The sequence below is a fragment of the Bacteroidia bacterium genome (assembly GCA_039924845.1).
Classification (GTDB): domain Bacteria; phylum Bacteroidota; class Bacteroidia; order DATLTG01; family DATLTG01; genus DATLTG01.
Genome location: JBDTAC010000079.1, coordinates 1 through 57671 on the forward strand (window position 1 = coordinate 1; position 57671 = coordinate 57671).

Annotated in this window: 56 protein-coding genes (1 of these 56 running past the window's edge); 30 read left to right on the plus strand and 26 right to left on the minus strand. The window is 35.1% G+C overall.

The genetic code is table 11. The features are described from left to right. Positions 1 to 168: 168 nt before the first annotated feature. The 7 genes from ABIZ51_08915 to tnpA all read left to right on the plus strand — a co-directional run bounded on the left by ABIZ51_08915 (position 169) and on the right by tnpA (position 5223). Complete coding sequence (locus ABIZ51_08915) at positions 169 to 1182, plus strand: DUF4062 domain-containing protein (GenBank protein ID MEO7088898.1); 1014 nt, start codon at positions 169 to 171, stop codon at positions 1180 to 1182. Positions 1183 to 1364: 182 nt separating this feature from the next. Further along, entirely contained in the window at positions 1365 to 1817 is a 453-nt protein-coding gene (locus ABIZ51_08920; GenBank protein MEO7088899.1) for a DUF1569 domain-containing protein, read from the plus strand. Positions 1818 to 2112: 295 nt separating this feature from the next. After that, positions 2113 to 3366 carry a DNA methyltransferase gene (locus ABIZ51_08925; GenBank protein MEO7088900.1) on the plus strand — a complete coding sequence of 418 codons (1254 nt, stop codon included), beginning with the start codon at positions 2113 to 2115 and terminating at the stop codon, positions 3364 to 3366. Next, entirely contained in the window at positions 3357 to 3722 is a 366-nt protein-coding gene (locus tag ABIZ51_08930) for a hypothetical protein (protein MEO7088901.1), read from the plus strand. Before ABIZ51_08925 ends, ABIZ51_08930 begins: the two co-directional genes overlap by 10 nt. Then, positions 3722 to 4426 carry an MjaI family restriction endonuclease gene (locus tag ABIZ51_08935; GenBank protein MEO7088902.1) on the plus strand — a complete coding sequence of 235 codons (705 nt, stop codon included), beginning with the start codon at positions 3722 to 3724 and terminating at the stop codon, positions 4424 to 4426. The genes ABIZ51_08930 and ABIZ51_08935 overlap by 1 nt, the downstream gene beginning before the upstream one ends. Before the next feature lie 42 nt (positions 4427 to 4468). Beyond that, positions 4469 to 4759 carry a hypothetical protein gene (locus tag ABIZ51_08940; GenBank protein ID MEO7088903.1) on the plus strand — a complete coding sequence of 97 codons (291 nt, stop codon included), beginning with the start codon at positions 4469 to 4471 and terminating at the stop codon, positions 4757 to 4759. A gap of 2 nt (positions 4760 to 4761) precedes the next feature. Beyond that, entirely contained in the window at positions 4762 to 5223 is a 462-nt protein-coding gene (tnpA, locus tag ABIZ51_08945; protein ID MEO7088904.1) for an IS200/IS605 family transposase, read from the plus strand. A 325-nt stretch (positions 5224 to 5548) separates the two neighbouring features. On the opposite strand, the gene ABIZ51_08950 is transcribed toward tnpA, so the two are convergent. The 12 genes from ABIZ51_08950 to ABIZ51_09005 form a co-directional block, all read right to left on the minus strand. Beyond that, entirely contained in the window at positions 5549 to 7489 is a 1941-nt protein-coding gene (locus ABIZ51_08950; protein MEO7088905.1) for an OmpA family protein, read from the minus strand. A gap of 39 nt (positions 7490 to 7528) precedes the next feature. Next, entirely contained in the window at positions 7529 to 8158 is a 630-nt protein-coding gene (locus ABIZ51_08955) for a 7-carboxy-7-deazaguanine synthase QueE (protein MEO7088906.1), read from the minus strand. A 96-nt stretch (positions 8159 to 8254) separates the two neighbouring features. After that, positions 8255 to 8710 (minus strand): TrmO family methyltransferase, encoded by a 456-nt coding sequence (locus tag ABIZ51_08960; protein MEO7088907.1) that lies wholly within the window; start codon positions 8708 to 8710, stop codon positions 8255 to 8257. 15 nt (positions 8711 to 8725) lie between these two features. Further along, complete coding sequence (locus ABIZ51_08965) at positions 8726 to 9397, minus strand: MgtC/SapB family protein (protein ID MEO7088908.1); 672 nt, start codon at positions 9395 to 9397, stop codon at positions 8726 to 8728. A 94-nt stretch (positions 9398 to 9491) separates the two neighbouring features. Further along, the gene (locus ABIZ51_08970) at positions 9492 to 10493 is read right to left on the minus strand and encodes a bifunctional 3-deoxy-7-phosphoheptulonate synthase/chorismate mutase (GenBank protein ID MEO7088909.1); all 1002 of its coding nucleotides are present in this window, start codon (positions 10491 to 10493) and stop codon (positions 9492 to 9494) included. Continuing rightward, the gene (trpA, locus tag ABIZ51_08975) at positions 10490 to 11278 is read right to left on the minus strand and encodes a tryptophan synthase subunit alpha (protein MEO7088910.1); all 789 of its coding nucleotides are present in this window, start codon (positions 11276 to 11278) and stop codon (positions 10490 to 10492) included. The genes ABIZ51_08970 and trpA overlap by 4 nt, the downstream gene beginning before the upstream one ends. 5 nt (positions 11279 to 11283) lie before the next feature. After that, positions 11284 to 12459, minus strand: a complete 1176-nt coding sequence (gene trpB, locus ABIZ51_08980) for a tryptophan synthase subunit beta (GenBank protein MEO7088911.1) — start codon at positions 12457 to 12459, stop codon at positions 11284 to 11286. Beyond that, positions 12447 to 13061 carry a phosphoribosylanthranilate isomerase gene (locus ABIZ51_08985; GenBank protein ID MEO7088912.1) on the minus strand — a complete coding sequence of 205 codons (615 nt, stop codon included), beginning with the start codon at positions 13059 to 13061 and terminating at the stop codon, positions 12447 to 12449. Before ABIZ51_08985 ends, trpB begins: the two co-directional genes overlap by 13 nt. Then, positions 13058 to 13864 carry an indole-3-glycerol phosphate synthase TrpC gene (gene trpC / locus ABIZ51_08990; GenBank protein MEO7088913.1) on the minus strand — a complete coding sequence of 269 codons (807 nt, stop codon included), beginning with the start codon at positions 13862 to 13864 and terminating at the stop codon, positions 13058 to 13060. Before trpC ends, ABIZ51_08985 begins: the two co-directional genes overlap by 4 nt. Positions 13865 to 13873: 9 nt before the next feature. Beyond that, complete coding sequence (gene trpD, locus ABIZ51_08995) at positions 13874 to 14863, minus strand: anthranilate phosphoribosyltransferase (GenBank protein MEO7088914.1); 990 nt, start codon at positions 14861 to 14863, stop codon at positions 13874 to 13876. Continuing rightward, complete coding sequence (locus ABIZ51_09000) at positions 14864 to 15433, minus strand: aminodeoxychorismate/anthranilate synthase component II (protein ID MEO7088915.1); 570 nt, start codon at positions 15431 to 15433, stop codon at positions 14864 to 14866. An 11-nt stretch (positions 15434 to 15444) separates the two neighbouring features. Next, on the minus strand, positions 15445 to 16863 hold the full coding sequence (locus tag ABIZ51_09005) for an anthranilate synthase component I family protein (protein MEO7088916.1): 1419 nt from the start codon (positions 16861 to 16863) through the stop codon (positions 15445 to 15447). A gap of 264 nt (positions 16864 to 17127) precedes the next feature. On the opposite strand from ABIZ51_09005, the gene ABIZ51_09010 reads away from it, so the two are divergent. Continuing rightward, positions 17128 to 17835, plus strand: coding sequence for an outer membrane beta-barrel protein (locus ABIZ51_09010; protein MEO7088917.1), 708 nt, complete (start codon positions 17128 to 17130; stop codon positions 17833 to 17835). Between the two features lie 49 nt (positions 17836 to 17884). Here ABIZ51_09010 and ABIZ51_09015 read toward each other — a convergent pair whose 3' ends face one another. Next, positions 17885 to 18976 carry a glycosyltransferase family 4 protein gene (locus ABIZ51_09015; GenBank protein MEO7088918.1) on the minus strand — a complete coding sequence of 364 codons (1092 nt, stop codon included), beginning with the start codon at positions 18974 to 18976 and terminating at the stop codon, positions 17885 to 17887. A gap of 107 nt (positions 18977 to 19083) precedes the next feature. Here ABIZ51_09015 and ABIZ51_09020 point away from each other — a divergent pair, with 107 nt between their 5' ends. From ABIZ51_09020 to ABIZ51_09030, 3 genes are all read left to right on the plus strand, one after another. Then, positions 19084 to 20973 (plus strand): nucleoside-diphosphate sugar epimerase/dehydratase, encoded by a 1890-nt coding sequence (locus ABIZ51_09020; GenBank protein MEO7088919.1) that lies wholly within the window; start codon positions 19084 to 19086, stop codon positions 20971 to 20973. A gap of 41 nt (positions 20974 to 21014) precedes the next feature. Beyond that, positions 21015 to 21431 carry an acyl-CoA thioesterase gene (locus ABIZ51_09025; GenBank protein MEO7088920.1) on the plus strand — a complete coding sequence of 139 codons (417 nt, stop codon included), beginning with the start codon at positions 21015 to 21017 and terminating at the stop codon, positions 21429 to 21431. A 68-nt stretch (positions 21432 to 21499) separates the two neighbouring features. Continuing rightward, positions 21500 to 22540 carry a tetratricopeptide repeat protein gene (locus ABIZ51_09030; GenBank protein ID MEO7088921.1) on the plus strand — a complete coding sequence of 347 codons (1041 nt, stop codon included), beginning with the start codon at positions 21500 to 21502 and terminating at the stop codon, positions 22538 to 22540. Between the two features lie 23 nt (positions 22541 to 22563). Here the strand turns inward: ABIZ51_09030 and ABIZ51_09035 are convergent, their stop codons facing one another. The 9 genes from ABIZ51_09035 to ABIZ51_09075 form a co-directional block, all read right to left on the minus strand. Next, positions 22564 to 23535, minus strand: coding sequence for a glycosyltransferase family 9 protein (locus ABIZ51_09035; protein ID MEO7088922.1), 972 nt, complete (start codon positions 23533 to 23535; stop codon positions 22564 to 22566). A 21-nt stretch (positions 23536 to 23556) separates the two neighbouring features. Then, positions 23557 to 23973: a hypothetical protein gene (locus ABIZ51_09040; protein MEO7088923.1), complete on the minus strand. Its 417-nt coding sequence runs from the start codon at positions 23971 to 23973 to the stop codon at positions 23557 to 23559. 17 nt (positions 23974 to 23990) lie between these two features. Next, positions 23991 to 26474 carry an endopeptidase La gene (gene lon / locus ABIZ51_09045; protein MEO7088924.1) on the minus strand — a complete coding sequence of 828 codons (2484 nt, stop codon included), beginning with the start codon at positions 26472 to 26474 and terminating at the stop codon, positions 23991 to 23993. Between the two features lie 238 nt (positions 26475 to 26712). Continuing rightward, positions 26713 to 27777, minus strand: a complete 1065-nt coding sequence (locus ABIZ51_09050) for a tetratricopeptide repeat protein (GenBank protein MEO7088925.1) — start codon at positions 27775 to 27777, stop codon at positions 26713 to 26715. 69 nt (positions 27778 to 27846) lie between these two features. Continuing rightward, entirely contained in the window at positions 27847 to 28893 is a 1047-nt protein-coding gene (recA, locus tag ABIZ51_09055; GenBank protein ID MEO7088926.1) for a recombinase RecA, read from the minus strand. Between the two features lie 29 nt (positions 28894 to 28922). Continuing rightward, the gene (bcp, locus tag ABIZ51_09060) at positions 28923 to 29414 is read right to left on the minus strand and encodes a thioredoxin-dependent thiol peroxidase (protein ID MEO7088927.1); all 492 of its coding nucleotides are present in this window, start codon (positions 29412 to 29414) and stop codon (positions 28923 to 28925) included. A 90-nt stretch (positions 29415 to 29504) separates the two neighbouring features. Then, positions 29505 to 30140: an endonuclease III gene (gene nth, locus ABIZ51_09065; GenBank protein MEO7088928.1), complete on the minus strand. Its 636-nt coding sequence runs from the start codon at positions 30138 to 30140 to the stop codon at positions 29505 to 29507. Positions 30141 to 30250: 110 nt separating this feature from the next. Further along, complete coding sequence (locus ABIZ51_09070; GenBank protein ID MEO7088929.1) at positions 30251 to 30427, minus strand: hypothetical protein; 177 nt, start codon at positions 30425 to 30427, stop codon at positions 30251 to 30253. A gap of 149 nt (positions 30428 to 30576) precedes the next feature. Continuing rightward, complete coding sequence (locus tag ABIZ51_09075; GenBank protein MEO7088930.1) at positions 30577 to 31104, minus strand: hypothetical protein; 528 nt, start codon at positions 31102 to 31104, stop codon at positions 30577 to 30579. 293 nt (positions 31105 to 31397) lie between these two features. Between ABIZ51_09075 and aroC the strand changes: the two genes are divergently transcribed. The 12 genes from aroC (at position 31398) to ytxJ (ending at position 46381) form a co-directional block, all read left to right on the plus strand. After that, a complete protein-coding gene (aroC, locus tag ABIZ51_09080) occupies positions 31398 to 32477 on the plus strand; it encodes a chorismate synthase (protein ID MEO7088931.1) in 1080 nt (359 codons plus the stop codon). A gap of 37 nt (positions 32478 to 32514) precedes the next feature. Further along, positions 32515 to 35199, plus strand: a complete 2685-nt coding sequence (locus ABIZ51_09085; protein ID MEO7088932.1) for an AsmA-like C-terminal region-containing protein — start codon at positions 32515 to 32517, stop codon at positions 35197 to 35199. 42 nt (positions 35200 to 35241) lie between these two features. Further along, positions 35242 to 37260 (plus strand): OmpA family protein, encoded by a 2019-nt coding sequence (locus ABIZ51_09090; GenBank protein MEO7088933.1) that lies wholly within the window; start codon positions 35242 to 35244, stop codon positions 37258 to 37260. Positions 37261 to 37342: 82 nt separating this feature from the next. After that, the gene (gene tatA / locus ABIZ51_09095; protein ID MEO7088934.1) at positions 37343 to 37651 is read left to right on the plus strand and encodes a twin-arginine translocase TatA/TatE family subunit; all 309 of its coding nucleotides are present in this window, start codon (positions 37343 to 37345) and stop codon (positions 37649 to 37651) included. Positions 37652 to 37766: 115 nt separating this feature from the next. Continuing rightward, positions 37767 to 38900, plus strand: coding sequence for a Re/Si-specific NAD(P)(+) transhydrogenase subunit alpha (locus tag ABIZ51_09100; protein ID MEO7088935.1), 1134 nt, complete (start codon positions 37767 to 37769; stop codon positions 38898 to 38900). Positions 38901 to 38927: 27 nt separating this feature from the next. After that, entirely contained in the window at positions 38928 to 39248 is a 321-nt protein-coding gene (locus ABIZ51_09105; GenBank protein MEO7088936.1) for an NAD(P) transhydrogenase subunit alpha, read from the plus strand. A gap of 35 nt (positions 39249 to 39283) precedes the next feature. After that, positions 39284 to 40672, plus strand: coding sequence for an NAD(P)(+) transhydrogenase (Re/Si-specific) subunit beta (locus ABIZ51_09110; protein MEO7088937.1), 1389 nt, complete (start codon positions 39284 to 39286; stop codon positions 40670 to 40672). A 121-nt stretch (positions 40673 to 40793) separates the two neighbouring features. Next, positions 40794 to 43271, plus strand: a complete 2478-nt coding sequence (priA, locus tag ABIZ51_09115; GenBank protein MEO7088938.1) for a primosomal protein N' — start codon at positions 40794 to 40796, stop codon at positions 43269 to 43271. 136 nt (positions 43272 to 43407) lie between these two features. Further along, positions 43408 to 43938, plus strand: a complete 531-nt coding sequence (locus tag ABIZ51_09120; protein ID MEO7088939.1) for a hypothetical protein — start codon at positions 43408 to 43410, stop codon at positions 43936 to 43938. Between the two features lie 155 nt (positions 43939 to 44093). Continuing rightward, positions 44094 to 45725, plus strand: coding sequence for an L-glutamate gamma-semialdehyde dehydrogenase (pruA, locus tag ABIZ51_09125; GenBank protein ID MEO7088940.1), 1632 nt, complete (start codon positions 44094 to 44096; stop codon positions 45723 to 45725). 152 nt (positions 45726 to 45877) lie between these two features. Beyond that, complete coding sequence (locus tag ABIZ51_09130) at positions 45878 to 46012, plus strand: hypothetical protein (GenBank protein MEO7088941.1); 135 nt, start codon at positions 45878 to 45880, stop codon at positions 46010 to 46012. Positions 46013 to 46024: 12 nt separating this feature from the next. Continuing rightward, complete coding sequence (ytxJ, locus tag ABIZ51_09135; protein MEO7088942.1) at positions 46025 to 46381, plus strand: bacillithiol system redox-active protein YtxJ; 357 nt, start codon at positions 46025 to 46027, stop codon at positions 46379 to 46381. Here the strand turns inward: ytxJ and ABIZ51_09140 are convergent. After that, on the minus strand, positions 46371 to 46775 hold the full coding sequence (locus ABIZ51_09140) for an OsmC family protein (protein ID MEO7088943.1): 405 nt from the start codon (positions 46773 to 46775) through the stop codon (positions 46371 to 46373). The two genes, ytxJ and ABIZ51_09140, sit on opposite strands and share 11 nt — an antisense overlap. A 59-nt stretch (positions 46776 to 46834) precedes the next feature. Here ABIZ51_09140 and ABIZ51_09145 point away from each other — a divergent pair, with 59 nt between their 5' ends. Beyond that, a complete protein-coding gene (locus tag ABIZ51_09145; GenBank protein ID MEO7088944.1) occupies positions 46835 to 47617 on the plus strand; it encodes a hypothetical protein in 783 nt (260 codons plus the stop codon). 31 nt (positions 47618 to 47648) lie between these two features. Then, complete coding sequence (gene lipA, locus ABIZ51_09150) at positions 47649 to 48518, plus strand: lipoyl synthase (protein ID MEO7088945.1); 870 nt, start codon at positions 47649 to 47651, stop codon at positions 48516 to 48518. Between the two features lie 34 nt (positions 48519 to 48552). Here lipA and ABIZ51_09155 read toward each other — a convergent pair whose 3' ends face one another. Together ABIZ51_09155 and ABIZ51_09160 are read right to left on the minus strand one after the other, a co-directional pair. Next, complete coding sequence (locus ABIZ51_09155; protein ID MEO7088946.1) at positions 48553 to 50760, minus strand: patatin-like phospholipase family protein; 2208 nt, start codon at positions 50758 to 50760, stop codon at positions 48553 to 48555. A 168-nt stretch (positions 50761 to 50928) separates the two neighbouring features. After that, positions 50929 to 51408 (minus strand): YkgJ family cysteine cluster protein, encoded by a 480-nt coding sequence (locus ABIZ51_09160; GenBank protein MEO7088947.1) that lies wholly within the window; start codon positions 51406 to 51408, stop codon positions 50929 to 50931. A 117-nt stretch (positions 51409 to 51525) separates the two neighbouring features. Between ABIZ51_09160 and ABIZ51_09165 the strand changes: the two genes are divergently transcribed. Next, positions 51526 to 53184: a hypothetical protein gene (locus ABIZ51_09165; GenBank protein ID MEO7088948.1), complete on the plus strand. Its 1659-nt coding sequence runs from the start codon at positions 51526 to 51528 to the stop codon at positions 53182 to 53184. Positions 53185 to 53318: 134 nt separating this feature from the next. Beyond that, positions 53319 to 54425 carry an anhydro-N-acetylmuramic acid kinase gene (locus ABIZ51_09170; GenBank protein ID MEO7088949.1) on the plus strand — a complete coding sequence of 369 codons (1107 nt, stop codon included), beginning with the start codon at positions 53319 to 53321 and terminating at the stop codon, positions 54423 to 54425. 15 nt (positions 54426 to 54440) lie between these two features. Here ABIZ51_09170 and ABIZ51_09175 read toward each other — a convergent pair whose 3' ends face one another. Next, on the minus strand, positions 54441 to 54698 hold the full coding sequence (locus tag ABIZ51_09175; protein MEO7088950.1) for a hypothetical protein: 258 nt from the start codon (positions 54696 to 54698) through the stop codon (positions 54441 to 54443). A 163-nt stretch (positions 54699 to 54861) separates the two neighbouring features. Between ABIZ51_09175 and ABIZ51_09180 the strand changes: the two genes are divergently transcribed. From ABIZ51_09180 to ABIZ51_09190, 3 genes are all read left to right on the plus strand, one after another. Continuing rightward, the gene (locus tag ABIZ51_09180; protein ID MEO7088951.1) at positions 54862 to 56088 is read left to right on the plus strand and encodes a Glu/Leu/Phe/Val dehydrogenase dimerization domain-containing protein; all 1227 of its coding nucleotides are present in this window, start codon (positions 54862 to 54864) and stop codon (positions 56086 to 56088) included. Continuing rightward, on the plus strand, positions 56088 to 57194 hold the full coding sequence (locus ABIZ51_09185) for a mechanosensitive ion channel family protein (protein MEO7088952.1): 1107 nt from the start codon (positions 56088 to 56090) through the stop codon (positions 57192 to 57194). The genes ABIZ51_09180 and ABIZ51_09185 overlap by 1 nt, the downstream gene beginning before the upstream one ends. Before the next feature lie 122 nt (positions 57195 to 57316). Further along, positions 57317 to 57671 carry part of the coding region annotated (locus ABIZ51_09190; protein ID MEO7088953.1) for an FAD-binding oxidoreductase on the plus strand (this coding region is incomplete at its 3' end). The annotated region continues 473 nt past the right edge of the window, so 355 of the 828 annotated nt are shown.

The window sequence follows — 57671 nt, forward strand, 5'->3', positions numbered from 1 at the left end:
CGAAATCCCTGCGGGCTTTCGTTACATCGGTTCGCGAGCTTTGCGAATGTCCAAAGCCCTACGGGACTTCGTACATCTGCGAGTTTTGCAAAAAGCAAGACTCTTCGCAAAGCTCGCGAACCGTTAGCCCTCATTTTAACACAGAATAAGGAATATAAATTTAAATAAATGGAAAAAAAATATCAATTCTTCATCAGTTCTACATACATTGATTTAGTTGAAGAACGAAAAGAAGTCATTCAAGCACTACTTGAGTTAGATTGCATTCCTGTTGGTATGGAATTATTTCCAGCAGCAAATGAAGACCAATGGACGCTTATTAAAGAATTAATTGACACTTGTGATTATTACTTACTAATTGTTGGTGGAAGATATGGTTCCTTAAACAGTCAGGGAATTAGCTACACCCATATGGAATATGATTATGCTATTAAAAAAGGTATTCCTGTTATTGCATTTACACCTGCAAACCCAGAAGAAATAGCAGTAGGTAAAACTGATAAAGACCCAGAAAAAAATCAAAAACTAAATGACTTTTTAGATTTGGTTCAGCAAAAAATGTGTAAAAGTTATGAAAACCCCAAAGACCTAGGATCTGTGGCAAGTAGAAGTATGATTAAACTAATAAAGAAACATCCTGCTATTGGTTGGGTTAGAGCAAATAAACTTACAAGTGCTGAAAGTAATATAGAAATTATTGAATTAAGAAAGAAAGTTCAGGAACTAGAAGAAAAACTATATAAACAAAAGAATTTCGCTCCACAAGGAGCAGACTCATTAGAACAAGGAGAAGATAAAATAGAATTAAAATATCATTACGTGCAAAATGCTTGGCAATCTATGGTTGACTCTGAAGATGGAAGTATTGAATTTACTTGGGATGAAGTATTCAGTATTCTTTCTCCTCTAATGGTTGACGAAGCACCAGAAGATTCATTACGAAATGAGATTGTGAAAATTATTAGAGAACAAATAAAAGAAAAAGAAAATCGCAGACCTTCCAAAATTGAAGTAAATGGAACAGATTTTCAAACAATTAAAATTCAACTTATAGCATTAGGTTTAATAGACAAAAGCGATAAGAAAAGAAGTATTAAAGACAGTGATGTATATTGGAAACTAACACCTTTTGGAGAAAATAAAATGATGAGCCTAAAAGCGAGAAAGAAAAACGAGGGCTAACAGCCGTTTGGCGTGATTGGGGTTTTAGTGGAATTAGCGTTTTTTTACTACATTTACGTTAAGCCGAAAATACTCGGTTTCAAAGTCCCCAACCACGCAAAGCTCGCGAACCGTTAGCGGCTATTGTAAAACGACATCAAAAATTTAACAGACGACAAACATTTATTTAAAACTTATTGGCAATGAAAACGATTTTTGATAAAGAAACAAGAGATAAATTGATTGAAAGAATTAGCAAGCTTGATGAAAACAGTATAGCTCAATTCGGCAAGATGAATATTTACCAAATGGTGAAGCATTGTACTCTTTATGAAGAATGGATATTAGGTAAAAACAAGCCTGAATATAAACAAGCATTCATTGGACGCTTATTTGGAAAAATGGCTTTGAAAGATATAATAAAAGATGAAAGCCCACTAAAGCGAAATGTACCTACACTTTCTTTTCTGAAAGTAAAAAAAGCAATAGGTGACATAGAAGCGGAAAAAAGTAAATGGATTATCCTGATTGAAGAGTATGAATATTTTTCAAATCCAGACTTCATTCATTCTTTTTTCGGAAAAATGACAAAAGAACAAATTGGTTATATGGCTTATAAACATATTGACCATCATTTGAGACAATTTGGAGCATAGACAAAAAACAACAAACCGCTAACAGCACCTACATAAAAGGCGGGGTTTCGTGCTCCGCAGACACATTTGTGGTGAAACAAAGTTTGGTTCTCCATATCAACATTTGTTGTAAAATCGCCAACGATTTGTAGCTGCAAAACGTTAGCGGTAATGGCGGGGCGACAGTGCAACCATCGAACGACAGGGAAAACTTAATAATTTTCTGCACGAATGACCACACTTTTTGACTATTTTTGAACCAAATAAAAAAAAATTGAAAACTCATCATAAAATAATAAACGGAGACAGCAGACAAATGACCGAACTGCCAGACAATTCGGTGCATTTGGCTATTACTTCGCCACCATATTGGCAACTCAAAGACTATGGGACTGAGAACCAAATTGGGTTTCACGACAATTACGAAAATTACATCAACAACCTGAATTTAGTTTGGAAAGAGTGCTACCGCACTCTTCACAATGGTTGCAGATTGTGTGTTAACATTGGCGACCAATTTGCAAGAGCAGTTTATTACGGTCGCTATAAAGTAATTCCAATCCGAGAGGAAATAATTAAGTTCTGCGAAAATATTGGCTTCGACTATATGGGAGCTATTATTTGGCAAAAGGTTACAACCTCTAATACATCAGGTGGAGGCGTTCAAATGGGCTCTTATCCTTACCCCAGAAATGGAATTTTAAAGCTCGATTATGAATTTATTTTGGTTTTCAAAAAATTGGGGGATGCACCTAAACCGACTAAAGAACAAAAGGAACTTTCTAAAATGACAGCGGAAGAATGGAACACTTTTTTTGCTGGACATTGGAATTTTGCAGGCGCGAGACAGAACAACCATATGGCAATGTATCCAGAAGAATTACCAAGACGATTAATTAAAATGTTTTCGTTTATAGGAGAAAATATTCTTGACCCATTCGCAGGAAGCGGAACAACCTCATTAGCTGCTAAAAATCTTGAACGAAATTCAATGGGATTTGAAATTAATCAGGAATTTATTCCAATCATAAAAGAAAAATTAGAGGTCCATCAAAAAGACTTGAATGGAACTACTTATGAGTTTTTAAAACAAAAAGAGTTTAAAACCGACTTTGAGGAAGAAATCCAAAAGTTTCCTTACATATTCAAGGACCCTCATACGCTTGACAAAAAAATTGATGTAAAAAAATTACAATTCGGTTCTAAAATTGACAAAGACAGTACCAACAAAAGAGAAGATTTTTTTATGGTCAAAGAAATTATCAGTCCCGAAAAAATTCGCTTGAGCAATGATTTAACGATTAAACTTATTGGAATAAAAGAAGACACAATTATAAATGGCAAAGCAACAGCATTTCTAATTGAAAAAACAAAAGGTAAACGAGTTTTTCTTAAATATGACAAGGAAAAATACGACAAGGAAAATAATTTGCTTTGCTACTTATATCTTGAAAACAAAACTTTCATCAATGCTCACTTAATTAAAAAAGGGCTTGCTCAGGTGGACAGCGAAATGGATTTCAAATACAAAAATAAATTTTTAAGCCTCTACAAAGAAGTATGCCTATAAATTATACCCACCAAGAAAGACAAGCGTTATTAGCCACTTTAATATTGGGGCGACAGAATGCAATTGGAGCAAGTAGATTAGCCCAACTATTAGGTTATCCGATTGGAGGAAATCAGGTTCAATTAAGAGGTTTAATAAAAGAGTGCATTGAATTCGATGAGGATTTAATCGGTGCAACAACGAGTAGACCTGCTGGATTTTTTAGAATTAATACTATCAATGAATTAGAAAATTATTTGGATAGTTTAGAAAATCGCACTCGTAGCGACAACGACAGAAGAACTGCCTTAATAAATAGTTGGAATAATCAACCAAATATTCCTAATACAATTAAACCAATACTAACAGTACAATAATGGCTAAAGAATGGATTGTCGCATCAGATGGCGAAGGATTAAAGTTTAAGCACGAAACGCTATTAAATTATGGTTTAAACAGATGGGGATTAAATAAAGCTTACAGCGTGGGTGCTTTATCAGAATTAATTAGAAGTTGCGCCCCAAAAGAATTTAAAGAATGGGAAGAATTTTACTTTACTAAGGGAAGTCAAAAAAAGAAAGACGGAATAAAAATAACAAGAGAGTATATCACTGGACTTGGTCAAACCCTTTATATCAAGTTAACAGAAGTCGTTCAAAAGGAGTTAGCCTCTATAACCGAAGACGAGTGTATTGAATACGCTTATAATCTTGTTCTTCGCAGAACATATGATGGTTACAGAACAGAAATTGAAACTATTTACGGACAATTAGAGGGTGCAGTTGAGCGTAAAATAGAACCAGCGCCAGACAATTGGGATAGAGCTTATAGCGTAGACTTTTTTATAAAAATCGAAAAGAAATTTATCGGTATTCAAATTAAGCCAATTGCATCTGGACAAGCATTAAATCAATTTCAATGGATTGAAATGCACAGGAAAAATCACGAAAAATTTGAAAATGAATTTGGCGGAAAAGTTTTTTTTGTTTATTCAATAAAAGCTGGGACAGGTAAAAAGAAAATTTTCAATGTAGAAGTAATTGAAGAAATAAGAGCAGAAATTAAACGACTTTCCAAATAGCGACCAAAGAAGCCACATACCGCCAACAGCGGGTTTGAGAAATTGGCGGTTCATGTCTCCGCAGACACATTTGTGGTGAAACAAAGTTTGGTTCTCCATATCAACATTTGTTGTAAAATCGCCAACGATTTGCAAGGTTTACGCTATTTCTTTTATGCCTATATCACCGATCCTGACTTAAGAAACATTATAGATCAAAAAGATTATATCGAACTAAACCCCAACCCAAGTTTTAATGTAGAAGACTTTAATCGTGTGGACGATGAAATGAAAAGCAAATTACCTTACTACATTAAAACATACGTTCCATTAAATAAATTTTTATCTGCATAGACATGTCAGGAACATTTTCACAAATTTATATTCAAATAGTTTTTGCCGTTAAAGGCAGAGAAAATATAATTGCTAAAGCATGGAAAGATGATTTGCATAAATACATATCTGGCATCATTAAAGGGAAAGACCAAAAATCAATTATTGTAAATGGTATGCCAGACCATATCCATGCTTTTATTGGGTTAAAGCCATCTATGTCAATTTCAGATTTGGTGAGAGATATCAAAAACAATTCGAGTAAGTTTATCAATGAAAACAAATTGGTAAAAGGAAAATTTTCATGGCAGGAAGGGTATGGTGTATTTTCCTATTCGCATTCGCAAATTGAAAATGTTTACAATTACATATTAAATCAGGAGGAGCATCATAAAGTAAAAAGTTTCAGAGAAGAATATGTTGAATTTTTAGAAAAATTTGAGATTGAACACAATGAAAAATATTTGTTTGATTGGATTGAATAATGTCACCCCTTCGGGGTTTACATTCGTTATAGATTCGTTTTTTACAATCATTCCATCTGCTACAATAATATCATCCCTTCGGGATTAAAAATAAAACGAAAGCCCGAAGGGCTGATATAATTATAGAAAAAAATGAAATGTGTGATATGAAGAACCTCGAAGAGGTTTAATCTTTATAAAAACGAATAATAACAAAAAAAATTCGACTCCGAATGGGGTCGCACAATTCAACAAACGTCCTTTGCTATAATAATTCCATCCCTAATGATTAATTGTTGAAGAAGTTAGCCTTATCGAAGTAATGTCGTTTCGAAAAAATAATTTTTCAAAACCCTGTTACTTTAAATTCTGTTCTTCGATTTCTGGCTCTATTTTCAGGCGTATCATTTGTTGTAATAGGGCGTGTATCACCATATCCTCGATACGTTAAACGACTTTCGGAGATGCCATGTTGAATCAAATAGTCGTACACTGATTTTGCGCGATTGTTAGATAAAATCAAATTGTCTTTCGCTTTTCCAACGTTGTCGGTATGTCCGCTTAATTCGATTTTTAAATTAGGATTGGTGTTTAAAAATGTAATAAGTTTTCCCAGTTCGGCGCGCGATTCTTCTTTCAAATCGTATTTATTCGTCTCGAAAAAAATATTTTTCAACTGAACAACTTCACCTGTATCAATTGGCTGTAAAGGAATATCAAGTGTAAAGGGTTTGGAAATATCTACATTTTTTAATGAAAAATTATCGGAATAAAATAAATATCCTTTTCGAGAAACATGAAGTGCATAATCTTTGTTAAGCGGTAAACAAACTAAAAAACTTCCATCTCCTACATTGGATTGAGATTCTACAACGCTTTTTGCGGAAGCTAAATCAATCAATTCAAAGTCAGCATCCAATGGCTTGTGCGTACGACTGTCGAATACTTTGCCTTTTACATAGGTAATTTTATTCGGCTGATCTTCGTTTGGAAGTTCAAAAGAATACAAATCTAAATTTCCGAAACCACCTTGTCTATTGGATGCGAAATACGCTAAATGCCCATTCGGATCCACCAAAATACTATTCTCATCTTTGTATGTATTAATCGGATAACCTAAATTTACTGGGATTCCCCAACTTCCATTCGGCAATCGTCTCGACATAAAAATATCCAATCCGCCCATACCGGGATGTCCGTCAGACGAAAAATAAAGTGTTTGATTATCCGCAGCAATAAAAACAGATTCCTCCATACCCGGCGTATTAATGGTATCACTGAGGCGTGTCGCCTTTTGCCACCCCTTTTCATCGTCCAAAATAGACTTATAAATATCTTGATTTTTGATTCCTTCTCCTGATTCAAAACCGCGAATAAAATAAAGTGTACGGCCGTCAGAAGAAAGCGAAGGCTGACTTTCCCAATTTTTAGTATTGATATTGGGTCCCATATTTCGAGGTGTTGTCCATTTGTTTCCTACCCGGAACGAATAATATAAATCACAACTTCCGTAACCATTCGGACGATCACATCCCGCAAAAACTAAAATTTGTCCATCTGCAGAAAGCGTTGGCGCACCTTCATTTAAGGGCGTATTAACAGGTGCCCCAAAATTGTATGCAGTGGTCCATTTACCTTCTGATTTATTGCTCACATAAAAATCTTCTTGATGTCCTTCTTCTGCATTCGGATCTTTAATATCTCGTGTAAATAAAAATGTTTGTCCATCCGCCGTAATTGCCGGAAAATATTCTGCATCTTCTGTATTAATGGCATCTCCCATGTTTTGAGGATTAAAAGGAACAGGGTGTTTAAGTGCTTCTACCGCGAAATCACAATCTGCCAAGCCTTCTTCGGTGTATTTAATAAAATCAGGATCTTGCGGATTGGTGCTTTGGAATTTTTGAAAATTTATTTTTGCATTTAGATAATCGCCTGTTTCCAACTGAAGCCGCGCTATGATTAAAAAATTATTAGCGAAAAAGGCAGGGTTAATGGCGAGTGCTTTGTTCAATTCATCAATCGCTTTTTCGTCTTCTTTCATGTCGGCATACACATAGCCGAGCATGCTGTAAGCTTCTACAAAATTTGGATCTTTTTCAATCGCATTGCTAAAATTTTCGACTGCTTTCGGATTATTTTTCGCATCGTAAAATCGCAATCCTTCCTGATAATATTTGACCGCTTTTTTATTGGTACTGGTAAGGCTTAAATTTTGACTAAAACAAGCACATGGAAAAAAGATACAGCTAAATAAAATGAAAAGATATTGTTTTTTTAAGGTCATGAAAAATTAATTTTTTGAAGGTGTTTTTTTAAAATTTATTTACGGAATGTGCATGTATTTGTGGGTTTGCAAGGACACATTCCAACGCGGATGGCTCATCACGTACTCCACAATTAAAGGCATTACCGTTTCTCTTTTACTCCATTCCGGTTGCAAAAACAATTGACATTTTTCACTCACCGAAGCGGCATTTTTTTCTGCCCATTTAAAATCATCTTTATTGAAAATAATCACTTTCAATTCATCCGCTTTTTTAAAAATATCAGGTAAAGGTGCACTTGTTTTTTTAGGTGAAAGGCAAATCCAATGCCAATTTCCTGTTAAAGGATACGCGCCAGAAGTTTCCACAAACGTTTGAATTCCGCGCTTATTTAGTTCTGAAGTTAAATAATCCAATTGATACATGGAAGGCTCTCCACCTGTAACCACAACAGTTTTCGCTGGAAATTGTTCAGTGTTAAAAACAATCTTATCCACCGCTGTAAGCGGATGCAAAGAAGCGTCCCAACTTTCTTTTACATCGCACCAATGACAACCCACATCACAGCCACCAATGCGAATAAAATACGCTGCTTTCCCAGAATGAAATCCTTCTCCTTGAATGGTGTAAAACTCTTCCATCAACGGTAAAGAAAAACCCTTTTCATCAACAATAGAAGCACTTTTCATTAATAATTTATTTTTGAATGTAAAAAATAATTTTTCAATTCGTATTTTAACTTTGTTTTTTTGCCTTCAAAAAAATAATTTTTGGAAGCAGTTTTTTTACCAATAATTTTTCATCAAATCACTCACCCAAATGGGTTGTTTAATTTCACCTTTCGGTTCAAATTCTTTACATACTGGTTTGATATCTATAATCGGTGTCCCATCAATTGCATCCAAATATCTTACTTTTATTTTTCTTCCAGAATGTTCTATTAATTCAACCGTAGAAAGTCCAATTCCGTTAGGTCGATCTTTTTTCCGTTGTACAAAAATACCAACCGAAGGATATACAGGATTTCCGCGCGGGCGACCTGAAAAAACAATGTTTTTTTTATCTACTTTATTGAATAAAAAAATAATTTCGAGGTGAGAAAAATCACTGATATTATCAAATGCTTCCGTCGGAATGTGCGCTGCGAGTTCTATTTCGCTCTCAATTTCTTTCCAAAAATCATCAATAGCAATCAATCGCGTATTTTTCACAGTAGCGATGGGACTTATATTTCTTTCCATAATTTCACTGTAAATTTAACTACTCCAAACAACTTCCTTGATGTCATCATCAGCTTGACATTCGTTGATGAGCTTCATTAATTCTAATTTATCCAAACTTTTAAATTCGACCGAAATAATAAATTCATTATCTAATTTATCAACCAAACAAGAAAAAATTTCTAAGTGATTGCTTTGAAAAAATTTACTCACCAAATCCACTGATTTATTTTTATTAACCGTCGTTATTTTTACGCTTTTTTGTTTAAATTTATTGAATAATTTTTTTTCAATTGGTTGCAACATCCAAAGAATACATATCGCTAAAACAGTGGCAATGAGCGCAGCAAAATACATTCCGCTACCTGTTGCTAAACCAATGGCAGCAACCGTCCACAAACCAGATGCCGTAGTTAAGCCACGTACAATTCCTTGCTTCAAAAATAGAATTGTTCCCGCACCAATAAAACCGATTCCGCTAATTACTTGCGCTGCAATTCGCGATGGATCCAACACAATATTTTTACCTCCCAAGACTTCTGCAAAACCGTACGCAGAAACAATCATAGCGAGCGATGCGCCCAAACAAACCATCATGTGCGTGCGCAATCCAGCTGCCCAATCTTTGCGCTCTCTTTCTAATCCGATAACAGCGCCAAACAAGGCAGCCAAACTTAATCGGATTAATATTTCAGTGTAGGAAATCATGCGTAAAAATATTTTTTCAAACACACAAATTTACGTAATAACGCGGATTACACAAATTAAGGTTTGTAAAACAGAGGCTTGAAAAATTAATTTTTCAAAACACTTTTTTGAGCTTTCTTATTTTCTCAATTAAATCTTCTGATTCTTTAAAATCAAGTGTTTGTTGTCCATCCGACAAAGCTTCTTCGGGCGTTTCGTGCACTTCGTAAATAACACCATCTGCTCCTGCAAGCGTTGCTGCCAAAGCAATTACAGACACATGCTCGCGCAAACCAATACCATGCGAAGGATCTGCAATCACAGGCAAATGCGTTTTTTCTTTCAAAATCGGAATGGCATTCAAATCAAATGTATTTCGATACGCGGTTTCAAACGTTCGAATGCCGCGTTCACAAAGCATTAGGCGCTCATTTCCACTTGCAAAAACATATTCTGCCGACTGCAATAATTCATCAATCGTTCCACTCATTCCGCGTTTTATCAATACGGGTTTATCTACTTTTCCCAGCTCATCCAACAAATTAAAATTTTGCGAATTTCGCGCGCCCACTTGGTACACATCCACATAATCGTACATCTCCGCCATTTGCGAAACTTGCATCACTTCCGTAATTATTTTTATTCCTTTTTCTCTGCAAATTTTATAAAACATTTTTAATCCATCCATTCCTAAACCTCTGAATGCGTAGGGAGAACTACGCGGCTTGAAAACACCTCCACGCATTATTTTAATATTATTTTTAAGCAAATGATTGGCGATTTTTTCCACTTGTTCTTCGCTTTCAATGCTGCAAGGACCTGCCATAATAGAAAAATTATTTTCACCGATTTTTATCCCATCGCCCAAATCAATTTCCGTCGCATTTACTTTCCATTTTCTGGAAACCAATTTGTAACTGTCCGATACTCTGTGAACGTCTTCAACACCTTTCAAACAGCCGATTAACCGAATATCAAATTCTTTTTTTCCGATGCAAACCAAATAGTTTCCTTTTTGCGTTTTCACTTCCGTGGATTTGTATCCGATTTTTGTAACAGCCGAAAAAAGATTCTCTTTTTCTTTCGGTTGAATGTCTTTTTTTAATTGAATAATCATGATTTCGGTTTTATAGATTCAACAAAAATTTGAATATCTTTTTTTAAATTTTTACTCTCCTCAATCGATTTTATAAATGCACTTCCAATAATGGCTCCTTGCGCATATTGACAAGCTGTTTCAAAAGATTTTTTATCTGAAATTCCAAAACCAATCAATGTCTTACTTTTCAATTTCATCTTTTTGATGCGCTCAAAATATTTTTTTTGAGCTTCTGAAATTTTATTTTTAGCACCCGTTACAGAAGCCGAAGAAACCATGTAAATAAAGGAATCCGAATGTTTATCAATTTCTCGAACACGCTCTTCGGATGTTTGTGGCGTAATCAAAAAAATATTTTTCAAATCGTATTTTTCGAAAATGGTTTTATACTCATTTAAGTATTCTTTCAAAGGTAAATCAGGTAAAATAATTCCGCTAATTCCAAATGAACAAGCCTCTTTACAAAATTTTTCGACACCGTATTGTAACACCGGATTCAAATATCCCATCAATATAAAAGGTGTTTTAAAAGAAGAAGTTTTCTTCTTAAAATTTCTTAACTGTTGAAATAAAATCTGTAGCGTCATTCCGTTTTTTAACGCCATTTCGTCGCTGTGCTGAATAGTTGGACCATCCGCCAAAGGGTCTGAAAACGGAATACCGATTTCAATTAAATCAACTTTGTTTTTGATTAATTCTTCTAAAATTATTCCCGTGTCATTCAATCGCGGAAAGCCTGCAGTGAAATACACAGAGAAAATATTTCCATTTTTTTCTTGAAATAAATTATCTAACTGATTCATCTTTTTTATTTTTGATATTTCATATACGTTGCCAAATCTTTATCTCCCCTACCCGATAAATTAATCACCACTAAATCTTTTTTCTTGAACTTCTTTTTTTCGAGAAATGCGAGTGCATGCGCACTTTCCAATGCAGGAATAATACCTTCCAATTTGCACAATAAATAAGCTGCGTCCAAGGCTTCCGAATCTGTTGCATTCGCAAAAATGGCTCTTCCGCTTTCAAATAAATGTGCGTGCACGGGACCTACTCCCGGATAATCCAATCCTGCCGAAATGCTGTAAGGCTCTACTATTTGTCCATCTTCCGTTTGCATCAAAAGTGTTTTGCTTCCGTGAATAATACCTGGTTTTCCAAGTACACTTGTCGCCGCGGAATATCCACTATGTATCCCTTTTCCTGCAGCTTCAACAGCAATTAAATTTACTTTCTTTTGATCTAAGAAATGATAAAAAGCGCCAGCAGCATTGCTTCCTCCTCCCACACAAGCAATCACATAATCTGGATTTCCTTTCCCCGTTTTATCTTTCAACTGGATTTTTATTTCTTCGCTAATAACACTCTGGAAACGTGCTACCATATCCGGATACGGATGCGGACCTACAACAGAACCAATAATATAATGCGTATCTTCCGGATGATTGATCCAATCTCGAATCGCCTCATTGGTAGCATCCTTCAGCGTTTTACTACCACACGTAGCGGGAATCACTTTCGCACCTAATAATTTCATACGAGCGACATTTGGCGCTTGGCGCTCCATGTCAATCGAACCCATGTACACAATGCATTCTAAGCCCATTAGAGCGCAAACAGTGGCAGTTGCAACTCCGTGTTGTCCTGCGCCAGTCTCCGCAATGATGCGTGTTTTACCCAAACGTTTCGCCAATAAAATTTGTCCGAGTGTATTGTTTATTTTATGCGCTCCCGTATGGTTTAAGTCTTCCCGTTTTAAATAAATATTCGTTTCATAATGAGCCGAAAGTCTTTCTGCATGATACAAAGGAGAAGGTCGTCCAACATAATCTTTTAATAATTTTTGAAACTCTTCTTGAAATTTTTTTTCTCCCATAATTTTCAAATACTTCTTGCGAAGCTCTTCCACATTGGGATACAACATTTCTGGAATAAATGCGCCGCCGTAATTTCCATAATAACCGTTTTTATCTACTTGATACATTGTTGTAATTTTTTAAGCGTTTGACAATTTTTTAATCCGGGCATTATTTCAAATTTACTATTTACATCCATCGCGTACAAGGCTTTATTTATAGTACTTTCAGAAAGAAAAGACGCTGCTTCTAAATCAATTCCTCCGCTTAGGAAAAATAATTTTTCGCCTTCGTATTTTTGCAAAATATTCCAATCAAATTTTTTTCCACTTCCACCGTATTTACTTGTTTTTATGTCGAACAAAAAATAATCACAATATTTTTCATACGTCGGAAGTTGCGTAAAGTTAAATTCTTCATCTATTCCGAAAGCCTTAATAATACTGACATTTTTATTTTTTAATTCATTACAATACGCTACCGTTTCATTTCCATGCAACTGAACAAACTGCAAATTCTGCTTTTTTACACATGCTAAAATTTCTTCCACAGATTCATTTACAAACACACCTACTTTTTTAATTCCTTTCGATATTTCAGGCATTTTAAAATCCTTCCCCACAAATCGGGGAGATTTTTCGTAAAAGATAAAACCCATATAATCTGGCTTCAATTCAGCGACTTCAAAAATATTTTTTTCAAATTTCATTCCGCATACTTTCCATTTCATTGCTTAGAAGTTTTATCATAACATTCAATTTCTTTTACAAACTGTGCACACGCTAATTCGGGCCGACAGTGTTGCATAAATTTCTCGCCAATTAAAAAACCTTGAAATCCTACTTCTTTTAATTGATGAATTTCTTTTGCACTGTGAATTCCACTTTCCGAGATTTTAACAAACTGATTCGGAATTAATTTTGCGAGGCGGAGCGATGATTCGATACTCACGTCAAACGTTTTTAAATTACGATTATTAACTCCCACAACATCTGTTAATTCATCAATCGAATTAATTTCTTCTTCATCATGAATTTCCACTAAAACTTCCAATTGAAGCGAATGTGCAAAAGCCGTAAATTGCTTTATTTGAGAGGAATTGAGGACATTTGCGAGTAATAAAATCACGTCTGCACCAATCGATTTTGCTTCTATAATTTGGTATTCATCTACGACAAAATCTTTACGTAAAATCGGACAATAATTAAATTTTCTGGCAATCGTTAGGTCTTCATTTTTTCCACCAAAAAATTCTGAATCTGTTAAAATAGATAGTGCACTTGCTCCCGCTTGCATATATCCGATGGAAGTTCGTTCAATCGAAACATGTTTATTTATTAAGCCTTTCGATGGTGATTGACGTTTTATTTCGGCAATGATTCCGATTTTATCTTTTCGTTGTAAATATTTTTTTAACGAAACACCGGTCGAATTAAAATAAATACTTTTTTCTAAAAGCTGTGTCGGATATAGACTTTTACGGTCTTTTACTTCTTTTTCTTTTTGAAAAATTATTTTTTCTAAAATGTTCATAAGAGATTTTTATTTAGTGATTAGTTTATTAAAAACAGACAATGCTTTTTTTGATTCGATAGATTCTTTAGCCATAGCAAGGCATTCTGATAATTTCAAATTTGATTTTACACAGTGAATCGCCATTCCTGCATTGGCAATAATTGCATTTTTTTGCGCCTCTGTTGCTTTGTCATTTAAAACAGTGATGAAAATTTCGGCAGCTTCTTTCACTGAATTTCCACCGAATAATTCGTCTTGTTTTAGTTTTCGAAATCCTATATCTTCTGGACTTAGCAATTGTTCCGAATTGGTCGAAATCACCTTAAAAGGTGCGGTCAATGAAATTTCATCGTAACCATCTAAGGAATGCACAATAGTGTATTTTTTAGCCGTTTTTTGAAATAAGTAATTATACAAACGCGCCAATTCTAAATTATAAACACCTAATAATTGATGAGCTGGAAACGCAGGATTGACAATCGGACCGAGAATATTAAAAAAAGTTTTTACACCCAATTCTTTTCGTATCGGAGCCACATTTTTCATTGCAGGATGAAATAAAGGTGCGTGCAAAAAACAAATTCCGGAGCGATCTAATTCTCTCTTTAACACATCCGAATTATTCGAAAATGTATACCCTAAAAACTCCATCACATTAGACGATCCACTCACAGATGAAACGCCATAATTACCATGTTTTGTTACTTTAATTCCTGCGCCAGCCACCACAAAACAAGCGAGCGTAGAAATATTAAATGTATTTTTTCCATCACCTCCTGTGCCAACCAAATCAATGGTTTCAGCATCTGAAAAATTAATTTTTAAACACAGTTCCAACATCGCTTCCTGGAAACCTTCCAATTCATCCACCGTAATACTACGCATCAAATAAACAGATAAAAAACTTGCTACTTCGCTGTTGTTATACTTCGAAAGCGCAATATTTGTAAGCATTTCCCTCGCTTCCGTTTTTGAAAGCGCTTGATGTTCGTATAATTTATTTAAGATTTTTTTCATCTATTTTTCGCTTATCCAATTTTTCATTAATTGTTCTCCGTGTTCGCTCAAAATACTTTCTGGATGAAACTGGACGCCACGAACAGCATAGGTTTTATGACGTAACGCCATTATATTTTCATGATCATCAATAGCCGTAACTTCAATTTCATTTGTAATTTTTTCAGGATTTACAACCCAAGAATGATAACGTCCCGCATTGAATTTTTTCGGAATATTTTTGAATAAATAATCTTCTTTCACTACATGAATTGGTGTTGCCACGCCGTGAAAAACATTTTTTAAATTGATGAGTGAATTTCCAAAAACCTCCGCAATGGCTTGATGCCCGAGACATACGCCTAAAATATTTTTTTTCGGAGCGTACATTTTTATTACGTCCAATAAAATACCTGCTTCACTTGGTATTCCAGGACCAGGGGACAAAACAATTCGATCAAATCGTTCAATTTCTGAAAGCGAAATCTGATCGTTTCGATGCACTTCCACTTTGTGATCACAAATTTTTTCAATCAAATGAACGAGATTGTACGTAAAACTGTCGTAATTATCGAGAAGTAAAATAGTCATGTCGTTTTATTTTAAATTTTTTCTGCTAATTCAATTGCTTTTTTTAAAGCCGCTAATTTATTTCCAACTTCGTTCAATTCGCTTTGTTCATTGGATGAATCTACGATTCCAGCTCCTGCCTGAGAAATTAAAAAATTATTTTTACTCAAGAAAGAACGAATCATAATCGCGTGATTAAAATCTCCGTCGAAGCTCATAAAACCAATACAGCCACCATAAAATCCGCGATTTTTATTTTCGTATTTGCGAATTAATTGTATCGCTTTGTGTTTGGGAGCACCGGAAAGCGTGCCTGCCGGAAATGTATTGGCAACTACATTTAGAGTATTGTTTTTTTCTTTTACTTTCCCTAAAACTTTTGATACGAGGTGAATGACGTGAGAATAATAGTGCACTTCGCGAAAAATTTCCACCTTTACATTTTCGCAATTTCGGCTTAAATCATTCCTTGCTAAATCAACCAACATCACATGTTCCGCATTTTCTTTCGCATCTATTTTTAATTTTTCAGCTAATTCTGCATCCACTTTTTCATCGTCTGTTCTGCGAAAAGTGCCTGCAATTGGGTAAATAGCCGCTGTTTTATTTTTAATCGTGATTTGCGCTTCGGGCGACGAACCGAATATTTTAAAATTTCCATAATCAAAATAAAATAAATAAGGCGAAGGATTTATCGAACGTAAAGCTCTGTAAACATTGAAATCATCACCTTGAAATTGTTGTAAAAATTGTCGCGACAAAACGATTTGAAAAACATCTCCACGATGACAATGCGCTTTTCCTTTTCTGATAATTTCTAAAAATCCAGCATCTGAATAATTCGATTTTTCCTCACCAACAATTGTGAAAGGATACTGCGAATAATTTTTATTTTGAATGTATTTCTCAAGCGTTTCTAAGCCATCCGAAAAATTATTTTTTTGAATGGAATGTTCGAACAAATACATTTCGTTGTTAAAATGATTGATTGCAATAACGTATTTATAAACGTGGTATAAAACATCTGGAGTTTTCGTTTTTTCATCTGTATTTTCGGGTATCTCAAGCGTTTCGAAATAACGAACGGCGTCGTAATTTATGTATCCAAATAATCCGTTGTGAATGAATTTAAAATCATTTTTCTCCGATTCGAATTGAGTTGAAAAAGCAGTTAATTCCGTTGGTACAGAAATAGTAGAATCAATCGTTATCGTATTTTCAGAACCGTCTGGAAACTGTGTAAAAATTTTATTTTCAGATACTTTAAATGTCGCTATTGCTTCGCAACAGATATAGGAAAAACTATTTTCGTTGCCGTGATAATCGGAGCTTTCGAGTAAAATAGAATTCGCAAATTTATCACGTAATTTCAAATAAATACTCACCGGCGTGTACGTATCTGCGAGTAATTTTTTATGCTGTGTGTATATTGTATGTTTTTTAGTTTCCATTTTTTTATCTGTAAAGTATTAACGCAAAAAAGGCTTACTGTGAACAGTAAGCCTTTTTTGTATATCGAGTTTTAATAAATACGTTAGCCGTTCACAAGTTCTTTTGTGAATTGCCACCATTTTTTATTTAAAACAATTGTTCTCATTTTTCAGATGATATGGGACAAATGTAAATTATTTTTTTGAAATACCGTTTTTCTGCGATAAAAAATTTAATTTTAAACTCGTTTAAATTATTCTATTTTCAGTATTAAATCTCCGTAAATGCTTGCACACAAAGGAATATCATCCAGTATTATACTTTCTTTTTTATTGATTTTTAATTTTTCTGCGAAAGCGCAACGTTTTCAAACAGGAATTACATTTGGTCCTGCGATGACAACCGTAAATGGGATAGACACGAAAGATTATGATAACGATGCGTATAAATTAGGATTTACACTGGGAGCCTTTGCCAATACTCACATCAGCGATAAAAATATTCTTCAATTTGAAATAAATTTCACACAAGCAGGCGCTACACAAGCACCCGATTCTTTAAATAATAGTTCATTTCGACTTACTTTAAATTATCTGAATGCGGGCGTTTTAATCCGGCATCGAATACGGTTTAAAATGTCTGGAAAGCTGGTGGACAAAGTAGATTTGGAGGCAGGAGTAGCTGTTGGAAGATTACTAAGTTCCTCTTTTGTTGAGAATACATACAGCGTTCCGCTCACCTCAGCAAATTACAACACCACTGATATCAATGCTTTTGCAGGTATTGATTATAGTTTTTCACAACGCTTTTATTTTTGTGCACGATACAGCAATTCCCTGCAACCATTGGTAAAAAGAGATTATACACCTTATTATGCTTCTTATTATACTTGGAATAAAGGAAATAATATGATATTTGATTTTTCTTTCCACATTCTTTTAGGAAAAAGAAATACGGATGCAGCCGCTAATTTGAATCCGACTACAAAATAAATTATTATTCAATAATGAGCCTTCAAAAAAATAATTTTTCAGAAGTACATTACGTACGTTTCAATAATGCATTGAAACAATCCAAATAACGCTGTTTTTGTGATTCAACAGAATATTTCTCGATAACCGATTTGCGTGCTTCTTTTCCTATTTTTTCGCGCAATTCAGGCGATTCAATCAGCAAAGAAAGTTTTTCAATCCATTCATTTTCCGACACTGCCAAAAAACCATTTATGCCGTCCTCAATAATATCCGTATTTACGCCTACTGGCGACATAATTGCAGGAATTTCCATCGCCATGTACGACAAGCCTTTCAGTCCACATTTCCCTTTCGTCCATTCATCATCCGGCAAAGGCATTATGCCAATGTCAATTTTTGAAAGTTCTTCGATTTCGGTTTCACTATTCCACTCAATTCCTTTCACATCAATGCTTTCATTAAAATAATTTGGATCGCCAATCACCTTTATTTCAATTTTATCTTGGTACTTTTCTTTTATCTTTTTCAGAAAAGAAACTGCGTGTTCAAAATGTTTAATCGTAGTGATACTACCTGTCCAACCAATACAAACTTTGTTTTTATTAGTTGCTGAAAAATTAATTTTTCGATGATAATTGGTATCAATTGTGGTAGGAATAATTACGACGTTTTCATTGTGGTGTTTAGCATAATCCGCTAAATAGTTGTTTCCTGCAATCACTAAATCCGCCATCGAAATCAACTTTACCGTTTTACCTGGGCTTTTGAGCCAACCTAATTTTTTATTGGCGTCCGAAACATCCAAATGCCAAATGGCATCGTCAAAATCATACACAAATTTGACTTTTTTCTTACGTATTTGACGCGCAAAAAAAGTAGAACCTGTCATGAATGCCTCGCGCTGAATAAAAACAATGTCATAATCGGAAGCGTGCCACACATCCATTTGACGCTTTAATGCACTTCTTAAAAAAATATACAACTTAGCGTGAAAACTACCCGGTTTATAAAAAAGCTGGTCGTTTTTTTCAGAAATCAAATAAGATAAATGATAGTCAAATCCATTTTCTTTCAGAAAACTAAAATATTGTTCAAATCGAAAACGCTGGCTGGGCGAACGATTTGGACGATGTGCTGCTATAAATAAAATTCGCGGCATAGAAGTTTCTGTTGGGTTTAATTTTACAAATCTGTAAAAATAAAAACGCAAATATACGGTTTGAAAACCAAAACACTTATTTAGCTATATTTGAGCACTCTTTTTATATGAAAAAACTCAATTTCATTTTCGTTAAAAATATGCCCCGTTGGATTATTTTTTTCATAGACATGGGGATATGTCTATTTTCACTGATTTTAGCCTATTTAGTTCGATTTAATTTTGCCATTCCGAGAATCGAAATTATCAATTTCCAAATTGTTTTTCCTTGCGTATTGGGCGTTAGAGCCATTAGTTTTTATTTCTCGAAAACCTATCAAGGCATTGTAAAATTTACGAGCAGTAAAGATGCGCAGCGTATATTTATTGTAGTCACTATCGACACACTTGTGTTTGTTTTAATCAATATCATCACCTATAAATTTATCAACAAAACATTTCCGATTCCCTTTTCCATCATTATTATAGATTACATGGCGAGTGCATTTTTACTGATTAGTTTGCGCGTTTTATTCAAAGCTTTGTATATGGAATTGACTAATCCGACCAAAAATAAAAAAAATGTAATCATTTTTGGAGCGGGTAAATCAGGAATTATCACGCTGCGAACGCTTGACAGAGATGCCGGGACAAAATACAAAGTATTGGCTTTTGTGGATGATGATAAAAAAAAACAAGGCAAAAAAATTGAAGGAGTTAGCATTCATTCTTTTGAAGAGTTGCCGGAAATGCTAAAAAGAACCACCATTGCACATTTAATTATTTCCGTTCAACATCTTAGTCCGCAACGTAAACAAGCCATCGTAGATATTTGTCTCAACAACAATACAAAAGTTCTGAATGTGCCGCCTGTAAACAATTGGATTAACGGAGAACTCAGTTTTAAGCAAATTAAAAAAGTAAAAATTGAGGAGTTATTAGAGCGCGATCCGATTCAACTCGACAAAGAAAATATCGAAAAACAATTGACCGGAAAAATAATTTTGGTAACGGGAGCGGCTGGTTCTATTGGAAGTGAAATGGTACGACAAATTATTCGTTTTCATCCGAAAAAAATAATTTTGTTGGATCAAGCGGAATCTCCTTTGCACGATATGCAATTGGAATTGACAGAAAAATACAGTTCTACCGCTTTTGAAATTGTGATGGGAGATATTCGAAATAAAGAACGAATGTTTAATGTTTTCAATACATTTAAGCCACAAATAGTATTTCACGCGGCGGCTTACAAACACGTACCGATGATGGAAAACAATCCATCGGAATCTATTCTCACCAACGTACTCGGAACAAAAAATTTAGCCGATTTATCCGTTGATTTTAAGGTAGAAAAGATGGTGTTAATTTCGACAGACAAAGCTGTTAATCCAAGTAATGTGATGGGTGCCTCCAAACGCATTGCAGAAATTTACAGTCAATCATTAAATAAAATTTCAACCACTACAAAATTTATTACCACACGCTTCGGAAACGTTCTTGGATCAAACGGTTCGGTGATTCCACACTTTCGCCAACAAATCGAAAATGGCGGACCAATTACGATTACTCATCCCGAAATTACGCGTTATTTTATGACGATTCCGGAAGCCTGTCAATTGGTTTTGGAAGCCGGTGCCATGGGAAAGGGCGGAGAAATTTTTATTTTCGACATGGGAAAATCGGTGAAGATTATTGATCTCGCAAAAAAAATGATTTTACTTTCGGGATTGGAATTAAATAAGGATATTCAAATTATTTACACAGGTTTACGTCCGGGCGAAAAATTATTTGAAGAGTTATTAAACGACAAAGAAAAAACAATTCCCACACACCATTCTCAAATATTAATTGCCAAAGTAAAAGAGTACGATTTCACCATTATCACCTCTGAAATTACTGATTTAATAGGTCTTTTCAACAAACAAAACAACCAAGCCATTGTTCAAAAAATGAAACAATTGGTGCCAGAATTTAAAAGCAATAATTCTGTTTACGAGCAATTGGACGTTGAAAATTAATTTTTCGTAAATTCGTAATTATTCGATATTCGTAACCGCTCATGAATGCTTTCAAACAAAAAACGCCAATACAAATCCGCTTTAAAGATGTGGATCAAATGGGGCACGTGAACAACGCCAATTACATCACGTATTTCGAGTACGCACGCATGGATTATTTCAGAGCGTTGATGGGAAATAATCAAAAAATTGATTGGCAAAACGAAGGCGTGATTATTGCAAAAGTAGAAATGGAATACAAACATCCCATTGTGTTGGACGATGAAATCCATTGCTATACGTGGGTTTCCAAGTTAGGTACAAAAAGTTTCGATATGAATTGTTGCATCGTAAAAATAGAAAACGGAAAGGAAATTGAATGTGCCAGCGGAATGGCAATATTGGTTTGTTTCAATTACACCAAGCAAAGCAGCATTCCGATTCCTGAAAAATGGAAACTGAAAATACAAGCTGTTTAAAAAATAATTTTTCAAGCGATAAAAAAGACGTTTCAAAAAAATAATTTTTCGATTCAATTTAATTGTCCATGAAATTTTTATTTCTTTTTGGAATAATTAGTTTACTCTCCTTTCGGTCGTTCTCACAGACAACTGCGGATGACTTTCTGAAACTCGGACAAAAAAATGATAGTTTAAAAGAGTATAAAGAGGCACTTAAAAGTTACGATAAAGCTATTCGATTAAAGCCTGATTATGCGCTTGTCTTCAATAAAATGGGACTCGATAATTATAAATTGAAAAAATACAAAGAGGCAATTCTTCTTTTTAATAAAGCCATAACAAATTACCCAAAATACGCAGAAGCCTTTTATAATCGGGCTTTGACAGAGATTCAAATTCCGGATGGACCAAGCGCTCTTCGTGATTTAGATAAATCAATTGACCTAAACGACGCCAATGCCGATGCTTTTTTTTATCGTGGATTTGTGAAAAGTAAAATGAATAAACCCATTGATGCTATTAGTGATTTCGATAAAACCATTGAATTAAAGGATAACAATATCAAAGCGTATATTTTTCGTGCTGACGAAAAAATAAAGCTCGGAAAAACAACGGAAGCACTTGCTGATTATAATAAAGCCTATGAGATTCAGCCAGATTCTGCCAATTCTGATTTTTTTACGAAACGAGCAAACGCCAAATTTAAAAATCATGATTTTAAAAATGCCATAAGCGATTATAATTCTGCCATCGGATTGGACGATAAAAATTTAGAAGCATACATCAATAGAGCAGCAGCAAAATTAACGGTTAGCGACTGTCAAGGCGCATTAAGCGACAGCGAAACAGCATTAAAAATGGATAAAAAAAATTACAAAGCACTTAATTTTAAAGGTACTGCTGAGACTGGTTTGAAAGACTACAGAAATGCCATTATGGATTTGGATGAGTCTATAAAAATCAATCCAAATTATTCGCAAGCCTTTGTAAATAGAGCTGCTGCAAAATATTTATCGGGTGATAAAAAAGGAGCTTGTGTTGATTTATATACTGCTGATGGATTGGGCGATAAGATGGCAAACGGCTTAATCGAAAAACATTGTGGAAGCGATCAAATTGAGCGTTGAAAAATTATTTTTTCAAACCGATTTTAGAGTAATTGTTTCACGTCAATTCCTAAAGCACATTTAAAATGTTTTTTTGGACAAGCAGCATGTCCGTGCAAGCCACAGGGGCGACAATCCAGCAATTCATTAATTTCTACAACACGTGCATTATCCGACAATGGACCAAAACCAAAACTGGGAACGGTGGAACAAAAAATAGCTGTAACAGGTGCATTCATTGCAGAAGCAATGTGCAAAGGCGCGGAATCATTTACGTAATTCATTTCGGCATCACGCATCAGCGCAGCCGATTCTAAAAAATTAATTTTACCAGCAAGGTTTTCTACATTTTTATTTCCACTTTCTATTTTGATGTATTCGCACAAATCGTAATCTGTAGGAGATCCCAACAGAAAAAATTTTTTTTCAATCGAACTATTTTTAATTAATTCAATCCATTTTTCTTTCGGAAATTGTTTCGTAAACCAAATAGAAGCCGGAGCAATACAAAAATATTTTTGCGTTTTATATTTTTCAACACTTAAAAAATTATTTTTTGAAGGATACAATTTTGGTTTCACAGAAACGCCATCTGTCAAGGCTTTTATCAATTCTTGATTGCGATCAATTTCGTACTTCTTCCCTCCTATTTCGTGTTTTATTTTGGTCGTGAATAAAAAAGAAAAGGGATTTTTTTCAAATCCAATTTTTTGTTTCGCGCCCGAAAATGCTATTAAAAATCCAGAAGAAGCAAAACGCTGAAGATTAATAACAACGTCGTATTTTTCTTTTTCAATCTTTTTATGAAGTAAAAAAAGATTTTTCAGTTTGTTCTTTTTCTTATCCCAAACTAACGTTTGATGAATGTATGGATGGCCTTCCAATAAAGACTCATTGCCCTTTCGCAACAAAAAATCAATTTCAGCAATTGGATGAAATTGATGTAATTTTTCTACTAAAGAAGTAGCCAAAATAACATCGCCAATAAAAGCCGTTTGCAGAATGAGCAGTTTCATGGTCTCCGAAAAATTATTTTTTCAACTCGTTATTTCCTTTATTTTTTCTTTCAGAAAATTTATTTGCACCACTCTATCTAAGGAAAGCGTTTGTTTTTCCTGTTCATTGACATATTCCAAAACAGCTAAATTTTGCTTTAATAAATTCAAAATAGGTAGATTTAATTTTTCATTCAAAAATATTTTTTCAGAAAGTACAATTGCTAAAGCAGAAAATTCTTCGTTCGTAAAAACTTTTTTTTGAGAGAGTTGAAAAATTATTTTTTCGGAAGGTATTTTTTCGATATCTGCTAAACTGTACTGAAATTGCTCTAAACAGAAATCATTTAGCACCAACTCTGCTCTCTTCCAATCTTCTTTTTCTTTTAACTCATCTAATTTCTGCTTCATTTTCTGAAGCTCTTCGCGCACTCTCGAAAAGAAATTAAATTTTAACATTTCTTATTTTTGAAAAATTATTTTTTCGAAGCCGTTTCTTTCTTCACTGTAAAATCAATAGGATTTTTTACTTTTTCGGTCAGTAAAGCATTTTCCACCACTTCAATCATTTTTTCTACGTACACAAATTTCACTCCTTTTAAATAATCGGCTTTGATGTCTTCAATGTCTTTTCTATTTTCTTCCGACAAAATAATTTCTTTGATGCCTGCCCTTTTTGCTGCCAAGATTTTTTCTTTAATTCCGCCCACTGGAAGCACGTTTCCGCGCAGCGTAATTTCGCCTGTCATCGCCAAATGTTTTTTTACTTTGCGTTGCGTAAACGCAGATGCAAGTGCCGTCAACATGGTAATTCCAGCCGAAGGACCATCTTTCGGCGTAGCACCTTCTGGCACGTGAATGTGTACATTCCATTGGTCAAAAACTTCGTACGAAATGTTTAATAAATCGCAATGTGCTTTCAAATATTCGAGTGCAATCACAGCCGATTCTTTCATCACTTCACCCAAATTGCCCGTCAATGTTAACTTTCCGTTGCCTTTGCTCAAACTTACTTCAATAAATAAAATATCACCACCAACGGAAGTCCACGCCAATCCAGTAACTACGCCAGCAACATCATTTCCTTGATAACGATCTTTCACATGCGCCGGACCTAATATTTTCAGTAAATCTTTTTCAGAAATCTCCGAATTAAACTTTTCTCCAATGGCAATAGATTTGGCTCTGTTACGAACAATTTTCGCAATTGTTTTTTCCAAACTTCGTACGCCTGATTCGCGCGTATAATTTTCAATAATGTGTTCGATAATTAATTTTGCAAACGTAATCTGTTTCGGTTTTACGCCATGTTCCTCCAATTGTTTGGGAACCAAATGACTTTTCGCGATTTCTATTTTTTCTTCTACCGTATATCCTGAAACTTCTATAATCTCCATTCTGTCCAGCAATGCCGGTTGAATGTTATTCAAAGAATTAGCTGTTGCGATAAACATAACGCGAGATAAATCGTAATCCAATTCTACAAAATTATCATAAAACGTACTATTTTGCTCGGGATCCAGCACTTCCAACAAAGCAGAAGAAGGATCTCCATGATAATCGCTGCCCAGTTTATCAATTTCATCCAACACAAAAACAGGATTCGACGTTTTTGTTTTTTTGATGTTTTGTAAAATCCTTCCCGGCATCGCGCCAATATAGGTTTTGCGATGTCCGCGAATTTCTGCTTCATCGCGCAAACCGCCGAGCGACATCCGAACGTATTGTCTGCCTAAGGATTTAGCGATTGATTTTCCCAAAGAAGTTTTTCCAACTCCCGGAGGACCGTACAAACAAATGATCGGCGATTTCATATTGTTTTTCAATTTCAACACCGCCAAATGCTCTAAAATCCGTTCTTTCACTTTATCCAAACCATAATGATCTTTATCTAAAATATTTTTTGCACGTTTTAAATTAAAATTATCCTTGCTGTATTCGTTCCAAGGCAATTCAAGTAATAATTCCAAATAATTGGTTTGCACCGAATGTTCCGCTGCGTTCGGATTCATACGTTGCAACTTATCTAACTCTTTATTGAAAGTGGTTTCTACCTCTTTATTCCATTTTTTTGTTTTTGCTTTGGCGCGCATTTCATCAATTTCTTGTTCAAACGAATTTCCACCCAATTCTTCTTGAATGGTTTTCATTTGTTGCTGCAAAAAATATTCGCGCTGTTGTTTATCAATGTCAATTTTTACTTTCGATTGAATTTGATTTTTCAATTCCAACATTTGCAATTCTTTTGTCAAATTACTTAACAAAAGCGTTGCACGTTCGCGTAAATCCGCCACTTCTAACATTTTTTGTTTTTCCACCACTGGCGCATTCATGTTGGACGAAATAAAATTAATGAGGAAAGAAGGACTCTCAATATTTTTAATGGCGAAACCCACTTCAGCCGGAATGTGCGGCGTGTAGCGAATAATTTGCAAAGAAAGATCTTTCAAAGAACCAATCAAGGCATCAAATTCTTTATCGCGCACTGTTGTTTTCTTTTCTGCAAATGCCGAAATACTTGCTTTTAAATACGGTTCTGTCTGAATAATTTCCTTCAATTCAAAACGTTTTTTACCTTGAATAATAACCGTTGTATTTCCATCTGGCATGCGCAACATTTTTAAAATAAGCGCAATCGTACCTATTTTATTGAGTTCTTCAATACTCGGATCTTCAATGCTATCGTTTTTTTGCGAAACCACACCAATCGTTTTATCGCCTTTATAGGCGTCTTTAATCAGTTTAATGGATTTATCGCGACCAACAGTAATGGGAATTACCACACCCGGAAATAAAACTGTATTTCGTAAAGGCAGTATAGACAAGGTATCCGGCGTTTTTTCCGAATTCATTTGTTCTTCGTCTTCCGAAGTTAGCAGTGGAATAAATTCTGTATCGTCATCCGCTATGTTGCTTCTCAAGCGCGGCATCATTCCTTCAAACTCAAAATTATCTTCCATAATTTCTTTCTATTTCTAATTTACAATATACGACAATCTGTCAGAAAAATATTTTTTAAATTTTCTATTTCAAAAAAAACAAAGCTAAAAATCGTTTAAACAACAAACAACACAAGGTTTTAGCCGCGCACTATTGTCAATTGCTGTGCCAAAATAAAGGATTTATTTTTTGGCAAGAAAAGGTGTTTGAAAAATTATTTTTTTGAAGCTGAAAATTTGTTTCTACTGAAGTGTTCCTTTATTTGTTTCCGCCTGCATTTCTGATTTCAGCCACGATTTTTTTCATGGATTCATATACAGGTTTATAATTGGGGTTGATTTGAGAAACGCGCTGAAAATCAATCATCGCTTGATTGTAATTTTTCATTGCATCATAAGATAAACCTCTGCCGTAATAAGCTTGATAATAGGCGCTATCCAACTTTATGGCGTCAGTAAAATTTTTCACCGCAATGTCATACACTTTTAAATTTAAAAGATGAATCACGCCGAGATTAAATTGAGCATTTTTGTAATTCGGATACAATTGCAAAAGTTTGGTATATGTTTCCACCGCATTGTTCCAATCTTCGGCATCTTGATAATATTTCCCGATATCATACAAAACTATTTCATCATTGGGTTTTACACGTAAAGCATCGTTGTAATAATCCAGTGCAGATTTAGATTTTTTGGCTTCGTACAAAACTCCTAATTCCACATACGCATCGTAATAATCCGGATTTTGCTCCACTGCCGTTTGTAGGCTGGAAAGCGCATTGGTCGTATCGTGTGTTAATTTAAAATTCATTCCTTTCAAAAAATAAGCTTGAGAATTATGGATGTCTAATTGCAATACTTGATCAATGTAAGTCATGGATTGCGAATATTTTTGCACATACGAAAATAGCTCTGCCAATTTGAGCAATGCCGCCTTATTTTTAGGATTTAGCGCAATACATTTATCCAACATTTCTTTGGAATGCCCTGTTTGATTGATGGTAAAATAAACGTCCGAAAGTGCGATAAGGTAATTTGCATTGGTACTATCTAAGCGAATAGCTGATTTTAAATCATTCATCGCATCCAAATAATTTTTTTGAAGACTGTAATAATTGGCGCGCTGACTGTATAATGCAGGATTATTTGCATTGGTTTTCAACTGATTACTTAATTGATTTATCTTTTGCTGAACAGTATCTTTTTGAGCTGTACTATCGGCAGTTGCAACAGATGTGGCTGTATTTTTTGAGGTATTGGAATGATTGCAGGCGAGAAACAAAAAAGAAGTTCCAAAAAGGAGTGCAAAAAAATAATTTTTCATGTACTAATTTTAAAAATAATTGTGATTCTGAACAACATAATGAGGCTGTTCAGAATCACAAAAAAATAATTAATCAACTAAAACAGCAGGTTGCAATATCTCTCTTACTTTTGCTTCAATCGTGTCGCATAAATCAGGATTTTCGCCCAACAATTGTTTCACAGCATCGCGCCCTTGTCCAAGTTTCGTTTCATCGTAACTGAACCAAGATCCACTTTTCTTGATAATTCCTTTATCAACGGCTAAATCAATAATTTCGCCCACTTTTGAAATACCTTCTCCGTACATAATATCAAATTCTGCCAAACGGAAAGGCGGCGCTACTTTGTTTTTCACCACTTTCACACGTGTGCGATTTCCGACAACGGCTTCTGCATCCTTTATCTGACCAATTCTGCGAATATCCAAACGAATAGACGCATAAAATTTAAGTGCATTTCCGCCAGTAGTCGTTTCTGGATTACCAAACATAACGCCTATTTTTTCGCGAAGTTGATTGATGAATACGCAGCAACAGCCTGTACGGCTGATATTTGCAGTGAGTTTACGCAATGCTTGTGACATCAATCGAGCGTGCAATCCCATTTTAGAATCACCCATTTCGCCTTCAATTTCGCTTTTCGGAGTCAATGCAGCAACGGAATCAATCACAATGATATCAATGGCTCCAGAACGAATTAAATTATCTGCAATTTCCAATGCTTGTTCGCCATTATCAGGTTGAGAAATCAATAAACTTTCAATATCAACACCTAATTTTTGGGCGTATAAACGATCGAACGCATGTTCTGCATCAATAAAGGCAGCAATTCCGCCAGCTTTTTGCGCTTCCGCGATGGCATGTATCGCCAAAGTTGTTTTTCCGGAAGATTCAGGTCCGTATATTTCCACAATTCTCCCTTTCGGATAACCGCCAATGCCTAAAGCTACATCTAACGTAACCGATCCGGATGGAATAAATTCTAAATTTTCAATCGCCGCATCGCCTAATTTCATAATGGTTCCTTTACCGTAAGATTTCTCCAACTTTTCGATGGTCAATTGCAAGGCTTTCATTTTTTCTTTATTCACTTCTTTGACCGCATCTTTTTTTGTTGATTCTTTTTCTTTGCTCATGTTTTCTGGGTTTTATGGATTTGTATTTATTACTTTTCGATAATTTGTTCGGTATGATTTTTTGTATCAACGTCGGTAATTATTTTGTCGATAATTCCTTTTTCAGAAATAATAAAAGTGGTTCTGATAATACCATCGTATGTTTTTCCCATAAATTTTTTTTCACCCCAAACATCGTACGCCAAAATTATTTTTTTGTCTGTATCTGCCAGCAATGTAAAGGGCAATTGATATTTATCGGCAAATTTTTTATGCGATTTTTCATCGTCCGCGCTTACACCAATTACTTCATAACCTTGTTTTTGCAAAGCATAATAATTGTTTTTCAAATCGCAGGATTCTGCCGTACAACCAGGCGTATTGTCTTTCGGATAAAAATATAAAACGATTTTTTTGCCTTTTAAATCGGCGGAGGAAATCATTTTTCCATTTTGATCTTTTGCAGCAAAACTGGGAGCTTTATCGCCTTCCCGCAATTTGGTAGCATGTTTATCATTCATTATAATACTTGGAATTTTCATAGACGCGCAAGTTACAAATTAGTTAAAAGAGGAAAAACCATTCGATTCTTTTTTATTAACATTTTTTCGAAAAAAATATTGTACAAAAATTTATTTTTTCTGAAAATAGTTACAAAAGGCACTTATTCCGCAAATCTCACATTTCGGATTTCTAGCCGTACACACATATCTGCCATGTAAAATAAGCCAATGATGTGCCACCGGAATTATTTTTTCAGGAATGTATTTTACCAATTGTTTTTCTGTTTCGAGCGGTGTTTTCGCGTTGCTGGAAAGTCCGATGCGTGCCGCCACGCGAAAAACGTGCGTATCCACAGCCATCGTAGGTTTATCGTAGACTACGGAAGCAATTACATTAGCCGTTTTACGCCCCACGCCAGGCATTTTTTGCAATTCATCCACATCCGAAGGCATTTTTCCTTTAAAATCTGTTTCCAACATTTTTGCCATGCCTACCAAATGTTTGGCTTTATTATTTGGATAACTGATGCTGCGGATGTACGGAAAAACTTCGTCGGAAGTAGCTGCTGACAACACTTTTGCATTCGGGAAGGCTTTAAACAAAGCTGGTGTAACCATATTCACGCGCTTATCGGTGCATTGCGCAGATAAAATAACGGCAACAATTAACTGATACGGATTTCTATAATCCAATTCCGTTGCAGCAGTTGGATTATTTTTACTGAAATACTCGATTATTTTCTCGAAACGTTCTTTTTTCTGCATATCCTTATCCGACAAATATAAATCAAAAAAGCTCCATTCACAATCTGTGAAGGAGCTTTTTTGACGCGATTTAAGCTAACAGATAAAAAAACTATAAACCAATCATGAAATTAGTTAAGCAGCATTTCCACGTATCCATCGTTGCGAAGTTTACGGATGCTAAGTGCTTTTGAATAATTCAAAATGTTACGGATAACGTTTTCCGAAGGTTCAAAAAATAATTTTTCGCCTTCTTCTTTTTGAACATCAATTGTACTTTTTTTGTTTTTAGTAATTGTTTTATTCATTCAATTTATTTTTTAGTTACGATAAGCTAACGCAACTTTATTTTGAATATTGTATCTCTTCTAAAAATAATTTTCTAAATCCTTCATTAAAATAAGAAAGCCGCAAACAACAAGTATTTGCGGCTTTCAAAAAAATAATTTTTCAAACGTTAATTCTTCAAATTAAAAGTTGTGCGCAGCGCATTATAATCTTCTAAATTCACATTGGGATGTGCCTTTAACTGAGAAGGTGCAATACATACCACTCTGAATTGGCATGAAGCTGCATAATACGTGTTCGGATCATTGTGTTGGGCACCATCGCTATAAGAAAATTCAAATGTAACATTACTGCCAACGTAACCGTACGCCCACATAACGTTTAATCCAGCTGTTCCAGAAGGTTGCGCGTTTGGCATTGCTCCCCAAGAAGTTCCTCCATCCACACTCACAAAAACTTCCACAGCACCGCCAGTTCCAATATTACTGGTCAATTGAGGATCTGAAAAACTAACGTACCAATATGGTACGGAATATGTCCATTGAGTTGACGAGGTAACATTAAAATTTCCGCTTTGCACATTTGCATTGCCTGCTGCTCCTTGTGGCCCCTGTGGTCCTGTCGCTCCATCCTTAGAACATCCAGCAAATAAAGCAGTGGTAACAAAAGCCAGAAGTATTATTTTTATTTTTTTCATGATTTTAAATTTTTTTAGTTCACCTACTCGTAAGCTTTTCGGTATCCGCTTGAGCGAAAGTAAAAAATAATTTCAAGCTCTCAAAAAATAATTTTTCAAACACTAAAATTTTGTCTTTGAAAAAATAATTTTTTGACGCCCTTTTTTTATCGCTTATTTACTTTGGAAGAATCTACTACGCTATTCTTTACATTATCAGAATCCATCATTGTTCTCGCAAAAGTGTAGATGCAAAACCAAAATTTCTCTATCAAAATTTCGAGCTTAACGTACATTTCTTACATTTGCGACTTATGGCAGGCAATACTTTTGGTAGCATTTTTAGATTAACTACGTTCGGCGAGTCGCACGGAGAAGCTTTGGGCGGCATCGTAGATGGTTGCCCGGCGGGACTTTCCATTAATTTGGATTTTATTCAACACGAATTAGAGCGCCGAAAACCTGGGCAATCTCGCCTTGTTACACAACGCAAGGAAAGCGATACAGTCGAATTTTTATCTGGAATTTTCGAAGGAAAAACGACTGGAACGCCAATTGGTTTTATTGTTCGAAATGAAAATCAAAAATCAAAAGATTACGATCATTTAAAAGATGCGTATCGCCCATCACACGCGGATTATACATACGATGCAAAATATGGTTTTAGAGATTATCGCGGCGGCGGAAGAGCTTCTGCACGAGAAACCGTTTCACGCGTTGTAGCAGGCGCCATCGCAAAATTATTTTTAAAACAATTCGGAATTATAATTTCTGCATACACATCTCAAGTAGGAAATATCCAAACCGAAAAAAAATATTTTGAACTGGATTTATCAAAAACAGAAAACAATCTTGTTCGTTGCCCGGATGAAATAATTGCCGAAAAAATGATTTCTAAAATCGAAGAAATTCGAAAACAAGGCGACACTATTGGCGGTGTTATAACAGCTGTGGCAAAGGGAATCCCGGTTGGTTTAGGCGAACCTGTTTTCGATAAATTACACGCCGATTTAGGAAAAGCAATGTTGAGTATAAATGCCGTAAAAGGTTTCGAATACGGTTCTGGTTTTGAAGGTGTAAAAATGAAAGGTTCGGAACACAACGATGTATTTGAAATGAGTGAAGATAATATCACTACAAAAACAAATCATTCCGGCGGAATCCAAGGCGGAATAAGCAATGGCGAAGATATTTATTTTCGTGTAGCTTTTAAACCCGTGGCTACAATTATGCAAGAACAACTTACAATAAATAACAAAAAAGAAATCGTAAAAATGATGGGGAAAGGCAGACACGATCCATGTGTTTTGCCACGTGCTGTGCCAATTGTAGAAGCGATGACAGCGATTGTTTTAGCCGATTTCATACTGAGAAGTCGCAGCGCAAAAATTTAATTTTTGTATCTTTACAATTCTAAAAAACAAAAGAACGATGAAAAAAATTTTAAAATGGGCAGGAATTTCTTTCCTCGTGTTGATCCTTATTTTGGCAGCGCTACCTTTCTTATTCAAAGGGAAAATAGTGAAAATGATTAAAGAGCAAGCCAATGAAAACCTGAATGCGAAAATTAATTTTGGAGATTTCGACTTAACACTTTTAAGTAGTTTTCCTGATTTTAAATTAAGCGTGGATAGCGTGAGTGTAGTTAATATCGCTCCTTTTCAAGGCGATACATTATTCAGTGTTAATAATCTTTCTGTTACGGTTAATTTAATGAGTGTTATTAGCGGAAATCAATATAAAATAAATTCCATTTATCTTCAAAAACCAAGAATATTCGCAAAAGTGCTGAAAGACGGAACAGCAAATTGGAGTATTAGCAAACCTACTGTTAGCAATACATCCCAGACAAATTCATCTCCTTCAAAATTTAATATGAAGCTGAATAAACTTCAGATAGAAGATGGGACAATTATTTACGACGATGCTTCTTTGGGATTTAAAATGGTGATAGACGGCTTTAATCACAAGCTAAGCGGAGATTTCACAAAAGATAATTTTTTACTAAAAACAAATTCTACAATTGCTCAGCTTACCACTATTTACGGTGGAATTGCATATTTGAATAAAGTAAAAGCCGCCGCAGATGCCGATATCGACGTGAATATGCCAGATTTTAAATTTACTTTTAAAAACGACGACATTCGGTTAAATGATTTGGAATTGGGCTGTGATGGATATTTCGCAATGCCAAAAACAGATATGGATATGGACTTGGTTTTTTCAGCTAAACAATCCGAATTTAAAAACTTTTTATCACTTATTCCAGCCATTTACAGCAAAGATTTTGCTTCCATCAAAACATCCGGAAAATTAGCTTTAAGTGGCTATGTAAAAGGGATTTATAACGATAAAAAAATGCCAGCCTTTGGTGCTAAAATCAATATTGATAATGCAATGTTTCAATATCCGTCGTTGCCGAAAGCTGTTACTAATATTGGTGTTGATGTAGTTATTGATAACAAGACGGGCATTCCAGATAATACCGTAATTGATGTAAATAAATTTCATATTGAAATGGCAGGAAACCCCGTAGATATGACCATGCACGTGCAAACGCCTGTTTCCGATCCTGATATCAACGGGAAAATTTCTGGAAAATTAGATTTATCAACCGTAAAAGAAGTGATACCATTGGATAAAAAAGATAATCTGAGTGGAATTATTACAGCCAATGTGAGTTTGAAAGGGAAAATGTCCGCTATCCAAAAACAACACTATGATCAATTCAGCGCGTCTGGTTCATTCGGTGTAATCAATATGAATTACCAAACCTCTTCCCTGCCCTATATCATACAGCTAAACAAAATGACGCTTGATTTCTCTCCAAAATACGTCGCTCTTTCTGCCTTCGATTCAAAAATTGGACGAAGCGATATACAAGCAGACGGAAAAATAGAAAATTTCATGGAATACATTTTCAAAAAACAAGTGTTGAAAGGTGAATTTAATGTGCGCTCTTCTCTCTTGGATTTAAACCAATTTATGACACCTGCCGATTCTTCTGTTGCAAACAATTCAAAGAAAGCAGACACCACTTCCTTGTCGGTAATTGCGGTACCAGAAAATGTTGATTTTACAATGACAGCAACAATCGAAAAAATGATTTATCAAAATTTAACGATGAGCAAATTGAGCGGAGCTTTAGTTGTAAACAATCAACAAATAAAAATGAATAATTTAAAAATGAGTACGCTTGGTGGCGATATGAATGTGAATGGAACATACAACACGAAAAATATTAAAAAACCAATTGTTGATTTCGATTTGACTATTACTGATTTCGATATCAGCCAAACATTTCAAGCTTTTAATACGGTTCAAAAATTAGCACCAATTGGTAAATATTGTACTGGAAAATTCTCAACTTCCATGAACTTCACAAGCACTCTACAAGCTAATATGCACCCTGACTTAAATTCGCTGACAGGTGGTGGAAAACTAAGCACCAAACAAGTAGTTGTAGAAGGTTTTGAACCTATTAATAAATTGGCTGATGCACTAAAAGATGCAAAATTAAAGCATCTGCAAATGAATAATCTCAACATCTCTTTTAAATTTACAAATGGTAGAGTGTATATAGATCCATTCGATTATAAAGTGGGCGATATCAGTGGAAAAATAGCTGGCTCTAATGGCTTTGATCAAACCATTGATTATGGCATGGACATACAAATGCCACGCTCCGAATTAGGCGGACAAGCCAATGCTTTGGTAAATAATTTAGTAACACAAGCTGCTAATAAAGGCGCAAAAGTAAACGTAGGCGATAAAATAAATTTAACCGTAAAATTTGGTGGAACAGTAACTAAACCTACTATTAAATTAGACACAAAAAATGCAATGAACGATGCTGTAGATAATTTAAAACAAGAGGCGCAACAAGCATTGGACAAAGCAAAAGCCGAAGCCGAAGCAAAAGCAAAAGCGGCTGCCGATAGCTTAAAAAACCTTGCATTAAAACAAGCACAAGCCAGCGCCGATCAAGCAAAAAAGGCAGCGCAAGATGCCGTAGATAAAGCCAAACAGCAAGCAGAACAACAAGCCAAAGATGCCGCTGACAAAGCTAAAAAAGATGCCGAAAAAAAGATAAAAAATATGCTGGGCGGCCATTAAAAAAACAAGGATTTTTTAGCCTTCAAAAAAATAATTTTTCGAATGAACAAAAAACGAGTACGTAAAATAATTTTTCTACTTCCGTTATTCGCAATTCCTTTTTTGCTTGTTGCACAAGAGAATAATTGTCAAGATAGTGACAATAAACAAGCCGTAAAATTTTATGAAAAGGGCACAAATATCCATAAATACGAAAAGCAAGAACGCTTAGATAATTTACAAAAGGCGCTTCAATTAGAACCCGATTATGCGGCTGCCAATTTTGCTTACGCAGAAGAATTAATAAAAACGCTCATTTATCAAAATGCTCCTTTTAAGCCCACGGAAAAATATTTTTTGAAAGTGGTGCAAACCTGTCCACACTACCATTCCGACCCTTATTATTTTTTAGGATTTAGTTATTATGAACAAGAAAAATACAACGATGCCATCACGTATTTAAACCAATTTATTGCTTTTAAAGACGAAGACGAAAAAAAATTTTCAAAAGACTACGATTCCTATTTATCGAATGCCAAACAGATGTTGAAATTTGCTACATTTTATGCGAATATTTTTAAACATCCTGTTCCCTTCGATCCAAAACCAGTAGCCGGAATTTGTACACCTTTGGATGAGTATTTACCAATTATTTCACCTGATAATCAATATTGTTTTTTTACACGGAGAATGCCACCAGATCAAAAAGCAAGCGTTGCTGTTTCTGATCAACTTATCGAAGTTTTTTCGTCCAGCGAACGCCAATCAAATGGAATTTTTGATAGAGGCGATGCTATGCCCCCACCCTTTAATCAAAATTCAAACGAAGGAGGAGCAACAATTTCTATCGACAATAAACATTTATATTATACCATTTGCAAGGATGAAGGCGGGCAATTTCCCAATTGCGATATCTATACGTCCGATTTTGTAAATGGCGAATGGACCGAAATAAGAAATATGGGACCCAACGTAAACGATCCTGTTTATTGGGATTCTCAACCTTCTATTTCTGCGGATGGAAATACACTTTATTTTGCCAGCGATCGTCCGGGCGGATACGGAAAAATTGATATTTACAAAACCGTTCGTGATCCAAAAACGGGCGAATGGGAAAAAGCCGTAAACCTTGGACCAACCATAAACACTGCTGGAAACGAGAAATCTCCTTTTATCCATTCTGACAGTCAAACACTTTATTTTTCATCGGATGGTCTTCCGGGAATTGGTGGTTATGATATTTTTTATTCGAGAGCTGACAGTAACGGAAAATGGCAAACACCTGTAAACATTGGTTATCCGATTAATACCGCAGGTGATGATTTAGGTTTTTTTGCAAGTACCGACGGACATCTCGGTTATTTTGCATCCAATGATCCGAACCGTGTAAAAGGTACGGGTATTGGAGGTTGGGATATTTTTTCATTCGATTTATACAAAGATGCACGTCCTGAAAAAGTGGCTTTTATAAAAGGAATGATGAAAGATGAAAATGGCAATGTGGTTAAAAATGCAAGTGTTGAAATAAAAGATGTAGTAACTAAAAAAAAGGTGGGAGTGGTTGTAGATACAGCCACGGGAGAATACGCAGCTGTCGTCAACATACAAAAAAAACACGATTATATTTTAACGATTAGAAAGAAAGGCTCCGCATTTAATTCTCAACTAATAACATCAGCAGATAGTTTTTCACAAAAACCAGTTGTTGTCAATTTTCAAATAAAGCCTGTCGTAGTGGGAAAATCGTATGAATTGCACAATATTTATTACGAAACAAATTCTTCTGAACTAAAAAAAATATCCTTGTCGGTAATTAATGAATTTGCTGATTTTTTAAAACTAAACCCAAAAATAAAAATCGAAGTACAAGGTTTTACGGATAATGTGGGCGATGAAAAAGATAATTTAGCACTTTCTAACGATCGCGCTTTCACGGTACGAGAAGTCCTAAAGCAACACGGAATTGCCGAATCCAGAATGAAATTTAAAGGCTACGGATCCTCTAATCCGATTGCGCCAAATGATACAGATCAAGGACGTGCTAAAAACAGACGCACCCAATTTTTAATCCTCGAAAAATAGATAACAAATTCTATAAATGATGCAGCGCTTGCCAAATCATTATTTTATTTTTATAACTTTGCGCAGTTTTTAAACAAAAAATATGTTACTATTTTTAGATATCGGCGGCGGAGAAATTTTTTTAATTCTGTTTGTTTTTTTATTGCTTTTCGGATCCGACAAAATTCCTGAAGTAGCGCGAGGATTAGGAAAAGGAATTCGTGAATTTAAGGATGCCACCAACGGAATTCAGCGTGAAATCAACGACAGTATTATGAGTATCAAAAAGGAAACAGATATTTCGCAAGAAATAAATTCTGTGAAAACGCACATTGATAAAATACCTGAAATTCCTGCAGAACACAAAATGGAAGAACTATCCGAAGGCAAAAATAACGCTTCCGAAAAATAATTTTTCGAAGCAATTTTTTCGCAATTTATTTCCCGAAAAAAGAATTGATTTATTTTTTATTACTTTCGGGCGTTAAAAATTTTATTTCGTGATTGAAAAAATAATTTTTTGAGAGATGAAAATAGCTGTACCAAAAGAAACTAAAATTAAGGAAAATCGCGTAGCGCTTACGCCCGATGTTGTTCAAGCCCTTACAAAAAAAGGATTTGAATGTCTTATCGAAAAAGATGCAGGTCTTAATTCCTATTTTTCAGACGAGCAATACATCGCTGCTGGAGGAAAAATAATCGCTGAAAAAAATAATCTGTACGCTGATGCGGATGTCGTTTTAAAAGTAAACGCACCTTCAGCAGATGAAATTAATTTAATGAAATCCGGTTCGGTTTTATTGAGTTTTATGTTTGCGATGACCAATCCTGAATTGGTGGAAGCTTGCGCGAAAAAAAATATTTCAGCGTTTTCGGTTGATGCGATTCCACGTATTTCCAAAGCACAAAAAATGGACGCGCTTAGTTCTCAAGCAAATTTGGCGGGATATAAATCAGTGATTATGGCAGCCAACACGTTGGGAAAAATTTTCCCTTTATTGATGACAGCAGCTGGAACCATAAAACCTTCTAAAGTTGTAATTATGGGTGCTGGAGTTGCCGGATTGCAAGCTATTGCAACCGCAAAACGTTTAGGTGCCGTAGTGGAAGTTTCGGATATTCGCCCGGAAACGAAAGAACAAGTACAATCTTTAGGCGGAAAATTTATCGAAGTAAAAAGCGATGAATCCATTAAAATAGAAGGCGGTTATGTAAAAGGAGTTTCGGATGATTTTCTAAAAAAACAACAAGAATTAATTGCGAAACACATCAAGGAGGCAGATATCGTTATCACCACCGCATTGATTCCGGGAAGAAAAGCGCCTGTTTTAGTAACCGAAGAAATGGTGAAAAGTATGCGCATGGGTTCTGTAATCGTTGATATGGCAGTGGAACAAGGCGGAAATTGTGTGGGCAGCGAATTAAATAAAACGATTGTAAAAAATGGTGTTACCATTATTGGAGAATCAAATATTCCGAGTTTATTGCCATTAAACGCAAGCGAATTGTACGCAAAAAATATTTCTACTTTCCTGGAACACCTCGCTACCAACGATGGTTTTAAATGGGAAATGGAAGAAGAAATTACGAAAGGATCTCTCATCACACACAAAGGTGAAATCGTGTATGCTCCATTACTAAAAAAAGTTTCTGTCGCTTAAAAAAAATAATTTTCAAACACCAAATTTATGGAACACATTATCAGTTTTTTCGGAATACACATTCAACTACTTTACATTCTCATTCTTTCTATTTTTGTGGGGATAGAAGTCATCGGCAAAGTACCTTCCGTATTGCACACGCCGCTCATGTCGGGCGCCAACGCCATTCATGGAGTAGTTATTGTAGGTGCCATTTTAGTAATGTTAGATGCTGATCCAACGAATATATTGGCGCTCAGTTTAGGATTTTTAGCCGTAGTTCTAGGAACTTTAAATGTAGTTGGCGGATTTGTTGTAACAGATCGGATGCTCGAAATGTTTAAAAAGAAACCCACTGCGAAAAAGTAAAATAAATCGAATGTTCATTTTTTAATCAGACGTTTATGCAAAATCAATACATTTTAGACATTATTTATTTCATTGCTTCCGTAACTTTTATCATCGGTTTAAAAATGCTCAGTCATCCAGAAACTGCACGTAACGGGAATTTAATTGCAGCAGTCGGTATGACACTTGCCATTGCTGGAACTATTTTTTTACATGATAAAACCATTCAACCAATTATTTATACACTCATTTTTGCCGCTATTTTTGTAGGTGGAATTTCTGGTTGGATTGTCGCGAAAAAAGTAAAAATGACCGCCATGCCCGAAATGGTTTCTGTTTTCAATGGAATGGGTGGAGCTTGCGCTGCGCTGATTTCGCTCATCGAATTTCACGTTCACGTAGGAAATATGAAAGCGACCGGAATTGTAATGGCGGGATTAATTATTGGAAGCGTTTCCTTCGCGGGAAGTATTATTGCTTTTTTGAAACTCAACGGTACCATCAAAAAATCTTTGCGTTTACCGAATTATAACAGCATCAATAATATATTTTTACTTCTTGTTTTCGCTTTTGGCGGATATCTTATTTTTTCCGGAGTAGGCAGCAGCACACTTTTATATTCACTTTTCGCGATGGCATTGCTTTACGGAATTATGTTTGTAATGCCCATCGGCGGCGCAGATATGCCCGTTGTAATTTCTTTGTTAAACTCCTTTACCGGATTAGCCGCTGCTTGCGCGGGATTTTTATACCACAATCAAGTGATGTTAACAGGCGGAATTTTAGTTGGATCTGCCGGAACGCTTCTTACAATTGTTATGTGTAAAGCGATGAATCGTCCCTTATTTAATGTTATTTTTGGTGCCTTCGGCGAAGGTGCTGCAACAGCAGCTGCGGTGGGAAAATCAGGTGGTTCTATTAAAGATATTTCCGTAAGTGATACCGCTACTTTAATGAATTATTCGAAACGTGTAGTAATTGTTCCTGGTTACGGATTAGCTGTAGCACAAGCGCAACACGTCATACATGATTTAGAAATTTTGTTGGAAGAAAGAGGCGTGGAAGTAAAATATGCCATTCATCCAGTTGCTGGTCGTATGCCTGGGCACATGAACGTTTTACTTGCAGAATCGAATGTAGATTATGGTAAATTAGTGGAAATGGAAGAAATAAATCCGGAATTTCCGAACACAGATGTTGTATTGGTTGTAGGAGCAAACGATGTTGTAAATCCTGCTGCCAAAAACGATCCCGCCTCTCCTATTTTCGGTATGCCGATTTTAGATGTAGAATCCGCACAACACATCATCATCAACAAACGAAGCATGAATGCGGGTTACGCAGGTATTGACAACGAATTATTTTACGATCCGAAAACAAGTATGCTTTTTGGAGATGCGAAAAAAGTATTGACGCAATTGGTTGCCGAATTAAAAGCGATGTAAAAGCAGTTCAAAAAAATATTTTTTTAAAGCCCTTTTTTTGAAAAATATTTTTGTCCTCCTTTATCCTACAATAATGGAAAAGGAATAAAAAATCATACTTTTTAAGCCAAAAGATAAAAGAATGATTACGCTTTTTGCAGATGTTATTCTTCCGATTCCCGTTCCAAACTTGTACACGTACCGCGTGCCACAAGAATGGAACGAAGCCATTAAAGAAGGACAACGCGTCGTAGTGAATTTCGGAAAAGGAAAATTGTATGCTGCTTTGGTGCGAAACATTCATCAAAAAGCACCCGAAAAGTACGCAGCAAAATACATCGAACATATTTTAGATGCAGGACCTGTTGTAACAAATTCTCAATTTCAATTGTGGGAATGGATGGCTTCGTATTATATGTGCACGATTGGAGAAGTGATGAATGCTGCATTTCCAGCAGCTTTAAAGTTAGGGAGCGAAACAAAAATAATGCTAAATCCAAGCAACGAATTATCAAAAGAAATACTTTCTGAAAAAGAATTTTTATTGATAGATGCGCTGGAAATCCGAACAGAAATAACCTTGATAGAAGCGGCGGAAATCGTAGAACGCAAAACCGTTTATCCAATTATAAAATCCTTAATTGACAAAGGTTTTGTACTAATTCAAGAAGAAATAAAAGAAAAATACAAACCCAAAATTGAAGAATATATTCGGCTTTCTGCTTTCGCGGAAGACGAAGAAAATTTGAAAAATAAATTTTCGGAGCTCGAAAAAAAAGCGTTCAAACAATTGGAAGTATTGATGGCATTTATTCAGCTTTCTAAACGTTATTCTGGAGAAACGGAAGAAGTTAAAAAAAGCAAATTGATGCACGTTTCAGACGCTTCCGCAACAATTATAAATCAGCTCGTTAAAAAAAGTATTTTTGAAATTTACACGAAAGAAATTTCACGCTTCGAAAAAAATAATTTTTCAAACCTCAGCGAAAAAAAATTAAACGATGTGCAAGAAAATGTTTTCAAAAAAATAAAAAATATCTTTTTAGATAAAGACGTAGTACTTTTACACGGCGTAACATCGAGCGGGAAAACAGAAGTGTATATTCAATTGATGCAAGAGTGCATTGCGAGCGGAAAACAGACATTGTATTTATTGCCAGAAATTGCGCTTACGGCACAAATTATTAATCGTTTGCAAAAACATTTTGGCGACAAAGTGAGTATTTATCATTCCAAATTAAATGACAATGAACGCGTAGAAGTTTGGAAAAATGTACTTCAAAAAAGCGAAAAAAATAATTCAGGAAAAATAATTATTGGTGCGCGTTCTGCATTATTCCTGCCTTTTCATGATTTAGGATTAATAATTGTGGACGAAGAACACGATACTTCTTACAAACAATATGATCCTGCACCGCGCTACAACGCACGCGATTCTGCGATGTATTTAGCACGCATTCACGGAGCAAAAACATTGTTGGGATCTGCTACACCTTCCGTGGAAACGTATTACAATGCGGAACAAGGAAAATACGGATTCGTAGAAATGACGGAGCGTTTCGGAGGAATTGAAATGCCCGAAATTATTGTTGCTGACATCCAAGAAGAGAAACGAAAAAAAATAATGAAATCGCATTTTTCTACGATTTTATTGGAACATTTAAAAATGGCGCTTGATAATAAAGAGCAAGCAATTGTGTTTCATAATCGGCGTGGATTTGCACCCGTTTTTGAATGCGATACCTGCGGCTGGATTCCGCATTGCATCCATTGCGATGTGAGTTTGACGTATCACAAAACAGCACATACGATGCGTTGTCATTATTGTGGTTATTCGCTGAAACCGCCTGCTGCGTGCGAAGCTTGCGGCGCTACTAAATTAAAAATGAAAGGTTTTGGCACGGAAAAAATTGAAGAAGAATTGTCTTTGTTTTTTCCTACAGCCCGCATTTTACGTATGGATTTAGACACCACGCGTTCTAAATATGCGCATCAAAATATTATTCGAGATTTTGAAGATCAACGCATTGATATTTTAGTGGGAACACAAATGATTACGAAAGGTTTTGATTTTGATAACGTAAGCGTGGTGGGCATTTTAGACGCAGACAGCATGATGAACTTTCCAGATTTCCGTTCGTACGAACGCTCTTTTCAGCTAATGGCGCAAGTTAGCGGACGAGCCGGAAGAAAAAACAAACGCGGAAAAGTAATTGTTCAAACGTATAATCCTGCGCATTCGGTAATACAAAATGTAGTTCGGAACGATTATGCCGCGATGTATAAAGAACAAATTCTTGATCGAAAAAACTTTTTTTACCCGCCTTTTTTTCGCCTCCTAAAAATTACTGTAAAACACAAAGATGCCGATTTACTGAATTACGCTGCCGATGTACTTGCGAGCGATTTGAAAAAAACAATCAACGGAAAAGTACTCGGACCTGAATATCCTTTGGTAGCACGTATTAAAAATGATTATTGCAAAACGATTTTAATAAAAGCAGAACGCGAAAAATCCATTGCGCAAACAAAAGAAATTTTGAAAAAAAGTTTTTTGCATTTCTATGAAAATACTGATTTCAAACAAGTGAAATTAGTGGTGGATGTGGATCCGAATTAAATTTTTAGTTCTAAGTTTTTTAGTTTTAAGTTAAAAAGCATTTGAAAAATTATTTTTTTGAAGCACAAAAACATTGGATTATTCTTGGTAAATTTGTTTTCTGTAAAAAAATTCAAAACAATAAAATCCAATTTACATGAGATATTTAATCAGCATAATGATTTTTTCAATTGTTTTTTTCTGTAAAAAAGGCACCGATAAATCAATACAGAAAAACACATCACCACTTCAAATCATTGACTTTTTTGGTGATTTTCAAATGAAAACACCACGCAATTGGCACAAATTTAAACTACAAGGAATTGACTCATATATTGGCGGAATTACGAATGGACGCGATACATTAACATTTGATTTTGGTCCTTACTCTGACGATTTTTCAGATATATACGAAACACAAATGTATGCAAACGATACAATAAACGGTAAATTTGGTATTATAACAAAACCTAAAATTAAAGAAAAAGGTTATGTTGGTGTATATTTAGAAAATGTTAATGTTGGCAGAGATCGTTTTAATTTAATTACTCAAAGTAAAAAAAATGAAGATGTGAAAAATGAAGATACAATTATTTCGATTTTCCAAACGATAAAATTTAAAAATAGCGACACAACTAAAAATTCTCAATCATTAAAATTTTTAGTTAGAGACTCTTATGTTAGGTAATTAAAATTATCTGCAAAAAAGGGAAACACGTTCAAAAAATTATTTTTCCGAAGCCTTAAAAACAATAAAAATAATTCCTAAATCACTCCATTTTCTTTTCGTAAATTTGTGCTCTCAAAAAATTATTTTTTCAAACCATCTAAATTGAATTCGTTATGGCAAAAGGATTTTACAACGTACCTGCTCCGATAAATGAACCTGTAAAAAATTATTTTCCAGGAAGCGCAGAAAGAGAAGAACTGAAAAAAATGTTGGCGCATTTGCGTTCGCAAGAAATAGATATTCCGATGTATATTGGCGGAAAAGAAATTAAAAGTGGCGAAACCGTTCGTCTTGCGCCTCCGCACGATCACAAACATACCTTAGGACATTTTCATAAAAGTACTAAAGAACACGTAAAACAAGCCATTGATGCGGCTTTGAAAGCGAAAACAAATTGGGCAAATCTTTCGTGGGAACACCGCGCGAGTATTTTTTTAAAGGCAGCCGATTTAATCGCAGGACCTTTTCGCGCCAAGCTGAATGCGGCAACCATGCTCGGTCAATCGAAAAATGCGTACCAAGCCGAAATTGATGCCGCTTGCGAAATCACTGATTTTTTGCGCTTCAACGTGCATTACATGACGGAGATTTATAAATTGCAACCTAATTCTTCCGCAGGTATTTGGAATCGTGTGGAACAACGACCGTTAGAGGGTTTTATCTATGCGTTAACTCCTTTTAATTTTACGGCAATTGCCGGAAATTTACCTACTTCTTGCGCTATGATGGGAAATGTGGTGGTTTGGAAACCTTCCAACACGCAAGTTTACGCTGCCAATGTATTGATGGAAATATTTATAAAAGCAGGCGTTCCGGCGGGTGTCATTAATTTAATTTACCCTTCGGGACCAGATGCAGCAGATGTTATTTTTTCACATCCTGATTTTGCAGGAATCCATTTTACTGGCTCTACGGAAGTGTTTCAGAACATTTGGAAAACAATCGGAAATAATATTCATCTCTATAAATCGTATCCAAGAATTGTAGGCGAAACAGGTGGAAAAGATTTTATTGTGGCGCATCCTTCTGCGGAAGCAAAAGTGGTGGCAACAGCTATTTCGCGCGGTGCGTTTGAATATCAAGGACAAAAATGTTCGGCCGCTTCTCGCGCTTACATTCCGGCTTCTTTGTGGAAAGAGGTAAAAGACTTGGTGTGTAAGGATTTGGCGTCTTTTAAAATGGGACCGACAGAAGATTTCGGAAATTTTATCAATGCAGTTATTGATGAAAAATCATTTGATAAACTTGCTAAATATATTGATAACGCGAAGAAAGACAAAGATGCAGAAATTGTGGCAGGAGGAAATTACGATAAATCAAAAGGATATTTCATCGAGCCAACTATTATTTTAGCGAAACAACCGAAATACGTCACTTTGTGCGAAGAATTATTTGGACCAGTATTAACCATTTTTGTTTACGAAGATGCCAAATTTGAAGAAACATTAGACATTGTTGATTCTACTTCCATTTACGCGCTAACAGGCGCTTTCATCGCGCAAGATAGATATGCGATTGAATACGCTGCGAAAAAATTAGTGAACGCTGCCGGAAATTTTTATATCAATGATAAACCTACAGGAGCTGTTGTTGGTCAGCAACCGTTTGGTGGCGCAAGAGGTTCTGGAACAAATGACAAAGCAGGATCAATGATAAATTTATTGCGTTGGGTTTCTCCGCGTACTATCAAGGAAACCTTTGTTCCGGCTACGGATTATAAATATCCATTTTTACAAAAAGAATAATTTAGGTTTGAAAAAATATTTTTTCGAAGTGCAAAATCTTCTTCAGTAAGATTTCAACAAAATGATTTTACTTATGAAGAATAAATTGCTTATTTGAAGAAATTTTTTATTTTTGCCTTTAGAGAACATTAACGCACAGCTAAAAAAACAACATGAAAAAAACATTCTTAGCAATTGTAGCCATCGCATTTATAGTATTAACGATGATGTCTTGCAGAAGTCAGCAACATTGTGCAGCTTACGGCGGACAAGGCAGTACGCAACATCCATCGCATAATTCCATTTAAAAAAATAATTTTATGGACTGGCTGTTTCTTGATAGTGAGAAGCAAATTTCGGAAATAATCGAGGAAAGTTTTCGCGAAGATATTTCAGCTATTGCCATTTTTAAACACAGCACGCGCTGTTCCATCAGTTCCATGGCGAAACAACGTTTGGAGCGTTCTTGGGATTTATCCCCAAAAAATAGTCCTATTTATTATTTGGATTTGTTGGCACATCGCGACATTTCCAATTTAATTGCCGAACAATTTTCCGTCATTCACGCTTCGCCTCAATTATTACTTATCAAAAACGGAAAGTGCTTTTTTAACGCTTCGCAGCAAGACATTCGTGTGGAAGATGTGAAATCTTCTATCCAAAAAATCAGTAATTAAAAATCACTGCCTGTTTTAAATCTGGATGCAAACTTTTTGCAACCGGACAAGTTCTTGCCGCATTTTCCATGAGTGTTTTTTCTTTATCCGAATATTTTTTTTGAGGCATAGAGAATTCCAACACAATTTCAACCACTCTTCGTGGATCTGTCCCCATTATTTTAGTGATTTCCACTTTCGTATTGTTTATGTCAATTCCATTGCGTTCAGCCACAATTCCCATAATCGTAAGCATGCAACATCCAAGCGAAGTGGACAATAAATCGGTTGGTGAAAAAGCCTCCCCTTTTCCGTTATTATCTGTAGGTGCATCGGTTATAATTTCCATTCCTGATTTTACGTGCGTCGCTTTTGTCCGCAACTGATTGGTATAATAAATAACTGCTGTTTTCATATTATTTTAGTTGAATTAAAAGTTAAAATCTTACATTTGTGAATGTAAATTTACGGAGAATGTCTAAAAAAGTAATTTTTATTGTTGCTTTTGTTGCAGCGGCGCTATTCGCAGTTGCACAACAAGATGCTTTTTTTGATTCTACACCTACCGCTTCTGAGCAAGGTCCGGATTTAAACGTATTGTATCGCAACAGCGGAACTTTCGGAATAATGATTCACACCAATGGTTTTGGCATCAATTACCGCCGAGGAAAACACGTTACCGGTTACAAAGAGCGTATTTGGGAAATAGAAGGTTTGAACATGAGCGACCCCAAACAAACGAAAACACAAAATCCAACATTCCCAAACTCGAAAGGTTATTATTACGGAAAAATGAATGCTTTGCTCATTTTACGAACTGGTTTGGGTTACCAGAATATCTTGTATCGAAAAAATATTCCAAACAGTGTTGAAATACGTTATTCCTATTATGGCGGATTTTCGTTGGGCATGGCGAAACCCGTTTATTTACAGATATTACATGCATCTTCCTACCAGCAAAATCAATACGTATTATCTACGGAAAAATATGTACCCGGACAAGATTTAATAGACAGCATTTATGGTAGTGCACCTTATTTTACGGGTTTCAGCGAAATTCAATTTCATCCAGGCGTTTACGGAAAATTAGGCATTAGTATGGATTATGCCGATCGCCATGATGCTGTAAAATCAATAGAAGCTGGGATTATTGCAGATGCCTACCCCACCGCCATCCCAATGATGGCTTACGAAACTCCCAAACACGTTTTTCTCACTTTGTACATTGATTTTCTGTTTGGGAAACGTTGGTTTTAGTAATTGAAAAAATATTTTTTCGGAAAGAAAAATGAGCGAACTTGTAGAAGAGAAAAATCCAAGAATAAAAAAACCAGATTGGTTGCGCGTTAAATTGCCTACTGGCAAAGAGTATGCGCAAGTTCGAAATATTGTAAGCACACATAAATTACACACCATCTGCGAAAGTGGGAATTGTCCAAACATGGGCGAATGCTGGGGCGCAGGCACGGCTACGTTTATGATATTGGGAAATATTTGTACGCGCTCCTGCGGATTTTGCGCCGTAGCTACTGGTCGTCCAAATGCAGTGGATTTGCAAGAACCTCAACGTGTAGCGGAATCGGTGCGTTTGATGAATATTAAACATTGCGTTATCACTTCCGTGGATAGAGATGATTTGAAAGATGGCGGTTCCATAATTTGGGCTGAAACTATTAAAACAATTCGTGCGGCAAGTCCGAAAACAACGATGGAAACCTTGATTCCTGATTTTCAAGGAAAGTGGGAAAACCTACAACGCATCATCGATAGCAAACCAGAAATTGTTTCGCATAATTTAGAAACCGTAAAACGCTTAACCAAACAAGTGCGCATACAAGCCAAATACGAACGCAGTTTAGAAGTGTTGAAACGCTTGAAAGACGCCGGATTAAAAACAAAATCAGGCATTATGCTCGGCTTAGGCGAAACACAAGAAGAAGTATACGAAGCAATGGACGATTTACGAAAAGCCGGTTGCGATGTGCTTACCTTAGGTCAGTATTTACAACCTACACACCAGCATTTACCGGTGGTAGAATTTATTCATCCTGATACATTTTTGGCTTTAAAAAAAGCCGGACTCGAAAAAGGATTTCGTTTTGTAGAAAGCGGTCCTTTGGTACGTTCCTCCTATCACGCCGAAAAACATTTGTTCTAAAACCTGTTTGAAAAATTATTTTTTCGAAGCAATTTTACTTTAATAATTCTTTCAGTTTAGCTACGGAAGCTCTGTTTTCTGGAAGTTTCATAGAATTAACCACCTGCTTTTTCTCTTTGTTGGTGAGGTGCCAGCTCAAAGAAATATTATCTCCAGGATCATTTTGCAATTGAAAATCTACAAAATCAATTTTGCCTTTAAACCACAAACTCGTGTATTCAATCATTTGGTTTTCATTAAAATCTTGAACATTAAAAAGTGTCGCGTAAAGTGTATTGATAGGTTGTGTAAGCGTTTCGATAATTGTTTTCGGAGCATTGTCTTGTATCGGAAATTCTTTGTGTTTATCGCGTATTTGAACAATCACAATACCACTCGTATTTTCTTCTATCCATTTTCGGAAAGCATAAATAAATTTTAAAGCTGGCTCTACGCCGTAATTGTCGCGCAAACCAGCATCCATTACTTCAATGGTTGGGATGCTTGGAAGTTGCGTTGCTGGCATGATATATGGAAAAGTGGCATTCATTCGCAAAGCGCTTGTAAATTTTAAATTGGCAGCATCCTGATTTTTGAAAAATTTTGAAAATTCGATGTCTTCCACCAATGGATGATTGGTGAGCGAAGGTTGAATATCGTTTTCCGTAAGATAAGAAACCGGTTGCGAAGCAATCACTAATTTCCTTCCATCGTTAATAACAGTGGGCGTAATAACCATTATCGGAATCAATGCCTTTTTTTCAGGAAGCGTGTAATCGCTGATTCTTTTTTGAAAAACATTGTCGGTATTTTCATTTAATTTTTTTTCGAAAAAATAACCGCGGTCTTTGGAATAAGAATAATTTCCATCTTTAAATTTCTGAAGGTTGAAAAATAAATCGTTCGTGGTAATGCTAAATGCCAATGGATTTAAAATATCTTTCGAGATATTGACCAAGAAAGAATCGGGATATAAATTTTTAATTTTTCCTTGTTGTTGCTCCAAATACAATTCGCGCAAATACGCTGCACCAATAATTCCGCCAGAAGATCCGGTAATTAATTCGATGTGTTTTAGCAATTCTCCTCCTAAAATACTATCGGTATGTTGCAAGGTGTAAAACGTCCATAAAGAAGAACGCAAGCCACCTCCGCTGGTACAAACAATTACAAATTTTGGTTTTTGATTTCGCGCTAAACTATTTATTGCATTTTTCGAAACCCAATTATTCAGTATTTTTGTCGTGCTATCAATATCATTATTACGCTGTGTTTTATTGATATCTGATTGATCTAAAATACCGTTAGTCAAAATTGCTTTTGGCACGGTATAATCCATCCCGTAAGCCCTACTACCAGAATTTGCAATATCATAATGCGATACAAAATTAATTATTACCAAAACGATGCAAGACACCGTAACCGACCAACCTCTGAGCCAAGTATAGGTTGCACTTGTCAGCATTAAAAACATGGTGAACAATAAAAAAACACTGGCTCCAGCAGGAATTTGAAACACCGAAACATCGCGAAACAATCCCAATAAAATAAGGCTTACCACAGCAATTATTTCAAAAAGAGCAGCACTGACGTGGTTTTGCTTAAAAACTTTGATTAGTTTTTCTTTTTCATAATGCTCGTATCCACGCGCTAATTTAATTCTGAAAAGAGTACTCATATACGTTTCCACGTGCCAATCTCTTTTATTTTCAGGGTTTTTCGGAGAATCCACGTTTTGCCAATCCATGTTTTCTTTTAATGCGATGCGCTGACTCTTTCGGATTTTTAATTCCGGATTTCCATCGTCGCTGCTAATCACACCAAACATTTTTTGAATGTCTTTATTTGCCCAACGGAAATATAAAATCGAAAATAAAATGAACGAAATATTTCCCGTTAAAAATCCCGCAATATGCATCCACACATATTTTGGCGCTACTAATTGCGAATGTGTTTGAAACTTGTATATCGAGACACAATAAACAAAAACAAAAATTACTGGAATAATTAAATTATTGAGACAAAATTTAAAAAAAGGATTTGAAAGCGTTGCCAGGAAAGGAAACCGAAACGCATTGGTAATGTACGAAGCAATGTTGAAAGCCATAATAAAACCTCCGCAAGCAAAACCCAACAATAAATAAGAACGGAAATCTACTTGACCTAAATATTCAGGATCTAAAAAAAGATACGGAACACCGTATTTAATGGCAACTACTTGTGTAATACAACCAAAAAATAGCAACCAAAAAAGGACTAACAATTGATTTTTTTTCAGTACAACAAAAAAAAGTTGTAATGGGAAAGAGTAAACAACCCGCCTCAAACTTTGATGTTTCTCAAACAGAATTTTCATATTTGTGATGAGTAGCACATAAAACGAACTCGTTGGTTATGCGAAAGTAATAAAAAGTGTACGAATTATTCGGTTTTATTTTTCGTAAACCAATTTTAATTTTTCGGCAATTTCAGCAACGGCAGGACAAACCGCGACATTTTCGAGCGTTAAATCCAGTAATTGATAAAATTTTTTTCGGTCGGTATGTGGATATTCGCGACAAGCAGTTGGGCGATGATCGTAAATAGTACACAAATTTTCGGCATCCAAAAACGTGCAAGGCGCACTGTTCAACACAAAATCTTTGTCTGCATCTTCGTGTAAATATTTTTCGATAAACTGCGAAGGCCTTATTTTAAAGTATTTCGAAAGGCGTTCAATGTCTTTTTGAGAAAAAATCGGACTTGTAGTTTTGCAACAATTGGCACAGGTTAAACAATCGGTGTGCGCAAAAACTTCGTGATGCAATTCATGTACGACATTATCTAAATCCTTTGGATTTTTACGTTTTAATTTTAAAAAAAACTTTTTCGTATCCTCGTGAATCGCTTTCGCAGAACTATGTTTTTTCATCTTCGAAAAATTATTTTTTTGAACCGCAATTTAAAACTAAAATTTAGCCTTCCGAAAAATTATTTTTTCAAAGTGCTTTTATTAGTACATTTATATACTCAATTTTTGTACTGCTGAATGAAATCGCTCAAAAAACAAAGTATTTTTATATTGTTCGCTTTATTAGGAAGTGCTTGCCAAAACAGTTCAAACAATACAGCTAATAAAATAACTAAGCAAGATTCTATTCCTGCCATTTCTAAACAAGACGATACAACAGAAAGGGTAAAAAAAGCGGATACCGTTGTTTCAATAACCAAAAAAAATGACAGCACTGATGCAATTCATTCGGCAAAAAAAGAAAAATTAAACAGCCAAAAATCTACCCATTTTGTTTCTGAAAAAGCGGAAAAAGAATTTGCTGTTTTTTTGGATTCAATTGCTCCTCCTGCCACTTATTTTAATATTAAAAGCAATATTGATACTACGTTGTTGGGAAAAAAAGGCACATTTATTTTTGTTCCTCGTAATTGTTTTGTGCTACAAAATGGTCAAGTTTATAAAGGCAAAATAAGATTGCAATTAAAAGAAGTATTTGATAAAAGCGATATGATTTTGTCTAATCTTCAAACGGAAAGCAATGGAAAATTATTAGAATCAGGCGGGATGATATACTTGGATGCAAATGGCGCAAATGGCGAGGAATTAAATATTAAAAAAGGGGCAAATTTATACGTAGAAATTCCTACAAAAGAACAAAAGGCAGGAATGGAAGTTTATCAAGGGAATTATTCGCATAACACTAATCAAATAAATTGGACTTCGCCAAAAGCATTAGAAAAACAATTGATTCCGATTCCAATAGAGTATTTAGATTTTGAATGGATTAGGTTGGCAAACGGAGATACCACAAAAGAAAATGAGGAAATAAAAATATTAAATGCACAAGAAGAAATGTCTAAAAATACCAAATATGAAAACACATTTGTAGCAACACGCGAATTTCAAAAAAGATTTTCGTTGGCATCTGCTTGCGCTGAGAAATTATGGCAATTTGATTATAAAAAATATGATACCTTTTTGGATATATATTTAACTAATTTGGATAAAGATTTATGGTATTGCGATTCATTGTTTTATAAAAAAGCTCAGATAGAATTTTTGAAAAAACTAAAAAGCGTAGGACAAACTACGTTTCAAAACGACTATACTTACGATGAACGTGATGTTAATGAGTTATACAAAGGAGAGCATTTAGGAAAAGTGATGTCCATAAAAAATTATGGAATAAATCTGTCAGCTACCAATGCTTATCAACTATTACTGAAAAAAGGCATTAGTAAAAAAGAGGCATTGGATGAAATACGGAAATATAGAATACAACAAGGAATAATTAGCGAAATACGTAAAAAAATAAATGAAGATTACTTAACGTATCAATTTAATATGACGCATTTGGGTTGGGTAAATGTGGATGTTTGCGTTTATAAAGGGCAAAGAAAAGATTTTTTTGTGCAAGTTAAGGATGCGCCTAACGATATTAAGATGAAGGCGTTTATTGTTTTGGATAAAATGAATTCCGTTTTGTCCAAAGGTATTGAAGCGAATACTTGTACTTTTTATGATTTTCCATCAGGACAAAAGAAGAAGATTTTTATTTATGGTTACAAAGATGGAGTTCCTTATTTTGGGTATAAAGATGTTCAAAATGGCAATAATACAACAGAAGCAATAACACTACAAAAAACAACATTTGAAAGTTTGGAAAAAAATATAAAAACTATTTTGGCAAAATAGAACTTCCGAAAAATTATTTTTTTGAAAGACTTTTTTACGCTTCTGAAAAAACACATTTGAAAAATTATTTTTTCAAAGCGTAATTCTCATCTGATTCTTCTAAACTTATTTTCACTAATCTTGTATTCGATAAAATGAAGCAAGAATATAAAGTAATCGGAATTATGTCGGGCACTTCGCTGGACGGAGTGGACATCGCTTTGTGTCGTTTTGTTTTGGAAAATGATAAATGGAAATACTTTCTCGAAAAAGCCGAAACCATTCCATATACAAAGACTTGGAAAAAAAAGCTTTCTACGATTGAAAATAGTTCCGCATTTGATTTTGCTTTGGGAAACGCGGAATACGGCACATTGTTAGGAAACCTAATTAATTCCTTTTTGAAAAAATATTTTTTGAAAGCCGATTTTATCGCTTCTCACGGACATACTATTTTTCATCAGCCAGAAAAAAAATTAACGTTTCAGTTGGGAGATGGAGCCGCGATTGCGGCGATTTGCAATTTACCTGTGATGTGTGATTTTAGATCCTTGGATGTGGCTTTGGGCGGACAAGGCGCGCCATTGGTACCTGCCGGAGATGTACTTCTTTTTTCAGAATATGATTTTTGTTTGAATTTGGGAGGTTTTGCAAATGTATCGTTTCAGAAAAAAAATAAACGCATCGCATTTGATATTTGTCCAGTAAATTTAGTCGTAAATTATTTGTGTGAAGGAATCGGAAAACCTTTTGATGACAAAGGAAAAATGGGAAAAAACGGGAAAATAAATTCCTCGCTTTTGGCGGAATTAAATAAATTACCTTTTTATCATCTTCCTATAAATAAGCCGAAATCATTGGGAAAAGAATGGGTTTTGAAAAATATTTTTCCAATACTTAAAAAATATGAAATTCCGTTGAACGATAAAATCCGAACTTTTTACGAGCACATTTCCATTCAATTAAACAAGGCATTAGAAAAAGAAAAAATCGGAAATGTATTGGTAACAGGCGGCGGCGCACACAATGATTTTTTGATGGAATGTCTTCGAAAAAATTCTTCGCACACTTTTATTTTACCCGAAAAAAAAGTAATTGATTTTAAAGAAGCGCTGATTTTTGCATTTTTAGGCGTATTGCGCTGGCGCTACGAAATAAATTGTTTGCAATCCGTAACCGGAGCTATCAAAAACAGTGTGAGCGGATGTATTTATTGGGGCAATAAAAAACCCGATCGTACAAAAATGCACAATCGGGAATAAAAAAATATTTTTTATTCAGAATTCATCTTCAAAAAAGCGATCTTCTTCCTCGTCATCATCAATGCTTCCATGAGCGAGGTCTTCAAATTTTATGTCCTCGTCTGGCATTGCATCCAAATCTTCGTCGTCATCGTTAGCGACTGATTTTTTCCAGTTTTTCTTTTTTTCCTTGTCTTTCAAAGGCGTTAGCTTAGAAGGTTTTCTCAATTCACCTGAATCGGATTTTCCTGCTTTTTTTGGCAAACTTTTTTTTGAATTTGTTACTTTTTTCATCGCTGAATTTTATGATTCAATTTTTGAACTTTTAAAAAAACAAATTTAATTTCGACAACAATTATACAAATTTTCAAAAAAATAATAACATCTCAAAAAAAATATTTTTCGAGATGATTAAAACAATCCTCCTATTTTTGTATAAAATTAGAAAAAAATTCTTATGAAAGATTTACTCGAGAAGTACGAAAATAAAAAACCAGAAATAGTTTTTGAATGGAAAGATGCCGAATCGGAAGCAGAAGGTTGGATCGTTATTAATTCCTTACGAGGTGGTGCTGCAGGTGGCGGAACGCGCATGCGGAAAGGTTTAGATAAACGCGAAGTAGAATCTTTGGCGAAAACAATGGAAGTGAAATTTACCGTTTCTGGACCGCAAATTGGTGGCGCTAAATCGGGTATTAATTTTGATCCTGCCGATCCACGTAAAAAAGAAGTTTTAAAACGTTGGTACAAAGCGGTAATGCCTTTGTTGAAAAATTATTATGGAACCGGCGGAGATATGAATGTGGATGAAATTCATGAAGTGATCCCGATTACGGAGGATTTTGGCTTGTGGCATCCGCAAGAAGGCATTGTGAATGGGCACTTCCGTCCGGCAGAGAACGAAAAAATTCATAAAATCGGTCAGTTGAGAATGGGCGTTTCAAAAGTAATCGAAGACACAACGTATTCGCCCAATCCATCCAAAAAATACGTGGTTGCCGATATGATTACCGGTTTTGGCGTGTCAGAATCTATTAAACATTATTATACGATTTACGGTGGCGCGATAAAAGGTAAAAAGGTAATTGTACAAGGCTGGGGTAATGTGGCTGCCGCTGCGGCGTATTATTTATCGCAAGCTGGCGCTCTAATTGTTGGTATTATTGATGTAAACGGCGGACTTATTTCCGAAAACGGCTTTACGTTTGACGAAATTAAAAAATTATTTGCTGAAAAGAAAAATAATAAATTGGTTCATGAAAAATTAATTCCTTTCACAGAAATAAATCAAAAAATTTGGGAAACGAAGGCGGATATTTTTATTCCTGCCGCAGCTTCTCGATTAATGACGAAAGAACAAGTGGAGAATTTAATTAAAAATGGTTTGCAAGTGATTGCTTGCGGTGCTAATGTGCCTTTTGCTGACAAAGAAATATTTTTTGGACCAATTGCGGAATATGCCGATTCTAAAATTAGTGTGATTCCTGATTTTATCGCTAATTGCGGAATGGCACGAGTTTTTGCGTATTTGATGCAAAGTAATATCGAACTTTCTGACGCCGGAATTTTTACAGATGTATCCACAACCATGCGCAAAGCCTTGGAAGAAGCGCATCGCATAAATAATTCAAAAAATAATATTGCGAAAACTGCTTTTGAAATTGCCTTAAAAAAATTAATTTAATGGAACAAATTCAGACGTATTTAAATGCTGTTTTTTTAGACAATCCACTGAAAAATTATTTTTGGTTTGCGCTCATTATTATCGCTGGGTTCTCCCTAAAAAAAGTTATTTCAAAGCTCGCTGCAAAAATAATTTTTCGTTTTTTACACCGTTTTTCGAAAGCAGTTAGTTTCGAAAAATTATATATTTTATTGAAAAAACCATTTCGGTTTTTCATCATTGTTCTTACTTTTTATTTCGCATTTGATCGACTTCAATTTCCGCAAAATTGGCAATTGGTATCGAAAGAAATATTTGGAATTCGGATGCTTATTTTTGGCGTATTTGAAACTGGGATTATTATTTCCATTACTTGGGTTACGCTTCGCATCATTGATTTCCTTGGACTTGAATTATTGCACAGAACAGCTCAGAAAGGTTCTAAATCGGACGATCAATTAGTACCTTTTTTTAAAGAAGCAGCGAAAATAATTGTCGTTATTTTTTGCATTTTTTTTATGCTCGGTACTATTTTTAAAGTAAACGTAGCTTCGCTGATTGCCGGTTTAGGAATTGGCGGTTTGGCAGTTGCTTTAGCAGCAAAAGAATCCATCGAAAATTTATTGGGATCCTTTACAATTTTTTTAGATAAACCTTTTGTGATTGGCGATTTAATTCAAGTGGGCGATATCAACGGAACAGTTGAAAAAATTGGCTTTCGCAGCACGCGTATTCGAACCATCGAAAAAAGTTATCTCACCGTTCCAAATAAAAAGTTGGTAGAATCTGAATTGGATAATTTATCTCTGAGAACCTTTCGCAGAGCCAATTTTAATATTGGTTTGGTGTACGAAACTAAAGCAAATCAAATTAAAAGTATCGTAAAAGAAATACAAGAACTATTAGATTCTCATCCGCATACCAATCAAGATGGACGCGTGAAATTTCATGGATTTGGTGATAGTTCTTTGGATGTGATGGTGGTGTATTATGTGGATACCATTGAGTGGGACGTGTATTTAGACGTGCGCGAAGAAATCAATTATAAAATTATGGAAATTGTAGAGGCAAACAATTCTGGCTTTGCTTTTCCTTCGCAAACGGTTTATATGGCTCCGAAAAAATAATTTTTCAAAGCTCAATAAAATCGTTTCAAAAAAATAATTTTTCGAACTGCTTTTTTCCATTCTCAAAAAATAAGAATTAATTCTATTTTTGCAGCCTTATTCATTTTTAATTGAAAGATTTGATGGCAAAGTTTCATACACTCACGATTGCAGATGTAAAACACGAAACCGTTGATTGCGTTTCGTTGGCTTTTAGCGTTCCGCAAGCACTTACAGAAGAATATAAATACATACAAGGTCAATATCTTACGTTGAAAATTAATGTAGATGGCGAAGAATTAAGACGTTCGTATTCCATTTGTAGTAGCACTATTACAGATAAAGATTTGCGTGTGGCGATCAAAAAAGTAAAAGGTGGAAAAGTTTCTACCTGGATTAATGATCAAGCAAAAATAGGCGCGAGTGTGGAAGTAATGACGCCGCTTGGAAAATTTTATACCGAATTAAAACCAACCAACAAAAAAAATTACGTGCTTT

What these genes read in the sequence shown, in the direction of transcription:
- ABIZ51_08915 (MEO7088898.1), top strand. Translation starts at nt 169, where the DNA reads ATGGAAAAAAAATATCAATTCTTCATCAGTTCTACATACATTGATTTA.
- ABIZ51_08920 (MEO7088899.1), top strand. Translation starts at nt 1,365, where the DNA reads ATGAAAACGATTTTTGATAAAGAAACAAGAGATAAATTGATTGAAAGA.
- ABIZ51_08925 (MEO7088900.1), top strand. Translation starts at nt 2,113, where the DNA reads ATGACCGAACTGCCAGACAATTCGGTGCATTTGGCTATTACTTCGCCA.
- ABIZ51_08930 (MEO7088901.1), top strand. Translation starts at nt 3,357, where the DNA reads ATGCCTATAAATTATACCCACCAAGAAAGACAAGCGTTATTAGCCACT.
- ABIZ51_08935 (MEO7088902.1), top strand. Translation starts at nt 3,722, where the DNA reads ATGGCTAAAGAATGGATTGTCGCATCAGATGGCGAAGGATTAAAGTTT.
- tnpA (MEO7088904.1), top strand. Translation starts at nt 4,762, where the DNA reads ATGTCAGGAACATTTTCACAAATTTATATTCAAATAGTTTTTGCCGTT.
- ABIZ51_08950 (MEO7088905.1), bottom strand. Translation starts at nt 7,489, where the DNA reads ATGACCTTAAAAAAACAATATCTTTTCATTTTATTTAGCTGTATCTTT.
- ABIZ51_08955 (MEO7088906.1), bottom strand. Translation starts at nt 8,158, where the DNA reads ATGAAAAGTGCTTCTATTGTTGATGAAAAGGGTTTTTCTTTACCGTTG.
- ABIZ51_08960 (MEO7088907.1), bottom strand. Translation starts at nt 8,710, where the DNA reads ATGGAAAGAAATATAAGTCCCATCGCTACTGTGAAAAATACGCGATTG.
- ABIZ51_08965 (MEO7088908.1), bottom strand. Translation starts at nt 9,397, where the DNA reads ATGATTTCCTACACTGAAATATTAATCCGATTAAGTTTGGCTGCCTTG.
- ABIZ51_08970 (MEO7088909.1), bottom strand. Translation starts at nt 10,493, where the DNA reads ATGATTATTCAATTAAAAAAAGACATTCAACCGAAAGAAAAAGAGAAT.
- trpA (MEO7088910.1), bottom strand. Translation starts at nt 11,278, where the DNA reads ATGAATCAGTTAGATAATTTATTTCAAGAAAAAAATGGAAATATTTTC.
- trpB (MEO7088911.1), bottom strand. Translation starts at nt 12,459, where the DNA reads ATGTATCAAGTAGATAAAAACGGTTATTATGGAAATTACGGCGGCGCA.
- ABIZ51_08985 (MEO7088912.1), bottom strand. Translation starts at nt 13,061, where the DNA reads ATGAAATGGAAAGTATGCGGAATGAAATTTGAAAAAAATATTTTTGAA.
- trpC (MEO7088913.1), bottom strand. Translation starts at nt 13,864, where the DNA reads ATGAACATTTTAGAAAAAATAATTTTTCAAAAAGAAAAAGAAGTAAAA.
- trpD (MEO7088914.1), bottom strand. Translation starts at nt 14,863, where the DNA reads ATGAAAAAAATCTTAAATAAATTATACGAACATCAAGCGCTTTCAAAA.
- ABIZ51_09000 (MEO7088915.1), bottom strand. Translation starts at nt 15,433, where the DNA reads ATGACTATTTTACTTCTCGATAATTACGACAGTTTTACGTACAATCTC.
- ABIZ51_09005 (MEO7088916.1), bottom strand. Translation starts at nt 16,863, where the DNA reads ATGGAAACTAAAAAACATACAATATACACACAGCATAAAAAATTACTC.
- ABIZ51_09010 (MEO7088917.1), top strand. Translation starts at nt 17,128, where the DNA reads ATGCTTGCACACAAAGGAATATCATCCAGTATTATACTTTCTTTTTTA.
- ABIZ51_09015 (MEO7088918.1), bottom strand. Translation starts at nt 18,976, where the DNA reads ATGCCGCGAATTTTATTTATAGCAGCACATCGTCCAAATCGTTCGCCC.
- ABIZ51_09020 (MEO7088919.1), top strand. Translation starts at nt 19,084, where the DNA reads ATGAAAAAACTCAATTTCATTTTCGTTAAAAATATGCCCCGTTGGATT.
- ABIZ51_09025 (MEO7088920.1), top strand. Translation starts at nt 21,015, where the DNA reads ATGAATGCTTTCAAACAAAAAACGCCAATACAAATCCGCTTTAAAGAT.
- ABIZ51_09030 (MEO7088921.1), top strand. Translation starts at nt 21,500, where the DNA reads ATGAAATTTTTATTTCTTTTTGGAATAATTAGTTTACTCTCCTTTCGG.
- ABIZ51_09035 (MEO7088922.1), bottom strand. Translation starts at nt 23,535, where the DNA reads ATGAAACTGCTCATTCTGCAAACGGCTTTTATTGGCGATGTTATTTTG.
- ABIZ51_09040 (MEO7088923.1), bottom strand. Translation starts at nt 23,973, where the DNA reads ATGTTAAAATTTAATTTCTTTTCGAGAGTGCGCGAAGAGCTTCAGAAA.
- lon (MEO7088924.1), bottom strand. Translation starts at nt 26,474, where the DNA reads ATGGAAGATAATTTTGAGTTTGAAGGAATGATGCCGCGCTTGAGAAGC.
- ABIZ51_09050 (MEO7088925.1), bottom strand. Translation starts at nt 27,777, where the DNA reads ATGAAAAATTATTTTTTTGCACTCCTTTTTGGAACTTCTTTTTTGTTT.
- recA (MEO7088926.1), bottom strand. Translation starts at nt 28,893, where the DNA reads ATGAGCAAAGAAAAAGAATCAACAAAAAAAGATGCGGTCAAAGAAGTG.
- bcp (MEO7088927.1), bottom strand. Translation starts at nt 29,414, where the DNA reads ATGAAAATTCCAAGTATTATAATGAATGATAAACATGCTACCAAATTG.
- nth (MEO7088928.1), bottom strand. Translation starts at nt 30,140, where the DNA reads ATGCAGAAAAAAGAACGTTTCGAGAAAATAATCGAGTATTTCAGTAAA.
- ABIZ51_09070 (MEO7088929.1), bottom strand. Translation starts at nt 30,427, where the DNA reads ATGAATAAAACAATTACTAAAAACAAAAAAAGTACAATTGATGTTCAA.
- ABIZ51_09075 (MEO7088930.1), bottom strand. Translation starts at nt 31,104, where the DNA reads ATGAAAAAAATAAAAATAATACTTCTGGCTTTTGTTACCACTGCTTTA.
- aroC (MEO7088931.1), top strand. Translation starts at nt 31,398, where the DNA reads ATGGCAGGCAATACTTTTGGTAGCATTTTTAGATTAACTACGTTCGGC.
- ABIZ51_09085 (MEO7088932.1), top strand. Translation starts at nt 32,515, where the DNA reads ATGAAAAAAATTTTAAAATGGGCAGGAATTTCTTTCCTCGTGTTGATC.
- ABIZ51_09090 (MEO7088933.1), top strand. Translation starts at nt 35,242, where the DNA reads ATGAACAAAAAACGAGTACGTAAAATAATTTTTCTACTTCCGTTATTC.
- tatA (MEO7088934.1), top strand. Translation starts at nt 37,343, where the DNA reads ATGTTACTATTTTTAGATATCGGCGGCGGAGAAATTTTTTTAATTCTG.
- ABIZ51_09100 (MEO7088935.1), top strand. Translation starts at nt 37,767, where the DNA reads ATGAAAATAGCTGTACCAAAAGAAACTAAAATTAAGGAAAATCGCGTA.
- ABIZ51_09105 (MEO7088936.1), top strand. Translation starts at nt 38,928, where the DNA reads ATGGAACACATTATCAGTTTTTTCGGAATACACATTCAACTACTTTAC.
- ABIZ51_09110 (MEO7088937.1), top strand. Translation starts at nt 39,284, where the DNA reads ATGCAAAATCAATACATTTTAGACATTATTTATTTCATTGCTTCCGTA.
- priA (MEO7088938.1), top strand. Translation starts at nt 40,794, where the DNA reads ATGATTACGCTTTTTGCAGATGTTATTCTTCCGATTCCCGTTCCAAAC.
- ABIZ51_09120 (MEO7088939.1), top strand. Translation starts at nt 43,408, where the DNA reads ATGAGATATTTAATCAGCATAATGATTTTTTCAATTGTTTTTTTCTGT.
- pruA (MEO7088940.1), top strand. Translation starts at nt 44,094, where the DNA reads ATGGCAAAAGGATTTTACAACGTACCTGCTCCGATAAATGAACCTGTA.
- ABIZ51_09130 (MEO7088941.1), top strand. Translation starts at nt 45,878, where the DNA reads ATGAAAAAAACATTCTTAGCAATTGTAGCCATCGCATTTATAGTATTA.
- ytxJ (MEO7088942.1), top strand. Translation starts at nt 46,025, where the DNA reads ATGGACTGGCTGTTTCTTGATAGTGAGAAGCAAATTTCGGAAATAATC.
- ABIZ51_09140 (MEO7088943.1), bottom strand. Translation starts at nt 46,775, where the DNA reads ATGAAAACAGCAGTTATTTATTATACCAATCAGTTGCGGACAAAAGCG.
- ABIZ51_09145 (MEO7088944.1), top strand. Translation starts at nt 46,835, where the DNA reads ATGTCTAAAAAAGTAATTTTTATTGTTGCTTTTGTTGCAGCGGCGCTA.
- lipA (MEO7088945.1), top strand. Translation starts at nt 47,649, where the DNA reads ATGAGCGAACTTGTAGAAGAGAAAAATCCAAGAATAAAAAAACCAGAT.
- ABIZ51_09160 (MEO7088947.1), bottom strand. Translation starts at nt 51,408, where the DNA reads ATGAAAAAACATAGTTCTGCGAAAGCGATTCACGAGGATACGAAAAAG.
- ABIZ51_09165 (MEO7088948.1), top strand. Translation starts at nt 51,526, where the DNA reads ATGAAATCGCTCAAAAAACAAAGTATTTTTATATTGTTCGCTTTATTA.
- ABIZ51_09170 (MEO7088949.1), top strand. Translation starts at nt 53,319, where the DNA reads ATGAAGCAAGAATATAAAGTAATCGGAATTATGTCGGGCACTTCGCTG.
- ABIZ51_09175 (MEO7088950.1), bottom strand. Translation starts at nt 54,698, where the DNA reads ATGAAAAAAGTAACAAATTCAAAAAAAAGTTTGCCAAAAAAAGCAGGA.
- ABIZ51_09180 (MEO7088951.1), top strand. Translation starts at nt 54,862, where the DNA reads ATGAAAGATTTACTCGAGAAGTACGAAAATAAAAAACCAGAAATAGTT.
- ABIZ51_09185 (MEO7088952.1), top strand. Translation starts at nt 56,088, where the DNA reads ATGGAACAAATTCAGACGTATTTAAATGCTGTTTTTTTAGACAATCCA.